The sequence below is a fragment of the Peribacillus cavernae genome, assembly GCF_003989135.1.
In the GTDB taxonomy this organism is placed as follows: Bacteria; Bacillota; Bacilli; order Bacillales; family DSM-1321; genus Peribacillus; species Peribacillus cavernae.
Genome location: NZ_RYZZ01000015.1, coordinates 1 through 57671 on the forward strand (window position 1 = coordinate 1; position 57671 = coordinate 57671).

General features: G+C 40.8%; 52 protein-coding genes and 3 pseudogenes (1 of these 55 running past the window's edge). 46 read left to right on the forward strand and 9 right to left on the reverse strand.

Going from position 1 to position 57671, the window contains the following annotated elements:
- Positions 1-168: 168 nt before the first annotated feature.
- Positions 169-369, forward strand: a pseudogene (locus tag ELQ35_RS11455) (dihydrofolate reductase family protein); the annotation flags it as partial.
- A gap of 169 nt (positions 370-538) precedes the next feature.
- Here ELQ35_RS11455 and ELQ35_RS11460 read toward each other — a convergent pair.
- The gene (locus ELQ35_RS11460) at positions 539-751 is read right to left on the reverse strand and encodes a hypothetical protein (protein WP_246026049.1); all 213 of its coding nucleotides are present in this window, start codon (positions 749-751) and stop codon (positions 539-541) included.
- Positions 752-874: 123 nt separating this feature from the next.
- On the opposite strand from ELQ35_RS11460, the gene ELQ35_RS11465 reads away from it, so the two are divergent.
- The 9 genes from ELQ35_RS11465 to ELQ35_RS11505 all read left to right on the forward strand — a co-directional run bounded on the left by ELQ35_RS11465 (position 875) and on the right by ELQ35_RS11505 (position 7911).
- A complete protein-coding gene (locus tag ELQ35_RS11465; protein WP_126864964.1) occupies positions 875-1090 on the forward strand; it encodes a hypothetical protein in 216 nt (71 codons plus the stop codon).
- Positions 1020-1415 (forward strand): hypothetical protein, encoded by a 396-nt coding sequence (locus ELQ35_RS11470; RefSeq protein WP_126864965.1) that lies wholly within the window; start codon positions 1020-1022, stop codon positions 1413-1415. The genes ELQ35_RS11465 and ELQ35_RS11470 overlap by 71 nt, the downstream gene beginning before the upstream one ends.
- A 122-nt stretch (positions 1416-1537) precedes the next feature.
- Positions 1538-1930 (forward strand): avidin-fold protein, encoded by a 393-nt coding sequence (locus ELQ35_RS11475; protein WP_126864966.1) that lies wholly within the window; start codon positions 1538-1540, stop codon positions 1928-1930.
- Positions 1931-2681: 751 nt separating this feature from the next.
- Entirely contained in the window at positions 2682-3230 is a 549-nt protein-coding gene (ssuE, locus tag ELQ35_RS11480) for an NADPH-dependent FMN reductase (protein ID WP_126864967.1), read from the forward strand.
- Between the two features lie 22 nt (positions 3231-3252).
- On the forward strand, positions 3253-3429 hold the full coding sequence (locus ELQ35_RS11485; protein WP_126864968.1) for a YezD family protein: 177 nt from the start codon (positions 3253-3255) through the stop codon (positions 3427-3429).
- Between the two features lie 326 nt (positions 3430-3755).
- Entirely contained in the window at positions 3756-4526 is a 771-nt protein-coding gene (locus tag ELQ35_RS11490) for an ABC transporter ATP-binding protein (protein ID WP_126864969.1), read from the forward strand.
- A 15-nt stretch (positions 4527-4541) separates the two neighbouring features.
- On the forward strand, positions 4542-5393 hold the full coding sequence (locus ELQ35_RS11495; RefSeq protein WP_126865107.1) for an ABC transporter permease: 852 nt from the start codon (positions 4542-4544) through the stop codon (positions 5391-5393).
- Positions 5394-5479: 86 nt separating this feature from the next.
- Positions 5480-6817, forward strand: coding sequence for an LLM class flavin-dependent oxidoreductase (locus ELQ35_RS11500; protein ID WP_126864970.1), 1338 nt, complete (start codon positions 5480-5482; stop codon positions 6815-6817).
- Positions 6818-6876: 59 nt separating this feature from the next.
- Positions 6877-7911 (forward strand): aliphatic sulfonate ABC transporter substrate-binding protein, encoded by a 1035-nt coding sequence (locus ELQ35_RS11505; protein WP_126864971.1) that lies wholly within the window; start codon positions 6877-6879, stop codon positions 7909-7911.
- A gap of 76 nt (positions 7912-7987) precedes the next feature.
- Here the strand turns inward: ELQ35_RS11505 and ELQ35_RS22830 are convergent.
- A pseudogene (locus ELQ35_RS22830) lies at positions 7988-8254 on the reverse strand (QueT transporter family protein); the annotation flags it as partial.
- Between the two features lie 221 nt (positions 8255-8475).
- Here ELQ35_RS22830 and ELQ35_RS11515 point away from each other — a divergent pair.
- Positions 8476-9864: a M28 family peptidase gene (locus ELQ35_RS11515; protein WP_126864973.1), complete on the forward strand. Its 1389-nt coding sequence runs from the start codon at positions 8476-8478 to the stop codon at positions 9862-9864.
- 272 nt (positions 9865-10136) lie between these two features.
- Entirely contained in the window at positions 10137-11111 is a 975-nt protein-coding gene (locus ELQ35_RS11520; protein WP_126864974.1) for a bile acid:sodium symporter family protein, read from the forward strand.
- A gap of 383 nt (positions 11112-11494) precedes the next feature.
- Here ELQ35_RS11520 and ELQ35_RS11525 read toward each other — a convergent pair whose 3' ends face one another.
- Complete coding sequence (locus ELQ35_RS11525; protein WP_246026050.1) at positions 11495-12637, reverse strand: CAP domain-containing protein; 1143 nt, start codon at positions 12635-12637, stop codon at positions 11495-11497.
- 282 nt (positions 12638-12919) lie between these two features.
- Here ELQ35_RS11525 and ELQ35_RS11530 point away from each other — a divergent pair.
- The 15 genes and pseudogenes from ELQ35_RS11530 to ELQ35_RS11600 all read left to right on the forward strand — a co-directional run bounded on the left by ELQ35_RS11530 (position 12920) and on the right by ELQ35_RS11600 (position 32519).
- Positions 12920-14392, forward strand: a pseudogene (locus tag ELQ35_RS11530) (TIGR02677 family protein).
- Between the two features lie 12 nt (positions 14393-14404).
- The gene (locus tag ELQ35_RS11535) at positions 14405-15577 is read left to right on the forward strand and encodes a TIGR02678 family protein (protein WP_126864976.1); all 1173 of its coding nucleotides are present in this window, start codon (positions 14405-14407) and stop codon (positions 15575-15577) included.
- On the forward strand, positions 15561-19673 hold the full coding sequence (locus ELQ35_RS11540) for a TIGR02680 family protein (protein WP_126864977.1): 4113 nt from the start codon (positions 15561-15563) through the stop codon (positions 19671-19673). Before ELQ35_RS11535 ends, ELQ35_RS11540 begins: the two co-directional genes overlap by 17 nt.
- Before the next feature lie 5 nt (positions 19674-19678).
- Complete coding sequence (locus ELQ35_RS11545; RefSeq protein ID WP_126864978.1) at positions 19679-20971, forward strand: TIGR02679 family protein; 1293 nt, start codon at positions 19679-19681, stop codon at positions 20969-20971.
- 272 nt (positions 20972-21243) lie between these two features.
- Complete coding sequence (locus tag ELQ35_RS11550) at positions 21244-21504, forward strand: AbrB/MazE/SpoVT family DNA-binding domain-containing protein (RefSeq protein WP_185861743.1); 261 nt, start codon at positions 21244-21246, stop codon at positions 21502-21504.
- Between the two features lie 40 nt (positions 21505-21544).
- Positions 21545-21946 (forward strand): type II toxin-antitoxin system death-on-curing family toxin, encoded by a 402-nt coding sequence (locus ELQ35_RS11555; RefSeq protein ID WP_126864980.1) that lies wholly within the window; start codon positions 21545-21547, stop codon positions 21944-21946.
- Between the two features lie 483 nt (positions 21947-22429).
- Entirely contained in the window at positions 22430-24481 is a 2052-nt protein-coding gene (locus tag ELQ35_RS11560) for a transporter substrate-binding domain-containing protein (RefSeq protein ID WP_126864981.1), read from the forward strand.
- A complete protein-coding gene (locus tag ELQ35_RS11565; RefSeq protein WP_126864982.1) occupies positions 24456-25823 on the forward strand; it encodes a sigma-54-dependent transcriptional regulator in 1368 nt (455 codons plus the stop codon). Before ELQ35_RS11560 ends, ELQ35_RS11565 begins: the two co-directional genes overlap by 26 nt.
- 276 nt (positions 25824-26099) lie before the next feature.
- Positions 26100-26303, forward strand: a complete 204-nt coding sequence (locus ELQ35_RS11570) for a DUF3954 domain-containing protein (protein WP_246026051.1) — start codon at positions 26100-26102, stop codon at positions 26301-26303.
- A 199-nt stretch (positions 26304-26502) separates the two neighbouring features.
- Positions 26503-27498, forward strand: a complete 996-nt coding sequence (locus ELQ35_RS11575; protein ID WP_126864983.1) for a TAXI family TRAP transporter solute-binding subunit — start codon at positions 26503-26505, stop codon at positions 27496-27498.
- 30 nt (positions 27499-27528) lie between these two features.
- The gene (locus ELQ35_RS11580) at positions 27529-28635 is read left to right on the forward strand and encodes an ABC transporter substrate-binding protein (protein WP_126864984.1); all 1107 of its coding nucleotides are present in this window, start codon (positions 27529-27531) and stop codon (positions 28633-28635) included.
- Between the two features lie 27 nt (positions 28636-28662).
- The gene (locus ELQ35_RS11585) at positions 28663-29766 is read left to right on the forward strand and encodes an ABC transporter ATP-binding protein (RefSeq protein WP_126864985.1); all 1104 of its coding nucleotides are present in this window, start codon (positions 28663-28665) and stop codon (positions 29764-29766) included.
- Positions 29730-30677, forward strand: coding sequence for an ABC transporter permease (locus ELQ35_RS11590; RefSeq protein ID WP_126864986.1), 948 nt, complete (start codon positions 29730-29732; stop codon positions 30675-30677). Before ELQ35_RS11585 ends, ELQ35_RS11590 begins: the two co-directional genes overlap by 37 nt.
- The gene (locus ELQ35_RS11595; RefSeq protein WP_126865109.1) at positions 30677-31474 is read left to right on the forward strand and encodes an ABC transporter permease; all 798 of its coding nucleotides are present in this window, start codon (positions 30677-30679) and stop codon (positions 31472-31474) included. Before ELQ35_RS11590 ends, ELQ35_RS11595 begins: the two co-directional genes overlap by 1 nt.
- Positions 31475-31736: 262 nt before the next feature.
- Positions 31737-32519, forward strand: coding sequence for an SDR family NAD(P)-dependent oxidoreductase (locus ELQ35_RS11600; protein ID WP_126865110.1), 783 nt, complete (start codon positions 31737-31739; stop codon positions 32517-32519).
- 177 nt (positions 32520-32696) lie between these two features.
- Here ELQ35_RS11600 and ELQ35_RS11605 read toward each other — a convergent pair whose 3' ends face one another.
- Positions 32697-32882, reverse strand: coding sequence for an SE1832 family protein (locus ELQ35_RS11605; RefSeq protein WP_126864987.1), 186 nt, complete (start codon positions 32880-32882; stop codon positions 32697-32699).
- A gap of 320 nt (positions 32883-33202) precedes the next feature.
- On the opposite strand from ELQ35_RS11605, the gene ELQ35_RS11610 reads away from it, so the two are divergent.
- The 15 genes from ELQ35_RS11610 to ELQ35_RS23750 all read left to right on the forward strand — a co-directional run bounded on the left by ELQ35_RS11610 (position 33203) and on the right by ELQ35_RS23750 (position 47018).
- The gene (locus ELQ35_RS11610) at positions 33203-34354 is read left to right on the forward strand and encodes an ABC transporter substrate-binding protein (RefSeq protein WP_126864988.1); all 1152 of its coding nucleotides are present in this window, start codon (positions 33203-33205) and stop codon (positions 34352-34354) included.
- Positions 34355-34558: 204 nt separating this feature from the next.
- Complete coding sequence (locus ELQ35_RS11615) at positions 34559-35443, forward strand: branched-chain amino acid ABC transporter permease (RefSeq protein ID WP_126864989.1); 885 nt, start codon at positions 34559-34561, stop codon at positions 35441-35443.
- 4 nt (positions 35444-35447) lie between these two features.
- Positions 35448-36428 (forward strand): branched-chain amino acid ABC transporter permease, encoded by a 981-nt coding sequence (locus tag ELQ35_RS11620; protein ID WP_126864990.1) that lies wholly within the window; start codon positions 35448-35450, stop codon positions 36426-36428.
- Entirely contained in the window at positions 36400-37173 is a 774-nt protein-coding gene (locus ELQ35_RS11625) for an ABC transporter ATP-binding protein (RefSeq protein ID WP_126864991.1), read from the forward strand. Before ELQ35_RS11620 ends, ELQ35_RS11625 begins: the two co-directional genes overlap by 29 nt.
- Positions 37166-37876 (forward strand): ABC transporter ATP-binding protein, encoded by a 711-nt coding sequence (locus ELQ35_RS11630; protein ID WP_126864992.1) that lies wholly within the window; start codon positions 37166-37168, stop codon positions 37874-37876. The genes ELQ35_RS11625 and ELQ35_RS11630 overlap by 8 nt, the downstream gene beginning before the upstream one ends.
- Before the next feature lie 246 nt (positions 37877-38122).
- Positions 38123-38887, forward strand: a complete 765-nt coding sequence (locus ELQ35_RS11635; protein WP_126864993.1) for a DeoR/GlpR family DNA-binding transcription regulator — start codon at positions 38123-38125, stop codon at positions 38885-38887.
- A gap of 259 nt (positions 38888-39146) precedes the next feature.
- On the forward strand, positions 39147-39980 hold the full coding sequence (locus tag ELQ35_RS11640; protein ID WP_126865111.1) for a carbohydrate ABC transporter permease: 834 nt from the start codon (positions 39147-39149) through the stop codon (positions 39978-39980).
- A 23-nt stretch (positions 39981-40003) separates the two neighbouring features.
- Entirely contained in the window at positions 40004-40900 is an 897-nt protein-coding gene (locus ELQ35_RS11645; RefSeq protein ID WP_307365210.1) for a carbohydrate ABC transporter permease, read from the forward strand.
- A gap of 25 nt (positions 40901-40925) precedes the next feature.
- Positions 40926-42230, forward strand: a complete 1305-nt coding sequence (locus tag ELQ35_RS11650; protein WP_126864994.1) for an ABC transporter substrate-binding protein — start codon at positions 40926-40928, stop codon at positions 42228-42230.
- On the forward strand, positions 42230-43744 hold the full coding sequence (locus tag ELQ35_RS11655; RefSeq protein ID WP_126864995.1) for a CehA/McbA family metallohydrolase: 1515 nt from the start codon (positions 42230-42232) through the stop codon (positions 43742-43744). Before ELQ35_RS11650 ends, ELQ35_RS11655 begins: the two co-directional genes overlap by 1 nt.
- Positions 43734-44498 carry an HAD family hydrolase gene (locus tag ELQ35_RS11660; protein WP_126864996.1) on the forward strand — a complete coding sequence of 255 codons (765 nt, stop codon included), beginning with the start codon at positions 43734-43736 and terminating at the stop codon, positions 44496-44498. The genes ELQ35_RS11655 and ELQ35_RS11660 overlap by 11 nt, the downstream gene beginning before the upstream one ends.
- On the forward strand, positions 44464-45552 hold the full coding sequence (locus ELQ35_RS11665; protein WP_307365203.1) for an ABC transporter ATP-binding protein: 1089 nt from the start codon (positions 44464-44466) through the stop codon (positions 45550-45552). The genes ELQ35_RS11660 and ELQ35_RS11665 overlap by 35 nt, the downstream gene beginning before the upstream one ends.
- Before the next feature lie 12 nt (positions 45553-45564).
- On the forward strand, positions 45565-45882 hold the full coding sequence (locus ELQ35_RS11670) for a DMT family transporter (protein ID WP_126864997.1): 318 nt from the start codon (positions 45565-45567) through the stop codon (positions 45880-45882).
- 154 nt (positions 45883-46036) lie between these two features.
- A complete protein-coding gene (locus ELQ35_RS11675) occupies positions 46037-46231 on the forward strand; it encodes a hypothetical protein (RefSeq protein WP_126864998.1) in 195 nt (64 codons plus the stop codon).
- Between the two features lie 28 nt (positions 46232-46259).
- Positions 46260-47018, forward strand: coding sequence for a nuclease-related domain-containing protein (locus tag ELQ35_RS23750; protein ID WP_370873458.1), 759 nt, complete (start codon positions 46260-46262; stop codon positions 47016-47018).
- A gap of 268 nt (positions 47019-47286) precedes the next feature.
- On the opposite strand, the gene ELQ35_RS11685 is transcribed toward ELQ35_RS23750, so the two are convergent.
- The 3 genes from ELQ35_RS11685 to ELQ35_RS11695 all read right to left on the reverse strand — a co-directional run bounded on the left by ELQ35_RS11685 (position 47287) and on the right by ELQ35_RS11695 (position 50089).
- Entirely contained in the window at positions 47287-48294 is a 1008-nt protein-coding gene (locus ELQ35_RS11685; RefSeq protein ID WP_126864999.1) for a metal-dependent hydrolase, read from the reverse strand.
- A gap of 12 nt (positions 48295-48306) precedes the next feature.
- Positions 48307-49434: an MGDG synthase family glycosyltransferase gene (locus ELQ35_RS11690; protein WP_126865000.1), complete on the reverse strand. Its 1128-nt coding sequence runs from the start codon at positions 49432-49434 to the stop codon at positions 48307-48309.
- A gap of 127 nt (positions 49435-49561) precedes the next feature.
- A complete protein-coding gene (locus tag ELQ35_RS11695; RefSeq protein ID WP_126865001.1) occupies positions 49562-50089 on the reverse strand; it encodes a phosphatase PAP2 family protein in 528 nt (175 codons plus the stop codon).
- Between the two features lie 340 nt (positions 50090-50429).
- Here ELQ35_RS11695 and ELQ35_RS11700 point away from each other — a divergent pair, with 340 nt between their 5' ends.
- The 4 genes from ELQ35_RS11700 (at position 50430) to ELQ35_RS11715 (ending at position 56581) form a co-directional block, all read left to right on the forward strand.
- Positions 50430-51482, forward strand: coding sequence for an ABC transporter substrate-binding protein (locus ELQ35_RS11700; protein WP_126865002.1), 1053 nt, complete (start codon positions 50430-50432; stop codon positions 51480-51482).
- A gap of 32 nt (positions 51483-51514) precedes the next feature.
- Positions 51515-53269, forward strand: coding sequence for an ABC transporter permease (locus tag ELQ35_RS11705; RefSeq protein ID WP_126865003.1), 1755 nt, complete (start codon positions 51515-51517; stop codon positions 53267-53269).
- Complete coding sequence (locus tag ELQ35_RS11710) at positions 53256-54320, forward strand: ABC transporter ATP-binding protein (RefSeq protein WP_185861744.1); 1065 nt, start codon at positions 53256-53258, stop codon at positions 54318-54320. The genes ELQ35_RS11705 and ELQ35_RS11710 overlap by 14 nt, the downstream gene beginning before the upstream one ends.
- A gap of 671 nt (positions 54321-54991) precedes the next feature.
- Positions 54992-56581 carry a phosphodiester glycosidase family protein gene (locus ELQ35_RS11715; protein WP_126865005.1) on the forward strand — a complete coding sequence of 530 codons (1590 nt, stop codon included), beginning with the start codon at positions 54992-54994 and terminating at the stop codon, positions 56579-56581.
- Positions 56582-57090: 509 nt separating this feature from the next.
- On the opposite strand, the gene ELQ35_RS11720 is transcribed toward ELQ35_RS11715, so the two are convergent.
- Positions 57091-57297 carry a DUF1657 domain-containing protein gene (locus tag ELQ35_RS11720; protein ID WP_126865006.1) on the reverse strand — a complete coding sequence of 69 codons (207 nt, stop codon included), beginning with the start codon at positions 57295-57297 and terminating at the stop codon, positions 57091-57093.
- A 251-nt stretch (positions 57298-57548) separates the two neighbouring features.
- Positions 57549-57671 carry the 3' end of an aconitate hydratase gene (locus tag ELQ35_RS11725; protein WP_126865007.1) on the reverse strand. 1842 nt of this gene lie beyond the right edge of the window, so 123 of the gene's 1965 nt are visible here — the last part of the coding sequence; its start codon lies beyond the right edge, outside the window — the gene reads right to left on this strand; it ends in the stop codon at positions 57549-57551.

The window sequence follows — 57671 nt, forward strand, 5'->3', positions numbered from 1 at the left end:
TTAAACAAATACTATTTAGCGAGGAAGCCTTTTTTCTTGGGAATATAAGGTATGTTTTTCAAATCATTAGGTGTCCATTTGGTAAGCCTTGTCGTAAATGGTTGACCATCTTTTCCTTCGATTAAATAGAATTAATTAGTAGTTTGTATTTCATGGAGGGATCTCTGTATGGCCAAATTGATTTACCATCTTGCCATAACGCTTGATAACTTTATTGCAGATTTGAGTGGGGAAGCTGATGATTCTATTTTTTTATACGAGGGAGATCATACTACAGATTTCTTGTCAGATATTCAGCAGTATGATGCGGTATTAACGGGAGGAAAAACGTATGAATACAGCTTTAAATTCGGCCTAAAGCCAGGTGAACTTAAGGGATTGTGTTGATCAATTAAGGGGCTTTTGGGTTGGATCGTTCCTGTAATAATGATTATGTTTAACTAGAAAGTGAATGTCGTATACTTATATGTATACGAATTGAAACATATAGCAGTATGATTCGTTTTTTTTAAACGATTATTGAATGGCTTAGATAAGATTAGTTTGAGTAAATAAGCAATAAAATGAATATAGAAGGGCTAAGATTCCCACTATCAGGTTGAAATTTTTTTTTATTCTCTTTTCTTAATATAAAGTAAATACCAGTACAAAAGAATCCTATAAACCATCCGATTTCAAATTGTAAAAAGGCTAAAGCAAAACCTAAAATTCCTGCAAATTGGAGTATTTGTGCTGTGCTAATTTTGTTCAAGTAAACCCACTCCTAATTTCCTGTTTTTGCCTTATTTTCCAATAATACTATATTAATATTCTCATCTCTATGATAACATAATTTTGTAGTTAGAAAATACAAATAAAGGGGAGAATCGTAGAAATGAAAAAAGTCGTAGTTTCAGCGTTGTCTTTAGCCTTGATGGCTGGAGTAGTACCTTTTACTAATGCTACAAAAGCTAGTGCCGACACTAGTGAATTGGCACCTCCGCCAGTCGTAGAATCAGGAGTACCTGGTGAAGTTGTCTATGATAAAAATGAAGTATCGGTTGCACCACCAACTTTACCAATCAAGAAAGTCATATTTACAACAATCTGAGAGCGTATCTGCTGCAGGTGTATATGGTAGCACTTGGAATTACAATAAGACTGTTAAATATTCACAAAAAATGACTTGGACTACAGTAGCATCAGCAGCATCGGCTATAGGTCTTTACACAGGAATAAAATATCTAACTCTTGGAGGGATTGTTGGGAATTGGATAATTGCTAACAAAGGTAGTTGGATTTATTACTCAGATAAACAGTATTGGAGAATGGCTGGTTCAACTCTTCAAACGAAACATGTTGTTACGTGGTATAAAGATAAGGCACGTACAAAGAAAATCCAAACTCAAGAATACATAACTAATGATAGAGGATGACATAAAAAAGATCTGCTTTTCAGATATGGATGTTGAATAAAGTTTGATAATTTATAATAAATAAAACTCAATTTATAGCCAGATAAAAGCTTTTATCAATTACAAAAAGAAAGAAGGATAACATGCAAAATAAACGATCTGTACAACTTAATTATAATAATCTGGTTTTTAAGGCTGTCAGCAACACGGAAAATGGCGAAACCTCTGCTGAAACCATCTTTCACTACAAACAGGAGGGGAAAATTCTGTCTGCTACCTACAAAGGCGGCGCGATTCTGTATGGAAGCTTAGTTGGTTTTGTAGATGACGATTTTCGTCTTCACTTCCGTTACAGTCAGGTAAATAACGATTATCAGCTAAGAAGCGGCGAGTGCACCTCATCTCCGGAAATCCTCGCTGATGGACGGATCCGTCTTCATGAGAAATGGCAGTGGTCCATTGATGACAATAGTGAAGGAGTATCAGTGGTGGAAGAAGTGAAAAGTAAGGAAATATTATTAGTTAGTGAATCTTAAATACATAGGCAGCAACTAGCCTTCCAAGGTTTGCATTTTTCAGTTTGTACTTCCACTTGCGGATAGGAGACCTTTTTTTCCACTTTGTGGAGATCCATATACATTCAACTTACTAGATTTATTGTATATTGAAAAAGTAAGCGCTTTCATATATACTAAGAATAGGTGGACAGCAATAGTGGCTGTCAGGGTATCCGGCGTAGGTGGGGCCGATACCACAAACAGGGCACTTGTGAGAACAGTGTCCTTTTTTATTTTGGGTTGGTAACCATAAATTAAATTCAATCATAACAAATATCAGGTTATGATTCAGCTTAGAGGTGGCGAGTGCTTCTCAACCGCGGAATTTCTCGCTTATGGCCGTATCCGCCTTCACGAGAAATAGCAGTGGTCAATTGATGACAATAGTGAAGGACTATCGTAGTTGAAGAATAAAGATCTAATGAAAAGGTAGGTAAAATGCACTAAATTTAATTTTTATTTAAAACCAAGTTGACAGATATGATTAATATATATTAAGATACAAACAATTAATAATATTCAAATTTATACATGGCAATTGGTTAGTGAAAAATAAGTACATAGACAGCAGCCTTTTTCTTATCTTTAAAGGGGGCGATATAAATGTGTGACTGTGACTGTGAGTGTATAAATGAATAGCAACGGCCAATCGGACAACCGAAGGCTCCAGACCTTACGAACTGTAAGGATTGGGGCTTTTATTTTTACTACCAGAAAGGCAGGTAAATCAATGAGTGATATTGTTACCATTTCCGGGAGCCCATCAACAGAATCGAAGTCAACCATCGTCTTAAAGTATTTAAAACGTCAACTGGAAGAAGAAGGGCTGACTGTAAAAGAAATATCTGTACTTGATGTAGAACCGAATATATTACTAAACGGGGAATATAATCATCCTTCCATTACAAGTCTCGTAAAAAATATTCAAAACGCGAAGGGAGTTATCATCGCTTCGCCTGTCTACAAAGCAGCTTATTCCGGGGCTTTAAAAGCATTACTGGACCTATTTCCACAGGATGCTTTTCAAAACAAGCCCGTTTATCCATTAATGGTTGGAGGAAGCCAGGCCCATTTACTTGCGATCGATTTTTCCTTAAAGCCTTTATTGGCAGGTTTACATGCACAAACAATTCTAAAAGGAGTTTATCTTACAGAAAAACAAATTGATAAAACAAACGATGCTGAACCAATCGTTGACTCTGAATTACTGAAAAGAGTAAGGGAGCAATTACATCAGTTTGCGGAAATCACAAAGAAATTAAGCAGCATCCCGGTGTAAATGTAAAAAGGGAGGGATAAAAATGGTGAACCTTAGTGAGGAAAAAGTCCAACATATTCTTTCTGCTTTACAGAAAATTGAATATGGATCATTGTTGATAACGATACATGAAGGTGAAATCACCCAGGTGGACAGTACAGTCAAAAACCGTTTTCTAAAACCCAAATCCAATCAATTAAACCGAAAAGTCAATTATTAATATAAAGTTCTACCGGTCAACCGGAGACACGGATTCTATTTTTATAGACTGTGTCTCTTTTTTTATTACTTTGCACGAAACACAGGAAAACGAAAAGTAATAACTATGAAGATTTTGAATTCGGTTGGTTTATCCCGACTACAGGTGATGGGAAATACTCGAATATGTGAATTTAGAAATCTTCTCCTTATTCTCTCCGGATATCCTAATTTAGAAGGAGGCAAAGGTTACAGGAAATATTCTTCTCCCTCTTGTAACAGAAATTTAGAGAGAAAAAAATTAGAAATAGTAATAGAGACCCAATATAACATTCGAGGAGTGAAAGCATGTCACTTTTAGAAATACATGATCTTGATAAATCATTCCATACGAACAATGGTTTGACACATGCATTAAAAAACATACAGCTCACAATTAAAAATGGTGAATTTATTACCATCATTGGACCTAGCGGATGTGGAAAGAGTACTTTATTAAAGATTATTGCCGGCATAGATATAGAGCATAGTGGTAGTGTGAAAATCGATCAAAAGGAGGTAATCGGGCCCAGTATCGATAAAGGATTTATTTTTCAAGAACCAAGGCTTTTCCCCTGGTTTACAGTTGAGAAGAATATAGCAGCAAATTTTTCTCTGAATGATATAAAAGTTAGGAAAAAAGTCGATGAACTAATAAAACTTGTTCGCTTAGAAGGGTTTAAAAAGGCATACCCTAAAGAGCTTTCTGGTGGTATGGCCCAAAGAGTGGCCATTGCTCGTGCGTTATTGCGTAATCCAAAAGTATTGTTGTTAGATGAACCTTTTGGGGCACTTGATGCTTTCACTCGATCACATATGCAAGAGGTTTTGTTTGATATTTGGCAAGAAAACAGAACCACGATGATTTTTGTGACACATGACATTGATGAGGCTATCTTTCTAGCAAACCGTGTCATTATTATGAATGCTCGTCCTGGGACTGTACAAAAAGTGATTAGAATTGATTCTCCTTATCCAAGAAAGAAGTCCAACAAATCATTTCAAGATTTTAGACACCTGGTTTTGAATGAATTTGATAAAACAGATGAGTTAGAATTGGTTGACCGTGCAGGAATTTAATGGAGGTGATGCATGATGGATAATAAGGCGGGAGTATTGGTGCCTACTTCTATGAACGAAAATAGACCTATCAAAAAGAGTATGAGTAGTCAGCCGAAAAAGGTAAAAAAATTAGATGTGTTCGTCAGGGGATTAATTTTCCCAATCATCGTTCTAGGGCTTTGGGAACTAGCAGGATATACAGATATCATTTCTGAGACTCTTCTTCCACGACCTAGTAATATATTTACTACTTTCTTAGACTTAGCACAAACTGGGGATTTGTTTAACCATGTACAAATCAGTCTGTTACGCGCTCTAGGAGGTTTTCTTATAGGGGGAAGTCTAGGCCTTATAATGGGTTTGCTGGTTGGCTTTTCAAATAAAGTGGAACAGACTCTTGACCCAACCTTGCAAATGATAAGGACAGTTCCAACATTAGCAGTTATTCCTTTATTTATTTTATGGTTCGGGTTTGGAGAGATGTCAAAACTTCTTTTGATAGCCAAAGCAGCATTCTTTCCCTTATATGTGAATTCGTTTCTTGGAATACGTAGCGTGGATACTAAATTGTTTGAGGTAGCAAAAGTTCTTGAATTTAGTAGATGGAAACAAATCACAAATCTTATTTTACCTTCTGCATTACCTAATATTCTTTTGGGTTTAAGATTGGCTCTTGGAGCAGCGTGGTTAGCTTTAGTAGCAGCGGAGTTGATGGGTTCAAGCGAAGGAGTAGGTTACTTAATCATGGATGCCCGCCAGTTTTCCCAAACTTCAATTGTTTTTGTAGGAATTATTATTTTCGCTGTATTCGGAAAAGCATCAGATTCATTTGTTCGTTATTTTGAAAGAAAGCTTCTTAAATGGAGGGATAGTTTTCAAGGTTAATAGCATTAACAAAGATTGAAAACGTTCATTAGACAATGGGATAAAAAGAAAGTGTTTCTTTAATTTATCAAAGAGGTGATTATTGAATGGGTAAACCTAATCGTATGTTGCATCTGAATTTGTTTCTGACAAGTATGGGTCATCACGAAGCAGCATGGCGTCATCCAAAGTCAGATGTGAGCCAAGCACTCGATTTTAACTATTATAAAATGTTAGCACTTAAAGCAGAGCAAGCAAAATTGGATTCCCTTTTTCTAGCTGATCGTTATTCGGTCTCTAAAGAAGCGGTTAAATATGGTGAATTATTAGGAGGAATAGAACCTCTCACTCTTTTATCTGCATTAGCTGTAGTAACAAAAAGGATAGGGCTCATTGCAACTGTTTCCACCACCTTTAATGAACCTTTTAATTTGTCACGTCGCTTTGCCTCGCTTGATCACTTAAGTGGGGGAAGAGCGGGGTGGAATGTGATTACATCAGGGACTGATAAGGAAGCGCAAAATTTTAACTTTGATAGGATACCTGATCATAGGGAGAGATACAGTCGAGCTAAAGAGTTTGTAGACGTGGCTCTTAAACTCTGGGACAGTTGGGAAGATGATGCACTTATAAAAGATAAAGCTTCGGGAATCTATGCGGATAATAATAAAATTCATGAAATCCATCATGCAGGACATTTTTTTTCTGTTCGTGGGCCACTTAATATTTCAAGATCTCCCCAAGGGATGCCTGTAATAGTCCAGGCAGGATCTTCGAATGACGGAAAAGAATTTGCTGCTCAATATGCTGAAGTAATCTTTACTGCACAGCAATCTCTCGAGGATGCCCAAGAGTTCTATTCAGATATAAAGTCTAAAGTAGTCGAACACGGGCGTTCTGAAGAAGAACTAAAAGTTTTGCCGGGCATTTGCCCGATTATTGGAGAATCAGAAAGTGAAGCTAAAGAAAAGGAGGCAAAACTTCATGAACTAACTAATCCTGAGTACAGTGTTCTCCAACTGTCAAATAGAATTGGTTTTGATTTGTCAACTTATCCATTAGATGGGCCTTTGCCTGATCTTCCAGATCCAGGACAAATAAATGGTCATCAGAGTAGAGCAAAGTTAATAATGGACTTAGCAGAAAAAGAGAATTTGACAATCAGACAATTACTTCTTCGTCTTGCAGGAGGAAGGGGACATTATACGATTGCAGGAACACCTAAACAAATTGCAGATGAATTAGAAGCATGGTTTACCAGCAGAGCAGCAGATGGATTTAACATTATGCCTCAATTGATGAATGAAGGATTTGATGATTTTGTCAACTTAGTTGTTCCAGAATTGCAAAGAAGGGGTTTGTTCCGTACAGAATATGATGGTCATACGCTCCGGGGACATTTCGGTTTAAATATTCCTCAGAATAAATCTCAAATTATTGGTTGAGAAAAAATACTATAGATAAATACCGAAATAAAACCTTATTCCGGAAGGAGCAATTTAAGATGCACAATGCAAACCGCAGATGGAAACTCTCCATTTTATTAAGTTTACTATTTTTAATTCAAGTCACATTAACGGCTTGCGGCCCATCAGTCAGCTCTAGTGAAAATAGCTCTGGCAAATCGAATGGAAAAGTAATTATCAACATTGGAGTTCAAGGTAGCACAGGGATATTACCTTATGCAAGAGAGAAAAAGTATTTTGAAAAAGCCTTTGAAAAAGTGGGAGTAGAGGTAAAATGGCATGAATTCACAAGTGGACCTCCTCACTTTGAAGCATTAGCTTCAGGTAGACTAGATTTTGGAGCCACTGGAGGAACACCGCTTATTGCTGGTCAATCAGGTGGAGTAGATTTTAAAGCCATTGCTGTAACAAAGGATGGGAAAAAGGATAACTCTTTTGTTATTCCAAAAAACAGTAATATAAAAGGATTAAAGGGACTAAAAGGAAAGAAAATAGCTGTTGCTAAAGGAAGCAGCGCATATAATTTTTTGTACATGGCTATTGAAAAAGCTGGTTTAAAAGAGGAAGACATTAAGATTGTACAATTACAACCTGATGAAGCAAGACCTGCATTAGACAACGGATCTGTAGATGCATGGTCAACATGGGAGCCTTATACAACTGCTGCTGTTTATCAGACTGGAGCAAAAATTTTGGTTAATGGAGAGGATTTAAATATTAATGCTCCTGGTTTTTTGGTAGGTAGAACAGATTTTATTACGGAAAATCCAAAGTATACAATTTTATTTTTAAAAACTTATGAACAAGTCCGCAGGCATTTGGTAGAGAACTTAGATGAAGTTTCACAAGAAATTGCCACTTCAGAAAAGGTAGATGTTGAAATTATCAGAACGGTTTTAAAGAATTCTCAATTCATTCTCTCTCCCACCACAGATGAATTTAAGAAAGCCCATCAAGAACAAGCAAACTTTTTATATTCTGTTGAGGGTATAAATAAAAAGCTTGATACATCGAAAGTAATTGAAAATCAGTATATCGAACAGGCTTTACAGGAGATAGAAAAAGAAGAGTAAAACTAACATTTAAAGCTGAATACTAGTAAAAAAAAGAGTTGCTGGTTAATGAAGCCAGCAACTCTTTTTGTTGTCTTTAAACTAATTTTTCGAAATTTATGCGTTTGTTTATGGCGTAGATAATCGGCGCCCCGACAATCAGGACAACAAACTCGCCCGCGGTAGTTGTGAGCCATGTTAATAAAAATGGCAAGCCAAATGCGAGGTGAAGTTCCCAAGCAATGAGAAACATGGTGAACGTAAAGACAAGGGTGTTAACGATCATCCGTGCCCAAGTGCCCTTTATATAACGCACCGCTCCAATGGTTATCAGCAAAGAAATCAAAGATTGGGCAGTGCCAAACTAAAGGGTGGAAGAAGTTCTTTCTATAAATGTATATAGATAATGTAAGATAGTTATCCCTCTCAACAACCTGCCGTTATCCCTCTCTGATTCAAAAGACCTATAAACATTTTATTTTCTATCAAATATATGTCATTTATTAGTTATATTTCACCTCGTCCAAATTTTCCAAATATTATAAAATAAACTATGAATCTACTAACACACACGGGAGGAATTCTATGAAAAGACCTTTAGTTTCCCTAGCACTAGCTACTACTCTAACATTTGGGGCCATTGGCACCCCGGCTGCTTTGGCAAAACCGGCCGAAGTATCGCATAAGCTGCCAGTTAAAATAAGTGATCAAATTGTCACTAAAAAGATCGATGTGAATAATATCTATAATACTATCGATTATCTCTCGAGAACACCGAGAGTGGCTGGTACAGAATCCGAATATGCCGCTGTACAGTATATTAAGAAAAAATTTGAGTCTTATGGATTTAAGACGGAGATTCAGGGATTCACTTTCATTGCCTATACACCTCCTACTGCAATTGAACTGTCTGTTGACGGGCAGCAAGGGGAACTCAAGCCAAGAGCCTTCACTTACTCTGTAAACGGTACTGTTACAGGTGAATTAGCTAGTGCCGGAAAAGGTAAAATAGACGAGCTTCAAAATATGGATTTAACAGGAAAAGTTGCCCTTATTCAACGCGGAGACATCCCGTTTGCCGAAAAGGTATTAAATGCAGCTGAAAAAGGGGCAATAGGAGTTATTATTTATAACAATACTGATGGCGACTTAAACGGAACTCTTGGCGAGGACAATCCTAATTATGTGCCGGCTGTGTCTCTAACAAAGGCGGAAGGCGAGGGTCTTGCAGCCAAACTAAGTAATGGAGCTGTTACCGCTTCTATTAAAATAGAGGGGGCACAAGTAAGGGAAGAAACTTCTCATAATGTAATCGCCACAAAGAAGCCGACAAGTCAAAAGAAAGCAAATAATGACATTATCGTTATAGGTTCCCACCATGACTCTGTTGAAGCAGCTCCTGGTGCAAATGATGATGCGTCAGGTACAGCCATGACTTTAGAGCTTGCCCGCGTGCTTAAGAAATTGCCGACAGATACAGAGATTCGCTTCATAACCTTTGGAGCTGAAGAACCAGGCCTTCTTGGTTCAAGACATTATGTCGAGAATCTTTCTGATGATGAAATCAATCGGACGATCGCTAACTTCAACCTCGACATGGTGGGAAGCAGAGATGCTGGCGAGCTGGTGTTGCTTACGAACGATGGACAGCCTAATCTTGTTACGGAACTTGCCCAAGCCTCCAGTACCAGATTAAACGGAGCGCCGACCTCATTCGGCCAGGGCGGACGAAGCGACCATGTACCATTCGCTGAGGCTGGAATACCGGCAGCCTTATTCATCCACGACCCTGCCGAGCCGTGGTATCATTCACCGGAAGACACGATTGACAAAATAAGCAAGGAAAAGTTGCAGGATGTTGCTGAGATTGTCGGCACTGCCGTTTATGACCGTGCCCGCTTTGACTGGCCGAAACCGAAAAAAGGAAAAAAACACAAAGCACCACATTTATACTATGAACAGGATATAAAATAAGAGTTATTATCAGGGTCTGTCATCCGTCGCATAATTGTGGCGGCTGTCAGATTCTTTTTTCTCTTATTTGTCTGATTATTCTTGTCCTTGTCTTTCATAATTTTTTCTCTTTAGCAACTACTCGCGATTTAAAATCTCTCGGCACATCTACCGATCTTCGTCCAAACTCTGCCGCAAATTGGAGTTTTTTGTGTTTTTTCATCAAAAAATGCCGTTGATATTATCTGAATATAATGTATAATAAAATAATTAAAAAAAAGGTGGATTATAGAATGAATATGCTAGCAAGAATAAGTACAGTAGCAGGTAACACTTTTATCTACTGGGTCTTACTATTCACGGCCTTAGCCTTGATGTTTCCAGGCGGTTTTACCTGGATTGCGCCTTATATCTCGATCCTGCTTGGAATTATCATGTTCGGGATGGGATTGACGTTGTCTTTAGAGGATTTCAAGGCCGTATTCAAACAACCTCTCGCCGTGTTCGTAGGGGTTGCTGCTCAATACATCATTATGCCTGGTACCGCTTATCTTCTGGCTGTAGGGTTGAATCTCCCTCCTGAAGTGGCCGTTGGCGTTATATTGGTCGGTTGCTGCCCTGGGGGAACTGCATCGAATGTAATGGCGTACCTGGCAAAAGCAAATGTCGCCCTGTCAGTAGCGGTTTCATCGGTGGCGACATTGGTATCACCAATTCTGACCCCAGCGCTTATTTATCTATTAGCGAGCCAATGGCTTCCTGTATCAGGAAAAGATATGCTTCTCTCAACGGTTCAAATCGTTCTTATTCCTATTATTCTCGGTATCGTCTTCAAATGGATTTTGAAGGACAAAGCAGAAGAAGGAGCGAAAATCCTGCCGCTTGTCTCTGTAATTGGGATCGTCGGTGTCATCTCAGCAGTGGTAGCCGGGAATAAAGATAATATCCTGGAATCCGGTTTGGCGATCCTTGGTGTAGTCATTCTGCATAATGTTGTTGGATTGCTATTAGGTTTCTTCATTTCAAAATGGTGTAAATTCCCGTATGCCGATCAAAAGGCAATCTCGATCGAGGTCGGGATGCAGAACTCAGGGCTTGCCGCAGCGTTAGCGACCGCCCATTTCTCCCCACTTACGGCTGTTCCGAGTGCGATTTTCTCCGTGTGGCACAATATTTCTGGACCTTTGATTGCCACGTACTGGGCGAAAAAGGTCGCAAAAAAAGAACAGGAAAAGAAATTGGTTAAAAATTCGAAGCCACTTTCCTAATAGTATTGACATAGGAATCCTAATAGATATTTTAAGGAAAAAAAGTCAATCTATCTCGACAGGCAAGTTTGAAAAGACAACGTGAAGCATGAAGAAATATTCAAGTGGAAGAGGTGTCCGCACGAGGACATCTCTTTCACTTGGATCATTTTAGTACAGTTTTTATTTTTCCACAGTATCGCGCTCTTACTTGAATAACACATGAGCTTCTATTAGCTGGTATAGTTTCATAATAAAATCTGTTTTTATAGCAAATTAAATTACATTAATATAGCTTCTCTTGATTCTATAATTTTCGAAGGGACGCCGGAAATAGAAAAAAAGCTGTGTCCATTCAAATGTGAATCACACAGCTTTTTTTACGTAAAAGGTTGTTGGCTTATTTAATTTGTATAAAAGTTCTCGGTATAATAAGGTTTCGATTTATCGTCAAACGCTACCCCGACACCTAAATACTCGTAGTCTTTCTTTAAGATATTTTCCCTGTGCCCAAGCGAGTTCATCAGCCCTTCATGTGCGAAGATGCTGCTGAATTGGCCGGATGCCAGATTTTCCCCTGCGACATTGAAGACCACTTCATCCTCCTGCATTCGATCAAAAGGAGATTGACCTTCCTGGTTTGTATGATTGAAGTAGTTGTTGTCAGCCATATCATCGCTGTGTTTGCGGGCTGTTTCTTTGACATGGTTATCCCAGCTCAGGACTGGCAACTGATGATTGACTCTGGCTGCATTTGTTACATCGAATAGCTGATATTCAAAGCCTTGCTTTAACTGTTCGCTTTCCTGTGTGTAAAATCCCTTCCTGTTTTGTTCGAGCTTTTCACTTATGATTTGGATTGAGGTTACCGTATTTTTTTGGTGTTTGTCAAAAAACACCGTGACATAACTTCCGTCGATTAGGTACATTTCATAGTCTCTATCTTTTTCAAATTGATAGTAGACCATCCCTTTGCGGATTTTCGATAAGGGTTCTCCGAGTTTCCCGAGAACGGATTCTTTGGAGCTTCCTCGTTTGATTCCTTTCGTAGACGCAATTAAGTCCTGGTTGCTATATAATCCAGCCACTTTATTATTTTCATCGTAGGCAGCCATCATAAAGTTTTGATAATCTTTGTGGTAGGCGTGCCATTCGACGCCATATTCATTATAGGAAGAACGTTTAGCGGCTCCGACTTGTTTTTCAACCATATCCTTTGAGTCTCCAAGTCCGATATTATAGACGGTAAAGACATCTTCGGTAGGAGTTGCTAAACTTGGTTTTTCAATTTGTTCCAGATCTGATTGCTGTTGTTCTTGGCGAGGTGGGTCCAATGTTTTATCCAACTGCCCCAGCAATTGGTCCAATCCGCTCGATAGCTTATCGACTGCAGCTGAAACATCAGGATTTTCTTTAATGGTAGTCATCTGAGAGTCTAAATGATTGAATGCCGTTTGAAAACTTGCTTTGTCGGCAGGTTTTCCTATATAAGACCAGGAAGCGAATAAAATCACTAAAATTGATAATAAAAAAAGGAAACGCCTCACCTTATTCCCCTCCATTTCTATACTACTATCCTACCCAGAATTGTTAGTTTATAAGCCATAAGCTGAATAATGACTTTCAGTATATCAAGAAAGCCAGCTAACTTACATTTTATCTACTTAGATAAATTTTGTGAGCATATATAGCCGAAGGGGAAGCTGATTAGGGAGGAGTGATGTTTACTTATTTTTCTATAGACTTTCCGCTCCCAAACGTTAACCCTTTACGATACAATTAAACTAAGTCAATGAAAAAGTGGTGACAAAATGAGTGCGAATCCCGCTATGAAAAAAGTAATAGAGGCAAGTTACCTGACAGCCGATAAGGCATGGAGCTATCGGACCATTTTGCGTTTTTTCTTTATTCAGCATGAGAGAATGAGAGACTTTATTACGCCGGAAGAGATTTATGAGTATGTAAAAGAAGTTCCAGAATTTCATGCGTATACAGAAGAGCAGCTTCATTTGGATCTTGCCCAGCTAGTGAAATGGAATAACCTGATTGCCCGCCAGGACATGGGCAATGCGAAGACGATTGAAGAATACAAAAAGAAACGGTTCCGTTACCAGTCTACCCCATACACGGTTGAAATTGAAAGAATGCTGCAGCATTTAGAGGGGATGGGAGATTCGTTTCAAGGTTCTTTGGAACGGACCCAATTTGACAGATTATTGCAGGCGCTAATAAAACTGGAGGCAGCGGCATCATCTGTGCAACAGGAAAAGTCAGAGGAGGTTGCCCAGGTATGGGATGATTTGTTTGGCTATTTCCGCAACATCAGAAGAAGCACAGCTGATTATATAGCTTACATCAACAGTGAAAAGTCCGAAGAACGAATGCAAACGGAAGCGTTTCTCGTATACAAGAATCAATTTACTGCCTATTTGCGGGATTTTATCGTATCCTTGCAAAAATCGGCAATGCAAATCCAACAAAGCCTGATGGATTTGACTCCCGAGAAGATGCAACCGGTCTACGAGACGATTATCCAACATAAATCCTCCATTCCAAGACTTGAAGATACGGGGTTGTCAAAGGAAGGAATGGCAGATGAACATAAAGAACTGTGGTAATCATTATGCCACTGGTTTCTTGGCGGTACGAACAACCAAAGCGAATTGGACATGCTTCAGATGCAGACAAACGAAATGATCAGGCGGATAACACGCTATGTACAGCGGGTTGGCGAGCGGCACCAAAATTTCCGCAGCCGGAAGAAAGATTATTTGCATCTTGCGAAATGGTTTACCGATATGGAAGAGATTCAAGAAGCCCATAAACTTTCGAGTGTTGTATTTGGCACACTTGAGACACGCCATCTTTTTAGCGAGGGTGTGCCCACAGAAGATATTTATTCCGATATTTGGGATGAAAAGCCTCAAGAAATTGCAATCAAGCCAAGAACAAATCGTTATCGTGAAAAAACAAAGCCAGGGGCGATCATTGGTAATCAGGCAAAAAAAGAAACGCTTAGGAAGCTATATTTACAGCAAATAACCGAGGAAAAGCAGTTGATAGAAAAATATATGATAAACGGACGGATCCAGATTTCAGAACTTCCGGTTATCGAACCATATGTACGGAAAATGCTGCTGACATGGATTGGCAAGTCAATGGCGAGCAAGGAGCAAAAGGTGAAAACCGATTATGGAATGGCAGTTAGAGTCATTCTTCATAAAGAGAGACGCGTGGTGCTACAGGCGGAAGACGGAGCATTAGAAATGCCTGATGCCGAATTACTTTTTTCAGAGGGGTGAACAAGCCGGGAAATGGAACAAACTTTATTTGATGAAAAGGCCCAAAAAGCGCTGCAACTATTATTTGATCATTATTGGATTCTTCGCTCCGACCAGCCGGAGTGGTACCAACTGATCCGCGAACGGGAAAAGGTGCTGCGCCGCTATATTGATGAAAAATTTGGATTGCGCTTAATCGTTCACCGGCATTTTGTGAAGCTTGAGAAAATCCCGGTTGAACCGGAAGCCTGGATGGGAATCCAGCACTTTCAAGAAGCGATGGATTACGCTATTTTTTGCTGTGCGCTTTCTTTTTTGGAAGGGAAAGCGATTGATGAGCAATTTCTGCTCTCTGAATTGTGTGAGGATATCCAGGCCGATTATCCAGGGGAAATCCCGTTGGATTGGACCGTTTATATTCACCGAAAATCATTGATCCGGGCCGTCCAAATGCTTACGGATTTTAAACTGATCCGGACAATTGACGGGGATGTTAATAAGTTTGATAATAACCAGGAACAGGAAGCGCTTTATGAAGTTACCGTTTACAGCCGCTATTTTATGAGATCTTATCCGGAGGACTTGTTTACGTATGCCAACTGGCAAGATATCTTAAGTGAGGAATGGAAACTGCAGGGAGAAGATGAGCGGAGGAAAAGGGTGTACCGTCAGTTATTTATGTCACCCGCAGTGTACCGGAAACAGCAGAACGATCCGGATTTTCTCTACATCCGTAATTTCCGTAACAGAATCAGCGATGATATGGATAAACATACAGCCTTCCAATTTTCTTTATTTAAGAATGCGGCGATGCTCACAGTACCTGAACCGAAATCCTATCAAACCCTCTTTCCGGACCAAAAGGCATCCAGTGACCTTATACTCCAGCTTTCAGGTATGATTCATTCAAGAAAGGAACAGTTCAATCCAAACGAATGGGGTGAAATTCTCCTAACAGAAGGAGAGTTCGAACAGGTAATCCATGAATTAAAAGAGAACTTTGGTGAAGGATGGTCAAAGGCATATCGTGAGGGATCGCTTTCCACGATTCGCAGGGAATTGCTTGCTGTTCTATCTGAATGGTTAATGGCCGAGACGAATGATGAAACAGGAATGATTATTTTGAAGCCAATGCTTGGGCTGCTTACAGGATCATATCCTAAGGATTTTTTGAAAGGGGCCAAAGAAAATGGGCGAGATAAATAAATGGAAAATGAACCGGGCCGGGTTATTGAACTTTTGGTATTACGATGAAGAAATCTTTGATTTCTCTGACGGGAAGCTGCTTCTTCGCGGCAGCAACGGCTCCGGAAAGTCGGTCACGATGCAAAGCTTCCTCCCCGTGCTTCTCGATGGGAAAAAGTCGCCAGACCGGTTGGATCCTTTTGGTTCGAAAGCAAGAAGGATGGAAGATTACTTACTTGGGGAAAAAGATGTTGTCGATCGTGATGAACGGACCGGCTACCTATTTTTAGAGTATAAAAAAGAGAACAGCAACCAATTCATCACGACAGGCATCGGCTTGCAGGCAAAACGGCATAAAGAAATGAAGTTCTGGGGATTTGTGATTACGGATAACCGGCGGATCGGCCACGAATTCCATTTATATCAAACCCATCAGTCCGATAAGATACCGTTTTCCGCTAAGGAACTGGAGAACAGGATTGGGGATGGCGGACAGGTAGTGCGCGGCCAGCGCGAATATATGAATCTGGTAAATAAGCATATATTCGGTTTCCAAACACTCGATGCGTTCGAGGAATTAATAAAGTTATTGATCCAGCTGCGCAGCCCGAAGCTCTCAAAGGATTTTCGCCCTACTGTCATATATGAAATTTTGGAATCGGCGCTGCCGCCGTTGGGGGATGATGACTTACGGCATTTGTCAGATACAATCGAGAATATGGACCAGGCCCGGCAGCAGCTGGAGCAATTAGAGCGGGAACACCAGGCCACAGATAAGCTGGTCCAGGTGTATGATCAGTATAACCGGTTCATTCTAGCTGAAAAAGCGGATTCCCTATTGAAAACGGAAAAAAATCATAAGGCTGCTCGAAAAAACAAAGAAGAAACCGAAGAAGCGGTACAGAAGCTTACCGAAGAAATCGCTGAATTACAAACCGATCAGGTGGAGCTCAAACGGCGGAAAGAAGTAGCAGAAGGAGAACGAGAGCGCCTTAATAAGCATGAAGTCTGGGGGTTGCAAGAAGAATTGACAAAAACCCAGGACAGAAATGATCATCTTAAGCAAGAACTAGAAAAGAAAAGAGACCAGCTTGATAATAAGAAAAAACAAGAACGTGACCATCAGGCAAAGTGGGATAAAGTGAGCGTTTCGATCCGTAATTTAGAGCAGGAAACCCATGATACGATTGAAGACATGGATTTGGATGCGGATGAAGCAGCCTTTTCCCAACATCCAATGAATGTCGAAGATTATAAGAGGAGTGAAACGGGTCCGTTTGACTTTACGGTTTGGGAAACTGAATCATCCTCTCATGCTGCACTCCTTGAAGAAATCAAGAATGAATTCCTTTTACAGAGTCAATTCAAGCATGAAATGGAAGTGAAATACCGGGAAGCCTCGGATCTCAAACAGGAGATGGATAAGCTTCGCAATGAGCAGTCTGATTTGGAAAGTCTTTTCGAGAGTGATAAACAAGCATTTGAAGATGCCATTTTTCAATGGATGGAACAACATCCAATGCTAGAGATAGATAATATGATGAAGCAAGAACTCTCTCGTTCCATTTATTCTCTCTATGAAGAGGTTTCATATGATGACTTAAAAACGCCATTTATTGAGAAGATCCATGATTATCAACAATTACTGGTCCGTGAGCAAGGGGGCGTCAAGAGCAAAATCACAAACAAAAGTCAAGAAAAGGCTGGATACGAAGAAAAAAGAAACTATTGGAAAAACGTGACCGATCCAGAACCGGAAAGGGCTGAGGCGACAAGCTTCTTCCGGGAACAATTAGAAGTGGAAGGTAAAGCATTCGTCCCTTTTTATGCTGCAGTGGAATTCCAGGATCACGTACCCGAAGATCAAAGGGAACGGATTGAATCTGCTTTAAGACAGGCTGGTATTTTAGACAGCTTAATCATTGAAAATCCGGATGGTCTGCATGACGATAGGTATATTCGCCCGAATCCTTCGATGTTTGGGCATACATTAGCTGACTACCTAAAAACGGATCTGGATAAAACCCATCCGGTTTCGCATCAATTGATTGATGATGTACTTCGAAGCATTTTAATAGAGGATGATCCAGGTGCTGACTCAACTGGATCATTGAGCATGAATGAAACCGGATCTTATCGGATCGGCGATATTTTTGGACATGCACCCATGGAAGAAGGCTCGCGCTTTATCGGTCGTTCTTCAAGAAAGAGGTATCAGAAGGAAAAAATCGCGGAATTTGAGGCAAAAATCGACATCGTCTTACAAGAAATTTCCGAACTGAAGTCTTTGGAAAGTGAACTGGAAAACAAATACGCGGAATCAACAACCTGGAAAAACTTATTCCCGGGGGACCAAGACCTGAGGGTGATCTACAGGAATCTGCAAAGTTACCAGAATAAAATCGAAGCAATGCTAAACTCCTATCATGCGGTCGATGCACAATATAAAAAGGCCGCAGGAAAATATCAGGAGATAAAGCAAACCATTTTTGAAAAGTCGAAGAATATTGAGTTGAAACCGGATCTGGAGTCGTTTACTTCAGCCCTTCAGTTCATGAGAAGCTACCAATCTTTTTTGAACAAACTTGAGAAAGCAAATATACGCTTGGTGCATGCCTATAAAGATCGGAAAACAATAGAAAACAGAGTGGAAGAACTTAAAGCAGAGATTGATGAATTAGCCGGCGACTGTAATGTCCTCGATAGCAACATTAAACGGACGGGTGCCGAAATTGAAGCAATCAAAAACCAGTTAAAGCTTCAGGGAATCGATGATGTCCTCAAGCGAATTCGTGAGGTACAGCAGGAATGGTCCATTCTTGATAGGGAGCTCGATGAAGTCAAAGAAAAGCTGCCAATGAAACAAGAAAAACTAAACCAGGAAAAGAAACAGCTTGAAACAGCCAAATATCAATTAGCATTCTGGTCCAATCTTTTGGAGAGCTGGGAACATGCACTCGACAAAGAACTTTCCAGAAAATTAATGGAGGTGGAAGACCCTTCAGCTCAAGGATTATTCGACCGGTATCAGACGGAATTTAAGAAATACGACCGGGCGAAAATGAATGAACAATTAACGAAGGCCTATTACAATGAACAACAGCACGTAATGGAATATAGATTATCGGAATACGATGAGCCGCTTGAGCAGCCGGAATGGTTTGATGAGGAGTGGGATGCAAACCATCAAATTCATATCCAGCAATGGATTCAATTGAATCGCAGAAAGATTATTCTCATGGAGTACCAGGGTCAAAAGGTGAGTCCTTATTTTGTATTAAACTCGCTGGACCATGAGCTTAGCAACCAGCAGCAGTGGCTGGATGAACAGGACCGCCAGCTCTATGAGGACATTATCTTGAAATCTGTCGGGGTCATCTTAAGGAGCAGGATCCAAAGGGCGGAAAAATGGATTAAGCAAATGGATAAACTGATGGGAAACAGAAACAGTTCTTCCGGGCTGACATTCTCTATCGCCTGGAAACCGAAGACAGCAGAAGCGGAGGAAGAGCTTGATACAAGAGAGCTTGTCCAGCTTCTGCAAATGAACAGTAAATTTTTAAATGAAGAAGACCTGAACAAAATTACCCGACATTTCCAGTCAAGAATTGCAAAGGCGAAAGAATTAATCGAGCTCCGCAATGAAGGGAACACCCTTCATCAGGTGCTGAAAGAAGTACTTGACTACCGGAAGTGGTTTTCATTTGTTTTATCGTACCGGCGGGAGCGGGAACCAAAGCGTGAACTTACTAATAATGCCTTTTATAAGTTTAGCGGCGGAGAAAAGGCTATGGCGATGTATATTCCTTTATTTACAGCAGCCTACTCGCGTTATCAGGAGGCGGATCCAGCTGCTCCATACATCATTTCCCTCGATGAAGCATTTGCCGGTGTGGATGAAAACAATATCCGTGATATGTTTGAAGTCGTCGAAGAACTGGGCTTTAATTACATCATGAATTCTCAAGCATTGTGGGGCGATTATGATACCGTTTCAAATCTGGCCATCTGTGAACTTGTCCGCCCGAAAAATGCCGACTTTGTGACGGTTATCCGCTATATCTGGGACGGACAAACAAAATATCTGGAAGATAGGGAACTGGTATTACAGGAGTGAGTAAGATGGGCAACATATGGGAATTGTTTAGGAATGAACCGGGATTCCATAAGCTTTTTATCCGCTTTAAGGATCGGTACCGTTCCCTTGACCGTGTTGGCGGGGCAGCAAAGATTGCTGACTTTTCAGAGGAAGAATTCGCAGCAATTGCAGGTTTTATGGCGCTTTCTCCCCATGAGCTCAAGATAAAACCTGCTGTATCGCTTAGAAAATTCGAAGAACAATTAGCAAACACCAATCTGGCAGGCTTGACTTTAAGGCAATTGCTTGAAGTGTATTTTGATGAACCGCTTATTTCAAAAGCTGAGGAGCAACTTAAAACGACAGGTGAGGCAAAAGGTTTTTACGGAAGACTGGCTGTGGAGCACCCTCATTTAGGATGGTGGTTTCAGAGAATTCTTCAGAAACAGCCGGATACTAGATTTATCCAGGTTTTATATAAGCAAGATAAACAAAACCTGGAACGGATGCTCCAAAATGTGGTTAAGGCTTTTGATCGACTGCCTGAGCATGGCCAGTATGAACGCCTTCCGCTATTTTCCCAGCGGATTACCGGGAATCCCCATTCATTTGATAGGAATCGAACCCAGGGGAAGCTGCTGCTGCATCTGCTCGCTGCAAATCAGGCGGAACAAGGAAACAAGGAATCTTCAGCATGGAAGCACACGGAACAAATCAATGAACTGCTGCTGAACTACGGGATTCTTCGTGATGATCTATGGAATTTTGTGACTTGCAGGGGATTCAAAGCCTATCAAAGGGGGGAGGAGCACCCTGTTTGGCGGGCGGCAGCTGCTTGTAGGACGGTGATGAATATTCCTGTGAGGGAATTGACCACCCTTGATGCTATCAGGCCATTTGCAGGTAAAACGGTATGGGTCGTTGAAAACTCGGGAGTATGTTCGGCAATTATGGACGAAGTTGCTGATGAACCGCTTGTTTGTACACATGGGCAATTTAAAGCCGCCAGCTGGATATTCCTTGACCGGCTTGTGGAGTCAGGCTGCATTATTTATTATGCAGGGGATATGGATCCGGAAGGGTTATTGATGGCTCAAAAGCTAAAAAACCGCTATCCGGAGAATACCAGGCTCTGGAGAATGGACCCGGAATCCTATTATTTGACCATGTCCGAAGAAAAAATAGAAGATCGAGTGAATCAGTTACGGAATATCGATGACCCAGAACTGAAAAAGACTGCCGACGTTATGATGGAATATGGATTTGCTGCCTATCAAGAAGGGCTTGTTGAGTTGTTGGTCTCAGATATCCAAAAGGTTTCTTTTAAAACCCTCTAATCTTCTCCATATGATAAAAGGGCGCCTCGGTTTCATTTGCCGGGGCTTTTTCTTTGTTTTTCGAAAAATATTGAAGGTGAGAGTTTAATTTGAAATACAATGTGTTATAATTTTATTACAGTCATATTTGTAACAACTTTAAAATGTAATACCCTTCACTATATCAGGGCCACACGATACCTTGCTTCTTACCGGATCATGTAAGAATGTTAGTTATGTAATTTTAGTGAAAGATGAAAAAAGAGAGACTATGCAGAATGGTGGTAAACGGAATGGAAAAGGAGAAAAAATTTATTCGGAAAGTCAATCAGCAAGGCAACAGCTTGTCTGTAGGAATTCCAAAAGAAGTGGCAGAATGTATGAATATAGGCAAAGGCGAAGAATTAGAGGTGATTTTCAACGAAGAGACAAACGAGTTGAAAATGAAAAAGCTTGCAAAACTTCCAGAGGGTGTCCGTCCTGAAGTGCTTGAAGCGCTGCATAGTGTGATGGGCCAGTATAAGGCGGCTTTAAAAAACCTCCAAGACCGTTGATGTTAAGCAAGGTCGATGATTCTCGAGGGGGAAAGAAACAATGGCTGTTTATTTCAATGCAGAAGAAGTATTAACAATTCATCTAACCATCATGTCAGAGCATGATGATCTAGAACAATCAGGAATCAAATTCCCTGGCCGCTTCGCTTCTATGCTAGAGCGACCGAGGACAATCTTATTTGGTCAAGAGCAATATCCGTCGATTTTCGAGAAAGCCTGTTGCTATTATCATTCGATTGCTACCGAGCACATTTTTCATAATGGAAATAAAAGAACCGCATTGACAGTGTTTCTTATCTTTCTCGAGATTAATGGACACAGTATGGTTTGGACTGAAAAACAAGCTGAAGATTTCACAGTCAAGATGACACTTGACGAAAGATACAAGGGAAATAATGCAATTAGTAACTTAACAAACGATTTAAGAGGCTATTTTATCTAAAGAAGAGTTGCTGCTTGATTCTTGAGCACACAACTCTTTAATTTTATTTCTTCTTTAACTCATCTAACTGTTATAAAGGGCTTTAGCTCCAATTCGATGTTATCAAGCTGTTTTTGCAAGGTGGTGATGTTCCCGCCTACAGATTCCAACTTCCCAAATCATTTTGTATACGAACGTAGTCAGCTTTCACATCCTGGATTTTATATTCAACCTCTCATATTTACACCTCATTTCCTTATCCTTTATTCATACCATAAACTACCCATGTACCACGAAAAAGTGTGCTGGTTTGCCGAGATTTTTGGCAGGCTTTTCATTTTATCCGAAAAAGAAAATCATTACATAGATTTCCCATCAGAACCTAGTTCCGAAACATTCGCAGCCTTCTTGGAAGCATTGCAAAAGTTTTGGAGGATACAATTCTATTATTAATCATGTTGTAAAAAGAAAATTCAGATTTTCAGCCTTGGTTGATCTATAATTATGATAAGTAGAAAAGGAGTGGTCATGATCGTAAAGAAGTTCACGGGAGCCTTTTGGCTGCTTCCGTTTATCATCTTCACGCTGGGGATATCTATGTTCGGAGTTTCCCCTGCATTTGCCGAGAAAAAAACCTATAGGGTGGCAGGAGAATGGGCGCTTCCCCCTTTCTCTTACACAAAAGAAGATGGGACCCTTACTGGTATCAGCATCGATTTAATGGAAAAAGTCGCAATTGAAAATGGACTTCGTTTCGAATATGTTCCAATGAGAATTGGCGAAGCAGAAACAGCGCTGCAGAACGGAACTGTTGATGCAATTGCTGGTATTACTTACAGTACGGAAAAAGAAAGGCGGTTTGATTTCTCTGATCCATATTTTACGATGTCTGACTCGCTTATTATTCCAAAGGAGAAAAAAGACAGCATTCATGGAATGACAGATGTGCGCGATTTACAGGTAGTGCTGGAGAACCGCACGCCCGCACTCGCCACCCTGCTAAACATGCGTAATACAAATCTTACACTTGCGACCAACCAATATACCGGCCTTCTCACACTTATTCAGGGAAGGGCAGACGTTTTGATAGGGAATAAATGGACTTCCACTGTCTACTTAAAACATTTGAAGCAAAAGGGTAATTTTATTATTCTTGATGAAGTCATCGAACCCGCTGATTATGCAATCGCTGTCAAGGAAGGCAATGAAGATCTACTGCGGATGATAGATGGCACCCTTACAAATATGAAGGCAAAAGGGGAAGTGAATACCCTCATTGATAAATGGGTGAAGCTGCAGCCGGAGGCAGAAATCGCCCGATTAAAGCAATTTATCTTTCTCCTGACTATCGTGTTAATGGGTGCGGCGCTTGTACTTTTTTTCATTTATGTCTGGAATCAACGACTTAAAAAAGCCGTCTCCCTCCAGACGCGAAAGCTTCAGGTTTTAAATAAAGATCTCCAAGATCAGCAGCAACGGATTGCTGATAGCAGTATTTTGAAAGACCAAATTTTGAATCATATCGACACAGGTATCGTTACTTTTGACCTTAATTATACGATGACAAGCTGTAACGCAAAAGCATATGCCATGCTCGGTCTTTCTGCAGATATGTCGCTTAAGTATCAGCATTCCTCCCTGTTAGAGCGGCTCTTCCGGCATTATACTGTTGAACATGAACTGCAAGAAGAATCAGCTGTCCCGCTTATTTTTGAAATAAATGATAACGGCCAAAAAAAGGTTATATACTACCACATGCTCCTAATGTACGATTCTCAAGTGAAACAGACCGGGTACTTACTATCGATGAATGATGAGACTGAAAAAAAGAAGCTCGAGCAAAAACTGATTACCCAGGAGAAGCTGCATGCGCTAGGCCAGCTTGTGGCAGGAGTTGCACATGAAATCCGTAATCCACTGACGTCGATTAAAACGTTTATTGACTTGCTCCCTAGTAAATATGATCGCCCCGGGTTCCGGGATATGATCATTGAACATGTGCCTGCCGAAGTGAACAGGCTGAATACGATTGTTACTGATTTGATTGATTATGCACGTCCTCGTCCGCCAAATAAACAGAGTTGCTCTGCTGATGAGCTAACCTCTTTGCTTTCGTTTCTTCAGGTCACGATAGAGAAAAAACATATTATTGTTGAACAGACGTTTGACAAAAATCTTTTTTTCTATATCGATCCGCAGCAAATTCGGCAGGTGTTGCTCAACTTAATCCTAAATGCAATCGATGCCGTAGAGGAAACCGTCGAGAAAAAGATCACGATTTCGATAGAAAAGGAGAACGAAGATACAGGCAGGATAATAATTGCAGATACAGGAAAAGGAATAAGGAAGGAAGAACTAAACCGCATCTTTGAACCTTTTTATACAGGCAAAGAACAAGGGGTGGGGTTGGGCCTTACCTTATCCTTCAAACTGATTAAAGAGAATAATGGGGATATTCATGTAAACAGCCGGACCGGCCAGGGGACAACGTTTATTGTACTACTACCAATGTATAAGGAGGCGATAGGAAATGAAGCCACACATTCTAGTCATTGATGATGAACAAGCCATTTGCGCATCTCTAAGCTTTGCGCTTGAGGACGATTATCGTATCACAACAACAACCGATCCAGCAAAAGGTCTCCGGATTATTGAAGATAACGGCATTGATATCGCGCTGCTCGACCTTAGCCTGGGTGGCAGCAATGGTCTTGATGTTTTGCAGGAAATCAAACAAAAAACCCCATCTGTTACCGTGATCATGATGACGGCCTATGCCTCGATTGAAACTTCCATCGAAGCTATTAAGAAAGGGGCCTATTATTATATTGAAAAGCCTATTAACATGGAGGAACTCCATTTGCTCATGATGAGAGCAGCTGAATTTAAGCAAATGTCTTTTCAGTTAGAGACATTACACGAGGAATTGGAGCAAAGACGCGGCTATGAAAACTTCCTTGGCAAGAGCAAAGCCATGCAGGTTGTTTTTTCGATGATCGAACGCATCAAAAGTATTGATTCCAGTGTCTTGATCACAGGGGAAAGCGGAACTGGGAAAGAACTTGTGGCCCGGAGCATTCATAACACAGGAAAGCGAAAAGGTGGTCCTCTTGAAACTGTAAATTGTGCAGCTATCCCAGAAACATTGCTCGAATCAGAGTTGTTTGGATACGAGAAAGGGGCGTTTACAGGAGCGACGCAGCGGAAGGAAGGTAGATGGGCCGCAGCCAATGGAGGAACGCTGTTTCTGGACGAAATCAGCGAAATGCCGCTTGCCCTTCAGGTGAAATTGCTGCGTGCTCTCCAGGAACGCGAAATTACACCGCTGGGTTCCAATATAAAGATTCCACTGGATGTACGGATTGTCAGCGCCGCCAATAAGAACCTGGAGCAAATGGTGATGGAAGGAACATTCCGTGAGGATTTGTATTTCAGGCTTAATGTCATCCCGCTTTCGATCCCGCCGTTAAGGGAAAGAAAGGAAGACCTGCCGCTCTTGATCGACCACTTCTTACAAAAATATAGCAAGGAAATGAATCGGGAAAGGAAATCGTTCTCTTCAACTGCCCGTGGGCTTTTGCTTGACTATAGCTATCCAGGAAATGTTCGGGAATTAGGAAACATCATTGAATATTCGGTTGCATTATCCCAAGATGATGTAATGACAGATGTGGATTTGCCACCGAACGTACAGCAACAAAAGCCAGCCTTTTCCGCCTCTATTACTAAAGATGAGGGAAGCCTTCAAATACCGATAGGAATTCCCATGAAGGAAATTGAAAAGAAAGTGATTGCTGCCACTCTCAATCACTGTGGAAGGCATAAGCGGAAAACAGCCCTGACACTGCAGATTTCCGAGCGCAGCTTGCGCGACAAGATAAAGCTTTATCAACTTTAGGCAAAAATACCCCTACCTCAAGTAATGCGAAGGGCGGTTGCCCAATGTAGGGTGTGGAGCGACAATAAAGTTGTTTAAAATTATTAGTAATGAGTGCCTTATAATGAACAGTAGACTGACCGATGAAGAACGCCTAGCCTACATCACTAAGTATCCAATCAAGCCGCAGGGGAAAGGTGTATGCGAATATTCATGAGGCAAAGCGGAAGAAAAAATAAAAAAGCCAGGACGAGTCCTGACTACCCTAATGCAAGTTTACCATAAGGGGGCGTTCTGGTGGAAGCTGCTTACAAGAATGATATGATCGCTGAAATAGATTTGATGAACAATAAAAAACTATATTGTGTGAAGGATGGAATCCTGATTGAACATGACCTTCCTGATTATGGTGAGACATTGATTATTACCCTGGGAGGGAAGGTTGATAGATTGGAAACTACGGTAAAGAGGAAGGTCTGTAAGGGTGTTAATGGTGGGTAGTTCAAGGTATTAAGGAGCAGTATGATAAATAACAGGCAAAAAACGAGCAGCCCGGCAAATTTTGCAGAACAAATCGGCAAAAATTGCCGGGGTGTTCTGCAAAATCTATATTTAATCTTGAAAGCGCATACATTTAAAAGGATCCAGAGATTTGGCATGGAATTTGCATGTATTTTACAACAAGAAAGGAGATTCAAAAATGGAAAAACAGATACTCTTCGCAGGAGTCCTGCTGCTTTCCCTGTTACTGGCAGGGTGCTTGCCTGCGAATGGGACGCAGGAAATTCCTTCTCCTGCCCTTCAGAAGCAGTCATCTTCAAAAGATAAGAATGCCCTGATAATTGCGACAGGGGATATGTCAGGTGTCTACTTTTCCTTAGGACAAGCTATGGCTGATATGTATGAAAAATACAACGGAGCAGCTTCTGCCACTCAAATTACCAGCGCTTCTATTCAAAATGCGAGACTGACCAGTCAAAAGAAAGTTGAACTCGGTTTTGCTTCTGTGGATGTGCTTGACCGGGAAACACAGAAACCAGAAGATGCAGATAGCCGTACCAAGCTTCGGGCGCTTACCGGACTTTATGCTAACTACGTTCATATTGTGACAACAGAAAAAAGCGGTATCCGTTCTTTAAAGGATCTGTCCGGAAAACGAATCAGCCTAGGCTCGAACGAAAGTGGAACAAAACTAATTGCTGAACGAACACTTCTATCAGCTGGCCTGACCAAAAATGACATTCATAAGTACTTTTTTTCTTTCTCTCAATCGGCAGATGCCCTGCGTAACGGAACGATCGATGCTGCCTTTTTTTCATCGGGTTTGCCAAATCCGGAGATCGCAACGCTTGCTGCACAATTGCCGATTACGCTCATTCCGATTCCTAAAGAAATTGTGGATCGCCTCCACGAGCAGTATGGCTTTTATATGGAAAGAGATATTCCACGTGAAACATATGGAATGAAGAGAAATATCGAAACGTTAGCTGTCAAAAATGTACTGCTGACCTATCGTGATTTGCCGAAGCAAGAAGCTTACGAACTCGTTGATACTTTGTATACACACTTACCCGAACTGCAGCAAATACACCCAGCTGCCCGGGACATTAAGCTAACAGATGCAAAAACAGGCATTCCGCTCGATTTTCACCCTGGAGCCGTGAAATATTTTACCGAACATGAAATCATTCATTAAATATTAAAAAAATCAGGGAGGTCAAAACAAATGAAAAAAATGATCAGCTTACTTATTGTTCTGATGCTGGCGGCTCTTGCAGGCTGTGCTAATCCAACACCACAAAAGCCTGGAGAGTCCAAACAGGCAAGTGGATCCAATGAAGGAGGAGGGGACAAGCAAATCACGATTGCAGGAAACGGCGGCGTAATTGAAAGAACCGTTCGTGATGTAATCGCTCCTAAATTCAAGGAAGAAACTGGCATTCAAGTAAATTACATATCTGGCCTATCTGGTGAAATTTTATCCAAGGTAGAGTTGCAGAAAAATGCGCCGCAAATTGACATTGCTTTCTTTGTTCCTGTCGATGTACAGCGTGCAATGGATAAAGGGCTTACTGAAACGATTGACGAAACAAACGTTGCGAATATGAAAAAGGTAGATTCACGGTTTGTTGCGGTTGACAAGGCAGCGGCACCGGCATTTGGGCTTGTGATCGCTCCTGGTTATAACACCGAGACTTTTAAAAAGAACGACCTTAAACCGATTGAATCATGGAATGACTTAATTTCTCCTGATTATAAAGGAAAAACGGCTTTTTCTGATATCAACAATGATTGGGGCTTTAACACTCTCAATGCGCTGGCAATGGCAAATGGCGGAAGCACCGACAACATGGAGCCCGGTTTTGAAAAAGCGAAAGAGCTTGCTGGTTATTCCAGTACTTTTTATAAAAATTCAACCCAAATGATGCCGGCGATACAGCAGGGTGCCGCTGATGTCACAGTAATGGGAAGCTATGCGATAGCTGAACTGGCAGCTTCCGGTGTGCCGATTAAAATGGCCGTGCCAAAAGAAGGAGTGCCGCTCCAAGCATTCAGCGCCGCCCTTGTGAAAAACACGCCGCGTGAACAGGAAGCGATTGACTTCATCAACTATCTAATTAGTGAAGAATCACAAAAGTTGATTGCGGACAAGGGTTTTTACCCGGTTGTCGACGGAATGAAAATACCAGAAAAATATGAAGGTTCTATAGGGCTTAAAGAAACAGATAAAACATTCAAGCCTGATTTTGCGAAATTCGCGGAAATTCGCGCTGAATGGTCAGATAAATGGTCAAAAGAAGTAACCCCCGAGCTTGGCAAACTACTTAAATAATAGGTAAGAAAGGTGGGATTTCTTCTCATGCAAGCTATTAAAAACGATGTGGAGATAAAAGGTGCATTTAAACAATATGGGTCCAATATCGTATTGAACGGGATTAACCTAGGTGTAAAACAGGGGGAGCTGCTCACCCTGCTCGGACCATCCGGCTGTGGCAAAACAACGACACTAAACCTTATCGCCGGCTTTCTCGAAGCAGATGAAGGAGATGTCTATATTAAAGGGAAAAAGGTGACAAAGGTACCGCCATTTAAGCGTGATCTAGGAATGGTCTTCCAGACATATTCCCTTTTCCCTCATATGACTGTCTATGAAAATCTGAGCTTTGGATTGAAGCTGCGAAAGGTCGCAAAGCCGGAACAAAAAAAGAAAATTGACCGCGCCCTTGAACTCGTAAAGATGTCTGGTCTTGAAAACCGCTATCCCCGGGAGTTATCCGGGGGACAACGCCAGCGTGTAGCGATATCCAGAGCACTTGTGGTAGAACCCGAATTGCTGCTGCTTGATGAGCCTCTTTCCAATCTGGATGCGAAATTACGTCATGAACTGCGTGCGGAGATCAAACGCTTACAGAAGGAGATTGGTGTTACAACCATTTTCGTGACACATGATCAGGAAGAGGCGCTCTCGATATCGGACAGGGTAGTTGTCATGAATGCGGGGAAAATTGAGCAAATCAGTTCGCCAACCTCGATTTATAATCATCCTGATACAGAGTTTGTTTTCCAATTCATCGGCAAATCCAACAGCTTTGAGGGGAAAATTACGTCAGTGGACAGCCGAAAAATCTCCGTACAAATGGAGAATGAGATAACGCATGTTGATGTGGGAAATATCATGGGTACCGACCGTGCCTGCAAGGTTGGAGACGAAGTGAAGCTTTACATTCGGCCGGAAAAAATATGCATTGCTGCTGCTGCAGAGAATGTTTCAGGGTTATCCCTGGATTTGCACAAAGCAAGCATAACCCAGTTAAACTACCTGGGTACTTCTTGGGAAGTGGCTGTATCCCTGCTTGGTAAACCGCTGCAGATCCTTACGCCTGATTTTGATTCTTCATGGCAGGCAGGAAGTGAGGTGTATGTCGGATGGAGCCCGTCAGACATTATGCTGATCAAGAAATAAATCAAGAACCAAACACAGGAGCGAATCTGCAAAAGACGCCTAAGAATAAGAAAAGAAGAAGCTGGGGTCCGGGGCTTCTTCTCCTTCTCCCGATTCTGTTGTTTATCTTTGGCTTTTTTATAGTTCCGATGTTGTACATTCTTTATTTGAGCTTTATTACAACAGACGAAATAGGCGGTACAACAGCAGCTTACAGCCTGAAAAACTACGCGCAATTTTTCACGGACAGCTATTATTTGTCATCTCTTTGGTTAACGGTGAAGATAAGTCTGTATACTGTCATTCTTTCCCTTCTCCTTGCCTATCCGGTTGCACTGACAATGGCAAAGAGCTCGCCGCGTGTCCGCGGCTATATCGCTTTGTTGATCGCCTCACCGCTTTTGGTCAGTATCGTTGTCCGTAATTTCGGCTGGTATCTCTTGTTATTGCCGAACGGGACGATTAACCAAACCCTGATGTCGCTTGGGATTATCAATGCTCCGCTAAAGCTGCTATTTTCAGAGCTTGGAGTCGTCATCGGTCTCTCGAATGCGTATCTGCCCTTTATGATCCTGGCGATTGCAACCAGCCTGTACAATATCGACCCGTCCTTGGAGAAGGCGAGTGCTATCCTTGGAGCAAGCCCACTCCGAAGCTTTTTCTCGATTACACTGCCGCTCAGCCTGCCGGGCATCGTGTCTGGGTGCGTGCTTGTGTTTAGTCTGTCTATGAGTGCATATGTGACACCAGCTCTCATGGGAGGGGCGAATGTACCGATGATGCCAGTGGTTGCGTACGATCAGATTAATAATCTGCTCCGCTGGACGTTTGGTTCCGCGATTTCATATGTCCTTCTCGCTACAACGCTCATCACTGTAATCGTTTTTACGCGTACATTTGAAAGAGGAAAATTTAAGGAGGTGTTCCGATGATGAAAAGTCTTGGCAAACTGCGCATGGCTGCAGCTGTAATAACGATCATATACATTTTGATTCCGCTTATTGTGGTCATTCCCGCTTCGTTTACCAGCGCAAACTATCCAAGTTTTCCGGCAGAGGGCTTCTCCTTTCAATGGTATACGGAGCTTCTGAATCGTCCTGAGTTCGTGGAGGCGATGGTAAATAGCGTAAAATTCGCGCTGCTGGCAGCCTTCTTTTCCGTAGTATTCGGCACGCTTGGGGCGCTTGCGATTGCGAAGTATGACATACCGGGCAAAGCCTATCTTACTTCACTTTTGACCTCGCCATTAAGCGTGCCGCAGCTCGTGCTCGGGATAGCACTGCTGATTTACTTTACACCGATGATGCTCGCTGGTACATCGACAGGATTTTTACTTGCTCATATCGTCATTTGTATCCCTTACGTCATCAGGCTCGTTCTAACCGGTCTCAGCGGCTTTGATTACAATCTTGAGCGGGCAGCGGCTATCTTAGGAGCTAATCCGGTGGTGGTATTCTGGAAAGTGACACTGCCGCTCATCCGACCGGCAATCATTTCAGGAGGCTTGTTCGCCTTTCTTACATCTTTTGATAATGTAACCGTGTCCTTATTCATGGTTTCGCCGGACATGCGCACATTGCCGATTGAGATTTTTTCACAGATGCAGGATGCCTATAATCCGATCGTTGCCTCCGTTTCCAGTTTGGTTATTTTCATCTCTGTCATTTTGATTATTATTCTTGAAAAATTACAGGGAGTAGGAAAGGTGTTTGGCGGCTCTCACTCATAATCAGTTTTTTGAGGTGAGATTTGGATTAGAATGGAGCAATTAAACGGAAAAAGTGTAGAACGATTTCTATGCCATAATGGCTCGGAAATCGTTCTACATATAAAAATCAGATAAATGTTTGCTTTATTTCTCTCCTTGGAAGAGTAGGTCTACGAGAGTCTCTACCAGAATATCAAGATTTTTTTAGGAATAGTGTCAATGAATTTAAAAAATGCAAGCATTCTTATGTCATACAATTAGCAGGCAGGAAGGAGTTATCATGATGGACTTGGGGTTAAAAGGAAAAGTTGCTCTAATCACAGGGGCGAGTAAAGGTATCGGATTGGAAACTGCCCTTCATTTAGCCTATGAAGGAGCGAAAGTCGCCATATGTGCCAGAAATAAGGAAAACCTTAAGGCTGCAGCAGCACTTATCTTTGAAAAGACAGGCGCCGAAGTATTACATGTCGAAGCAGATATGACTCTGGAAGAGGATTGCAAACGGGCAGTGACCCAGTCAGCCGAACACTTTGGACGCTTGGATATTGTCATAAACAACGCAGGTACCTCTTCAGTCCATCCATTTGAGAAAGTGGGGACTGATCTTTGGCAGCAGGATCTCGATTTGAAATTATTTGGCGCGATCCATTGTTCACGCTACGCACTGCCTTATATGCGGCAAGTGGGCGGCGGTGCAATCGTCAACGTGACAGCTGCTATTGGCAAGACCCCGCCAGCTTCCTCTTTGCCTACCACTGTGAGCCGGGCAGCAGGTATGGCTCTTACAAAAGCAATGAGCAAAGATCTTGGCCCCGATAACATTCGTGTAAACACAGTATGTATTGGGCTGATCAGAAGTGATCAGATTGAAAAAAAGTGGAAACAGGAAGCACCTGAACTGACATGGGAAAAATACGGAAAAAACCCAAGCCATCATATCCCTCTCGGACGGATAGGGAACACCAAGGAGGCAGCTAAAGTGATTACTTTTCTTGTTTCAGATGCAGCTTCCTATGTAACGGGGACGGCGGTTAATATTGATGGGGGGAGATCGGGAGCTTTGTAAAAACTTTATATGTTTTATATCGAACCGGGTAGATCTGATAGAGCTGGCATTCTTGAGATTTTGTCTATATCCTTACCGTTTATTACACTGATTAATAAGGGGTTAATACTATGGTTACTCACACTTAAAGCCCTCCAATCCACTTTATTTGTGCAGATACCTCTATTAGTTTTTACATCAATCTTTCTTTAATTCGTCTAATTGTTTATAAAGGGTTTTTAGTTCCAATTCGATGTCATCAAGCTGTTTTTGCAAGGGGGAGATGTTCCCGCCTACGGATTCTAATTTCTCCAAATCATTTTGCAAACGAACGTAGTCAGCTTTCATATCTTGAATATTATATTCAACATCAGCCTTGTTCATAGTTACACCTCATTTCCTTATCCCTTATTCATACCATAAACATGCACTCATGCACCACGAAAAAGTGCGCTGTCTGCCTGAGTTTTTGGCAAAGGTAAAAATTTTCTCAGAAAAACAATTGTAATAGAAGCCAGACAAAGTCCAAAACTTTGGAAGGTATCTGGTTTTTTTAGTTTCTCTTTCTGGAGCTATCGAATATATCCACGGGTCGGTTGTTTTTGGAGTATATTAAAGATTCTCAATATTATATTTACATTGTAGTTATTATGCTATTTAATAGATATAGGTTTTACAATTACTATTAAAATAGGGGGAAAGACATGAGACAGATAGGTAAAAAATCTCTAGTGTTAATTTCTGCACTTATGCTTGTATTATTAGCAGCTTGTGGTGGAAATAGTTCACAATCAAGTGGGGAAGGAGATAAAGGCGGTACCATTAATGCGAAAATTGGAGTTATTTCTTATTTAACAGGTCCAGGAGCTGCCTATGGAGAAGCGATTACAAACGGATTCAAATTAGCTCAAAAAGAAATTAACGAAAAAGGAAAAGTAAACATCGAACTAGTTATTGAAGATTCCGCTGGGAAACAAGAACAAGCTTTATCCGCTTCACAAAAACTAATGAGTGATGATGAAATCGTTGCTCTGTTAGGACCAACATTAAGTACAGAAATGAATGTTGTTGGACCTGAAGCAGATTTAAATGGAATTCCAATTATGGGTACATCAACTACAGCGGAAGGTATCCCGCAAATTGGTGAATATGTATTTAGAAATTCAATTCCTGAAGCACTAGCCATTCCAGTTGCCATGGAAAAAGCAGTGAAGAAATACGATGTAAAAAAGGTCGCTCTTATTTATGGGAATGACGATGTGTTTACAAAGTCAGGCTTTGACACAATGAAAGAAGAAGTAGAAAAAATGGACCTTGAAGTCGTAACGACTCAAACATTCCAAAAAGGGCAATCAGACTATAATGCTCAATTAACGAAAATTAAAGGACTTAATCCTGATTTAATTTTAGCTTCAGCTTTATACAATGAAGGTGCTGTTATTATGGATCAAGCTAGAAAAATGGGGATTACAGTACCGTTTGTGGGTGGGAATGGTTTTAACTCACCTGAAGTTATTAATATCGCTGGAAAAGCTGCTGATGGATTATTCGTTGCTACGCCTTGGTTCTCTGAAAAAGAAGATCCAAAGGTACAAGAATTTATTAAAAAGTATGAAACAGAATATGGTAAAAAGCCAGATCAATTTGCAGCTCAAGCATACGATGCGCTTTATATTATGGCTGAAGGATTGAAAAATGCTGGCGAAGCAGACCGTGATGCACTTCGTGATGCACTTGCAGAAATTAAAGACCTAGAAGGAATTTTAGGATCATTCTCATTTGATAAAGACGGAGATGTTGAAATGGATCCAATTGTTTTAACAATCAAGGACGGAAAGTTCCAAATCTTCGAATAGTTAGTTGTAATATTCTGTAAAATACCTTTATAAGTACAAGTTTCTATTGATAAGATGATCGTGTTGCCGCTCTATGGATTACCGAAGAATAAATGTATGTGTAAATCGAATAGCAGTGTATGTGCTATACCTTGGATAATATGTTGGGGTATAGCCTTTCTGTTCATTTAAGGAAAATAAATTGGAAGAAAGGGATGAGATGACTTGCTTTTAGAACAGCTAATTAACGGAATCACATTGGGAAGCATCTATGCAATCATTGCCCTTGGATTCACCCTTGTATTCGGGGTTTTAGGTATCATCAATATGGCACATGGAGAAATCTTCATGTTTGGTGCCTTTATGGGGATTATTGTAACGAGCACATTAAAATGGCCACTTTGGGCTGCCTTTCTAGTAGCCATAGCTGTTACGGCCATTTTAGGATATATGCTAGAGCGATTTGCGCTTCGACCACTTCGCGGAAAGCAAGGTGTTTCCCATCTTGCCCCATTAATAAGTACGATTGGTGTATCCATTCTACTTGAAAATATTTCACACCATTTATTTGGTGCAGGCAACCACCCGTTTCGCAACTCTTTTGCAGAAATCAACTTTCAAATTGGTTCGATAACGGTATACCTTGTCCAAATTATCATTTTTGTTATTTCTATTATATTAATGATGGCACTTTCTTATTGGTTGTTAAGAACAAAGGCAGGGAAAGCACTAAGAGCAACTGCTGAAAATTTAGAAACAGCCAGTATACTAGGCGTAAATACAAAAAAAATTATTATTTTAACCGTCATTATTGCATCTGCAATGGGTGGAATTGCTGGTATTTTAGTTGGAATGGCCTTTAACTCTGTGAACCCACAAATGGGATTATCGATGGGATTAAAAGGGTTAGCGATTATTATATTGGGTGGAATGGGTAATGTGAAAGGTGCGATGGCAGGTGGATTAATTCTTGGGTTATCGGAGACTTTCGTTGTTGCGTATGGAGATTCTGGTTATCGTGACGCAATAGCATTTATAATCATAATCATTATTCTGTTAGTAAGGCCACAAGGAATATTCGGTCAAAAGTCAGCAGCGGAAGGTCGGTGATCGTATGCTAGGTGAGTTTATTAATCCATATTATTTACAAATAGGTTCATTTATATTAATTAATATCATTCTGGCAATTAGCATTTATGTCACGCTATCCTCTGGCCAATTATCGCTTGGCAGTGCTGGTTTTATGGGGATTGGAGCTTATACATCAGCTCTATTAACCATCCATTTCGATCTTCCTATACTAGTAGGAATTATTGCAGGGTCATTAGTTGCTGGCATTTGCGGAATTATTGTCGGCCTTCCTTCATTGCGATTAAGTGGCGTATATTTGGCAATTGCCACACTCGGATTTGGGGAAGTAATGCGAGTCTTCTTCGTAAACTGGGAATCCGTTACAAAAGGTGCCGTTGGTCTTTCTGGCATTCCTCATATTGGAAGAGAGCTGCTAAATTTCTTCCGAGATGCTGGATTTGATCCAAGCAGTATTGGGATGCGAAATAATCAATTTACTTATTTACTGGTATTAATTCTTTTATTACTTATCAATATTTTTATTATTTGGTTTTTTGTTAGACAAAATAAATCACGTGTTGGCCGTGCTTTCGCAGCTATTAAAATGGATGAAAAAGCTGCAGAAGCAATGGGAATTAATATTACGTATTATAAAGTGCTGTCTTTTACACAAGGAGCTATTTTAGCAGGTTTTGCAGGAGCGTTATTTGCACACGTATTAGCTTATATAAGCCCAGCAGATTTCGCTTATCATCGGGCGATCGAAATACTAATCTTTGCTGTATTTGGTGGTAGTGAAGTTATATTAGGAGCTATTTTTGGTGCAACTTTTATGACGATTATGCCGGAAGCGCTTCGTTTTATTAGCGAATACCGTTATATGATTTATGGTCTTGTATTAATCTTCATGATGGCATTTCGTCCCCAAGGAATTATTGATGAAAATATCATGCAGTGGTTAAAAAAGAAATTACCATCTAAAAGGGGGAGAAGTCATGGTTCTAGAAATCAAAAACATATGTAAAAACTTTGGCGGAATCTCTGCTTTAACCGATGTTTCGATTCGTATAAATGAAGGAGAAATATATGGTTTAATAGGTCCTAATGGAGCTGGGAAAACAACGATGTTTAACATTATTACAAACATGTTCCCGCCAACAACAGGAGACATTACCTTTTTTAATAGAAGAATTACGGGGATTAAACCACATAACATCACCGATCTTGGGATTTGCCGGACTTTCCAGAACATTCGTCTATTTTCTCAAATGACGACTTTAGAGAATGTAATGGTTGGTGCCCATTGCCGCAGTAAAGCGGGTGTGTTAAGCGGTGTGTTTCGTCCTAAATCGCAGCGCACGGAAGAGCAGCAAATTCGTGAAAAAGCAATAGAGCTTTTAGAACTAGTTGGCTTATCAGAGTATCATGATGTTGTGTCAGAAAATTTAGCATATGGTCAGCAAAGACGTTTAGAAATTGCCAGAGCGATAGCGAGCGATCCGAAATTATTATTACTGGATGAACCTGCGGCAGGTATGAATGAAACGGAAACAGCTAATTTATTCGATTTAATTAAACAAGTTCAAGCAAGGGGAGTGACCGTTTTAATTATTGAACATGACATGCCTCTTGTTATGAAGCTCTGTGATCGGATTACTGTATTAAACTTTGGTAAGAAACTAGCAGAGGGAACACCTGAGGAAATTCAAAACAATCCTGCGGTCATTGAAGCCTACCTTGGATCAGAGGAGGATGATGAAATTGCTTAAAGTAACTGGAATTGAAACATTTTATGATAAAATCCAAGCGTTAAAAGGAATCAGTCTTGAAGTGGAGCAAGGCAAAATTGTCACGATTTTAGGGGCGAATGGAGCAGGCAAAACGACGACGATGAAAACAATAGCTGGTTTACTAAAGCCTAAAAAAGGAAAAATAGAATTTTTAGGTGAAGATATCACAGGACTAAGACCAGACCAGCTATTAAAAAAAGGAATTGCCCTCGTTCCAGAGGGTAGAGCCATTTTATCTTCCATGACAGTCTATGAAAATCTTGAAATGGGAGCATATCAACGTAATGATAAGGAAGTCGAACAAGATATTGAAAATGTGATGAAGCTCTTTCCTATTTTGAAAGAAAGAAAGACGCAGTTAGCTGGGACTCTTTCAGGTGGCCAACAGCAAATGCTTGCCATTGCGCGAGCCATTCTTTCAAAACCAAAATTATTATTATTAGACGAACCTTCAATGGGACTTGCGCCTTTAATTGTAACCGCTATTTTTAAAATTATTAAAGAGATTAAAGAAAGTGGGACAACCGTTCTTCTTGTTGAACAAAATGCTAAACAAGCATTGAAGATCGCTGATTATGGCTATGTTTTGGAAACAGGTAAAGTCATCATTAGTGGAAATGCAGAAGACTTACTAGAAGATTCGAGAATCGTTGAAGCGTATCTTGGGAAAAAATCTAGTTAAGGATTAATGATACCAACAAGGGGGCTAAGCAGCTCCCTTTTTCTTTTCACTCCTATTTCACAAAGTATGAAAACAGAGGGTAGTTTATTATAATTTAATTTTATCTAACTGTTTGTAAAGGGTTTTTGGCTTCAATTCAATGCACTTCCAGTCATTTATATATTTTTAACACAAATTATCTTGTGGATTTGTGTGAAAATGTGCTATTTATAAGATAAGACATCTAAAGAAGTTGGTGAGGGAGTATTGTTAGCACATGATCGCCACGAAAAAATCATGGATCTGTTAGGGAAAAATAAATCATTGCAAGTGTCTTCGGTAACCAAAATATTTGGTGTTTCCACTGAAACCATACGCAGGGACCTGGAGCATTTAGAGAAGGAAGGGCATTTGCGGAGGGTACGCGGAGGAGCAGTATTAGATGATGTAAACAGCAAAGAAATCAACTTCACTTTGCGGGAAACAAAGAACATCGGCGAAAAGAGGGAAATAGCCAAAATTGCTTTACGTTATGTTTCAGAAGGACAATCGATTGCATTAGACGTTAGTACAACAAACACAGAGTTTGCCAAGGCTTTAAAGGGGGAGTTTCAGCGGCTTACGATCATAACTAATTCTTTAGTTATTGCCACTGAACTTGCTGAAATGCCTTATTACACCATTATTATGCCAGGGGGTGTCCTGCGGAATGAAGAATTGTGTATGGTAGGACATATGGCAGAAGAGTTCTTTAAAGGTTTTCATATTGACACATTCTTTATGAGCATAAGCGGTATCTCCTTGACAGAAGGGTTGACAGATTACGGCATCGGAGAGTATCAGGTGAAAATGAAAATGCTTGAAAGCTCCAGAAACTGTCTCGCATTGGCAGACAGCAGCAAATTTGACGTCGCTTCTCTTTTAAAGGTCTGCCATTTTGATCGAATCGACCGGATTATATCAGATTCGAAGTTATCCGATAAGGTACTTCAAAAGTATGCAAAAGAAGGAATTGAAATCGTAAATGAATAAGCAGGTACTGTGCTGAGAGGAAAAGTTCATGATAACTTTTCCTCTCTTTTTTTGGTTTTGTTGTAAAAAGAGGATAATACTCGTTTTTACATTTAAACCACAAAAATTTACTGTTTATTCACAACTAATTAAAATATCTTGTGTATTATTGTGGTGAAAAGAGAGTAAATGTGATAAAAGGTGACTTTTTGTTGAATCTCGGAGGTGGTTTAGATTGGTAACAAGCAAATATAAACAATTCCTTACAATCTCGCTGTTTATGTTGCCTGCTCTCATACTGTTATTGGTATTTTGGTTCATTCCAATGATCGTGTCACTGTTTATTAGCTTTACAGACTGGGACTATATCAGTCCGACCTTTTCTTTGGTGGGTTTAGAAAACTATAGCAGTTTGTTAACAGACAAAGAATTTTACAAGGTACTAGTAAATACCCTGGTCTTTGCAGTGTTTACAGTGCTGCCGACAATGGCGATTGGACTTGCGTTGGCATTGACGCTAAACAAAAAGATTGCAGGAAGCACCTTTTATAAAGCAATCATATTCTCGCCCTGGGTGACCCCAATGGTCGCAGTATCGATTGTTTGGTCTTGGATCTTCCAACCGGAAGTCGGGATTCTCAACTTCCTGTTGTCATCAGTGGGATTGCCAAAGATTGATTGGCTTGGCAGTTCTACATGGGCAATGCCGGCGGTTATTATGGTGACGGTGTGGAAGGGAATCGGCTGGGTGATGATTTTCTATTTAGAAGCACTGCAGCGGGTACCTGCTGATTTATACGAATCGGCAGCAATCGATGGGGCAGCTAAATGGCGAAGGTTTCGCTATGTAACCCTTCCGATGATCTCGCCCACCACGTTCTTTTTATTAATCATAACAACTATCGATGCTTTGCAGGCATATGACCAGATTCAAGTGTTAACGCAAGGCGGCCCGGCAGGAAGCACTAGAACACTGCTTTATATGTACTACCAGCTGGCATTTGAACAGTTCAATATGGGGCAGGCAACAGCAGTTTCAACGCTTTTAGTACTGATCACCGCCTTATTGTCAGTCATTCAGTTCTGGGCATCCAAGCGTTGGGTTCATTATTAACAAAGCGAAAGCAGGTGACAAAGTTGGATGAGGTTGTGGCTACAGCAAAATACGAAACTCCTCAAGTACAGACAAAAGAAGCACCTACATTTTTACAAATAGTAAAAAAGACAGCACGCCATATTCTATTAATCTTATTCAGTGTGATAACGGCTTTCCCTTTTTTATGGATGCTAGTGAGTGCGATTAAAACAACAGACGAAATATGGAAGTTTCCGCCTTCGTTTTGGCCTGCGGAGCCCCAGTGGCAAAATTTTATAGAGGCCTGGAACAGTGCCCCTTTTGGGTTGTACATGTTCAATAGTTTGTTTACGGCCACTGCGATTGTGCTTTTTCAAATTTTTAGCGCAGCGATGATGGCTTATGCTTTAACACAATTCCGGTTCAAAGGCCAAAAGTTTCTCTTTGCTTCAATATTAGCGATTTACATGCTGCCCGCGGCGTCAACGTATGTACCAAGCTATGTCATCCTATCAAAACTTAATATGCTGGACAGCTACCAAGGGATGATTATTTCAAATGCGGTCAGCGTGTTCGGTATTTTCTTTATCCGCCAGGCATTCATGCAGGTGCCAAAAGAAATGGTGGAAGCGGCCAAAGTGGATGGGGCGAGTCATTGGACGATTCTCTGGAAGGTGTTATTGCCAATGACAAAATCATCGTTTTTGACATTCAGCTTAATAAGCTTTGTGCAAATGTTCAATAACTATCTATGGCCGTCATTGATTTTAAAAAGCCAGGATAAATATTTGATTACCATGGGGCTTCGCCAATTTTTTATTGAAGGTGGGGCATATGGGATTAAATGGCCATTAGTTATGGCGGCCAATGTGTTCGCAGTTGTGCCGCTTCTCTTACTCTTCTTTGTTGCACAGAAGTGGTTTATCAAAGGCATTAATGATCGCGGTGTGAAAGGGTAAAACATAAATGGAGGAGATGGGGAAAATGAAGAAAAACGTTTTGAAAAAGGCGATGCTTGGTGTTGCAACAGGAGTCATGTCACTATCTCTATTGGCAGGATGCAGCGGCGGTGAAAAACAGGCAGCAAACAGCGATGGCAAGGTTGAAATTGAATTTTGGTATGGACTGGGCGGAAAATTAGGCGACAATATGAAACAAAAAATCGATACATTTAACAAATCCCAGGATGAAGTGATTGTAAAAGGAATAGCGCAAGCCGATTATCAGGAAACGTACCAAAAGCTGCAAGCAGCCAGTGCTTCCGGGCAAACACCTGCGGTCGCCCTGTTGGAACATGCGACGGCTAATGCTTTAGCGAATAAACAAGCATTAGCTCCGCTGGATTCTTTCTTCGACAAAGATAAGGAAGCTAACGTAGAAGATTTTCTTCCTACTCTATTAGATTTAGGAAAAGCGAATGACAAACAATATGCTTTGCCTGCATATGGTACGACCCAAGTGCTTTACTATCGCAAAGATATGTTTGAAAAAGCAGGAATTGACCCTTCTGTGTTAAATACATGGGAATCTTTAGGGGAAGCAGCTAAAAAACTGAAGAAAGAACAAGGTGTTTTCGGTTGGGAACCGATGTGGGGAAATTTAAACCTAGTTGATGCTTCATTAAGTGCCGGCGGTGAAATTATAAGTGAAGATGGCAAAGAGGTATTGATTGACTCAAATGAATGGGTGAATACATGGGAGTTTTTCCGCAAAGCCATTCATGAAGATCAATCGATGCGCATTCACCATGGCGGCCAAGGCTGGGAATATTGGTACAAGACGATTGATGATGTGATGCAGGATCGCGCAGCTGGTTATACGGGTTCAAGCGGTGACCAGGGAGATCTCGATTTTTCGAAACTTGCAGCACATCCACAGCCAGGCTGGAAAAATCATAAAGCAGCTCCACAGGCAGAAGCACAAATGCTCGTTATTCCTGCAAAAGCAGAAAAAGAACAACAAGAAGCCGCTTATAAGTGGATGAAATACTTCACAAGCTCTGAGGTGACAGCAGATTGGTCGATCAAAACAGGTTACATCGCTGTACGTGAATCTGCTAAAGAAGTACAGGCGTACAAAGAATTCGCTGAAAAAAATCCGCAAATCCTAGTTCCGCTTGAGCAAGCGAAAAATGGGACACCTGGTTTTGTTGACCCGACTGGGGGACAAATTTTAGACGCTCTTTCAAAAGCTACAGATAAAGTAGAAATTGAAAACATTCCAGCAGAAAAAGCCTTAAAAGAAGCAAAAGAGGAAGCTCAAAAGGCGTTAGATGAGGCGGGGAAATAATGATTAAGACCACGCAACAGTTTCATCAAAAAATTACTGATGAACGGCAGCTGCCTACCTTCTATCATTCTTTTACACTTACAGAGGAAACGAATTGGATTTACTTTGAGACTAAAATAAGCAGACCATGCTGGTTCAGTATGCTTTTGTTTGATCCAAATGGCGTCTTGCGTTTGCAATATATGTACGGGAAATCTCCAAGAGGCATCGTCCTGCACCAGGATGCCGAACAATCGAGCGCAGCAACACTGCCTGGGCCGCTGGATTTAGGAGAGTGGACAGTGGAAGTCTATGTCACGGACAAACCGACAAGTGACAAAGTAGAAAAAGAATTGGAATATGAAATTGCATGTGAAGCGGGCAGTGGGGAGCTGCCTGCTGTAGCAGGAGGCATTATACCGGCTGGGGCACAGAAATGGGCGAAGTATGATCCTAATGGTTTTGTGTTGAATTCTTATCATTGGGATGCAGCTACCGAGACCGGAGAAAGGTGGTATAAAGGAGATTTCCACACCCATACCATTTTATCTGATGGCAGTATGACTCAGGAAGCCAATTTGAAATCAGCTCAAAGCCAGGAACTCGACTTCTTCGTTGCTACAGATCACAACATTATCTCTACATCCTGGGCTGAGGGAGAAACATTAGTCATTCCCGGAATTGAAATCACCTCTACAAAAGGGCACTGGAACGCTTTAGGTGTGAAAAAATGGATAGATTACCGCCCAAGCAGGGAAGATGGCGGATTTGAAACGGAGCAAGGAATGAATAATCTCTTAAAGGAGGCAAAAGAATCAGGTGCTCTTTGCTCTATGAATCACCCTTTTCTCGCTCCGTGGCAGTGGCAAATGAAGCAAACACCGCTTGCCGAAATTGACAGTATTGAAATTTGGAATGATCCCACTTTCCTGGACAATGTCCAAGCAACCGAAAAAGCTCTGCAATTTTGGTCGCATATATGGAACGAAGGGTACACAATCACAGGCGTAGGTGGCTCAGATTCACACTTGCTGCCGCATGAAAGCTATGAGACGGATGGAGAGCCATCTCTAATTGGAGACCCGGGGACATTTGTATGGGCAGACCGGTTATCCGCCTCTGTCATTTTGGAAAATATGAAAAAAGGACATGTATATGTTTCCCGTGGTCCCGTTGTTGATTTTACGGCTCAAGTAGGCGAGAAACAATATAGAATCGGCGAAGATCTCACAGATGCAATGAATCAAAACGGTTACCAAGCATTTTGCAAAATTACGTTACAACACGATCATGAAGATGTGAACGTGCAATGGATCGAAGATGGAAAAAAGGTTCATGAAGAAAGAGGCCATTCTTCAAGTTTTACAGTCAACTGGAAAGATAAAGCGTATCACTGGCTTCGCTTGGAAATCCGCAACGTGAGCGGAGAGCTGCTGGCATTTTCGAACCCTGTTTATTACGGAAAAAAGCAGCCGAAAGTTCAGACATGGGGAGAGCTCCTGGAAAAGGTAAGGGTGACAGGCTTTGAAAATTAAAGGAATCCTATTTGACAAAGATGGTACTTTATTAAAATTCGGATCGATTTGGCCTAAAGTAATCGGCGATGTCATCGATGACCTGTTAGAAATGATCGGCGAGGAAGGCAATAAAACTCTTAAAAATGAATTGTGTAAATCGATTGGACTGAAAGACGGAGTTGTTGACGAGAAAGGGATTTTAGCAAGCGGAACTTCGCTGGATATTACCCGAGCGTTTCAAGATGTACTGCCAAAGGACATTCGATATTTACATGAATGGCTGTCGGAGCGAGTTTTAGAAAAAACAAAGCAGTCGATCGAGCATGTGGAGTCAGTATGCAATTTATCTCCGCTTTTTTCGGCACTGAGGAATAAAGGAATCGTAGTTGGAATTGCTACGGCGGATGACTATGAAACTACTGCCCTATGCTTAGAACATTTAGGCATCAGGGAAGACATCCAATTCGTAGGAACAGCCGATTTATACGAGAAAAAGCCATCTTCTCAAGTGGTCGAGAAATTTTGCGAAAAATTTGGATTAGCGCGGGAAGAAGTCGCGATGGTCGGAGATACAGTCATCGATATGCAAACAGCAAAAAACAGCAAATCAGGCTTTGGAATAGGCGTCTTATCAGGTGTTGGCTCTAAAGAAGAACTTGAAAAGCTAGCGGACTTTGTCATCCCGAATGTGGAACACCTCATTAATCATGATAAATTCATCTGGGAAGTAAAGGGAGATGTTAGAATCAATGAACGCTCTTTCACTGCATAATATCGACAAGTACTACGAAAATGGCGCACATGCCGTTAAAGGTCTCAACCTGGACATAAATCGCGGAGAATTCATTGTAGTAGTCGGGCCTTCAGGCTGTGGTAAATCCACTACACTCCGGATGATCGCAGGATTTGAAAAGGTCACGAATGGTGAGATTAAAGTGAATGACAAGTTTGTAAATGACCTGGAGCCGATGAAACGTGGCATGTCGATGGTTTTTCAAAGCTACGCGCTATACCCATACATGACGGTCTATGAAAATATCGCTTTTCCATTAAAGATGAGAAATATGCGCAAGGACGAGATCAAGAGAAAAGTAGAAGAAGCCGCTGAAGTCGTAAATGTAACACCCTATTTGAAACGAAAACCCGGCCAGCTTTCAGGAGGCCAGCGCCAACGCGTAGCTCTGGCACGGGCCATGGTAGCCAACACGGCAATATGCCTAATGGACGAACCGCTATCCAATCTCGACGCTGCCCTAAGAACTGGAATGAGAAGAGAAATCAAAAAACTGCATCAACGTCTGCAGAACACAATCGTGTATGTGACGCACGACCAAGTTGAAGCAATGACTCTCGGGACTCGCATTGTGGTCATGAAAGACGGCATGATCCAACAAATCGATACACCACAAAACATCTATGAAAAACCGGCAAACAGCTTTGTGGCATCATTTATCGGGAACCCGCAAATGAATATTTGCACGGCCTCCGTTATAAAAGAAGGAAAACAAGTGAAGTTGTTATTTGGCGGAGAAGATTTGACGCTACCTCCCCAAACGGCAGATATGTTGGAACGTCAAAACTATGTAAACAAGGATATTTTAATAGGATTTAGAGCAACGGATGTGTTATATGAGGAGGGCTTTGTGGCTGAAGTGGAGCATGTCGAGCTATTAGGGAATGAACAGCATGTAAAAGCCAACTGGAACGGCCAACAGGTTTCTTTACAAGCCCCTTCGTCAATGCCTATCGACAAAGCCGTTTCCTTCTCTATTAATCTAGACAAGCTGCACTTTTTTGATAGTGACACCGAAGAGAGAATTTGCTGATAAAGAGGGATCATCTTGGAATGGATTTTATTATTGATCACCATTGTCTTTGAAGTAGCCGGCACCATCTCCATGAAAATGTCAGAAGGCCTGACGCGTCCCCTGCCAACCGTTATGATTTTTGTGTGTTATGGCATTTGCTTCAGTATCTTTACTCTAGTATTGAAGAAAATGGATTTAGGTTTGGCGTATGCCATTTGGTCTGGAACAGGCACGTTGACGATTTGTGTTTTGGGGATTGTTTTCTTTGGTGAGACATTGAATGCTTTGAAGGTTGTGTCTGTGTTGTTAATAGTTTTGGGGTTGGTGGGGGTTAAGCTGTCGGCTTGATAAAATTGAACTAGAACTATTTCAAATACAATAGGTTATTTTAAAAAGGAAGGGAGTCGTCGTAGGATGAAGACCTTTCTTTTTTTGTATGCAAGGTTCATCTTAGAGTACAATTAAATCTGAAAATATAATTCGATAATAAAGAGGTGACACTGTGCTCAAACAAGGAATCTACGAAGAAATCATCAACCAAAAACTAAAAGATGAACTCACCAGTTTATACTTAAACTCTTATGATATCGGCAAAGAACGGCTTGATGTAGAAGAAGCAAGAAAACTATTATCCTCATACATATCTTTAGTAACTATGTTAGGGGAACTCAAAAAAGAGATTATTCCACGATCTTAATCTTCCACGGGACGAATATACCTTCCAAATTGATACCCTCCTTCTTTCATCAAATTTAGCCATTATTATCGAAGTTAAGAACATCGCAGGCACTCTATTTTTTGATCAGTTATTTCACCAGCTGATCCGAACCAATAAAGAAGGCAAAGAAGAAGGTTTTCCAGACCCGATTACCCAGGCGAGGCTCCACCAGTTTCAGCTGAAGGGATTCTTCGAAAAACATCGTTTGCCGCAAGTTCCTATTGAATATGTTGTAGTGATTTGCAATAAGAATAGTATATTAAAAACAAATCCTGGCCACAGAAGGATTTTTGAAAAAGTATTTAAAGCCCCTCATCTATTAAATCGCATTCAGCATCTGGAAACCATATATCAAAAGGAAGTCCTCTCTTCTAAAGAACTGTTAAAAATCAGCAAGATGCTCATTAAAAAGAACACCCCTCCCAAAAAGCTTTTTATGGATCGATACCTTCTTTCAAAAAATCAGCTTCGATCAGGTATCCATTGCCCTTCTTGCTTTTTTATTCCTATGTACCGTGTTAAGAGACAATGGCATTGCCCGGCTTGTAACATCTATTCGAAAGACGCTAATATGCAGGGGTTGCGTGATTATTTTTTACTGATTGATTCGAAGATTAATAACAAGCAGTTTCGCCAGTTTGCTGATTTGAGTTCAAGAGATGTTGCATCAAGATTGCTGGCTTCTACGAATTTTCCCAGTTCGGGCACAACAAAAGGCCGCTTTTACCATCCGCCAGTAGATTTATATGGCAGAGACAACAAGTGAAATAGTGACCTAGATCAGAGCAATTTGCTTTTCGCTTAAATGATAGTAACTTTCGCTTAAAAATCAAGTTTTTCGCTTAATTAAAGTTTTTTTCGCTTAATTACCGCGCTTTTCGCTTAAATGCTGAAATATTTCGCTTAATCCAGGGATGGAAGAATCGTAGATAATTCATACGATATAAAAATAGTCCATTTTACGGACAATTGACTACAAAAAGCCGGCATCTGTGTTTTTCAGGTGCCAGCTATTCTTTTTATAATGAAATTTCCTAATAGGACGTCTCTTTTCCTTTTAAAGATCCGGAATTTTTCTCTAATTTCCTTAATACCTTTTTATATTGTTTTAGAGAATGTAACCAACCGATATATGAAACCTTGCTCTTTAAATCAGAGGAAATAAACATTACTACAAGATAAGGAAAAAATTTATTAGTGCGAAAACGGAGATCCTTCCAATAAACAAAGTAGCCGTTTTTCCTTTGCTGGACAAAAGGATATGCATAATTGGTGCTGGCGAGAAAGTCGGAGACGGGTTGGGCATTCCTGCTTTCGCGAACCAATTCAGGGTGTTCCACTTTTTTCGAAAGTGTAAGCTCAATAATTAGATTTCTGACCGAATATACTCCGAATAAAAAATGATCCTCAGTTTCAATTAAAAGATCCCATTTAAATATTCCTGCCCTCGGGATAAGTTTTATGCGGATTACATTTCGGAAAGAATCCTCTAAATCCTTTTTTATTAACCATGCATAGGCAGTGCGAATCAAGATGTATAAAGCCATCAGCAAATAAACAAATGAAAAAATCTTTCCTGCCTCAAAAACAGGAAGCAAAGCAAATCCGACAATATGAAGCATCAAAATATAAGGGTCAATTAACGGAATTGAATCAAAGGCAATCCATTTTGCTGAAAAAGGCCGGAATACCTGCGTTCCATATACATTAAACAAATCCAAAAGGACATGAATAACCACAGCGAGAAAGGTCCAAAAAAACAGATGGAAAAAGGACGGACCAGGGAAGAAAGTATATATGGATCCGGAAACAAAGAAGCTCCATAAGGGAAGGGCAGGAAGAGAATGTGACCATCCCCGGTGATTACGGTAATAACTGCCATTCCCATTCAGTTTGAAAACGCAGTCAAAGTCAGGTGCGTTTGAACCGAATACCGTGCCTATAATGACAGCGTGGGAAAGTGAACTTTCAGCAACCACCGGGTCTATTTGGGCGAAAGCGCCTAATCCTAATCCAATTATAATATGAGAGGTTGTATCCATTGGTTTTCCTCCTTAGCGTATAATTGCTGATTTCTGTTTAGTTTTGTCAATCGCATAATCGGTGATGACTGTAACTGAGTGAGCTTTATGAATTTTGGCTAATTCTCTCTTCATGTTTGTTATCATTTCTTTATTTCGCGACAACGTTTGTATCTGTTCAAATGTTTCCATTACAGAGTGGGAAACAACAGCAGCACCGTTTTCGGTGAAATGTCTGGCATTTTCAGTTTCTTGGCCAGGCACAGGCTTAAAAAGAATTAAGGGAACCTGCAATGATGCGGCTTCGGAAAGTGCTATTCCACCAGGTTTTGTAATCAGGCAGTTAGATATAGCAAGCAGTTCATATATTTCCTCCACATATCCGAATACATGAAAACAGCCAGGGAAGAGAAGGGAAAGCGGTAGAAGCCGGTTATGCAAATCTTCGTTATCTCCACAAATGACTACAATCTGATGGGTTGGATCCTTCAGCAATTGCAGGCATAGTTCTTTCACATTTCTTAATACACCATTTGCGCCGGCAAGTACCGTAATCACTTTCTTCCAGGGAGATAATTGATATTTTTCAAAAACGGCTCTTTTATTAATTTGCTTTTCAAATTGGGGCCGAATGGGAATGCCGCTCACCGTAATTCGTTTTTCCTGCATGTCTTGTTCTAATAAAATGTTTTTCACAGCATCGGATGCTACAAAGTAATGGTTAATTAAAGGATTGATCCAATAAGGATGAACACAATAATCAGTTATTACGGTATAAGTCGGAATAAAATAACCAAATTGTTTCATTAAAAATGGTGCTGAATGAAGAGGAAACGTTGAAATAATAAATTGAGGACGATATTTTGTAATAAGCTCCAGCAGCCTTTTGCGGCCAAGATATCGGGAAAATTGGGCAAGACCTTTATAATGTAGCTTGTTTGTACCGTAATATAACCACTTGTAAAATGAGGGGCCATAAGAAAAACTTTTGATCAGTAATGACTGGGTGAAAGTAGAAACTATAGGGTAGGACTCACCAAATAAATCTGATACAACAGGCTCAAACCCTTTATTGTTAAGTTCCTCGGCGATTACTTTTGCTGCCTGGAGGTGGCCGCTCCCATAATTGGCTGTCAGGATCAAAGCGGAAGGACGTCTCACTCGAATACCCCCTGTTATTTTTTTTTTCAGAGTATCACGCTTACTTAAAGGAAACATGAAGGGACAGTAAGAAATTGTTAAGGAAATAAAAAATTGATGAATTCACTATCAGTGGGTCTAATGTCTATCAAATATTTAGTAAGAAAAAGAAAATCGTTCCGAAAAATGACCCAACAATCACTCCGGCAATTACATCAGAAGGGTAATGGAGACCTAAGTATATTCTTGATATGCCGACACAAATACCTAAAGGAATGAGGACAAATGACAGGGATGGCACTAGATAAACAAAAGGAATAACTACGGAAAATATGGCTGTTGTATGACCTGAAGGAAAAGAATGGTCTTGTAAAGGATTAAAAGGAACCTTCGTATTTTCTAAGATCATATAGGGTCTTTTCCGGGGGTACAGCTTCTTGGCAAGATGTACAGGTAGATGACTTACGGATAAGGCAAGTGCACTGGAAATGGCAGTCATTCTGGTTTGATCAGAGGCAAAGATCATTAGTAGTAGAACTGTTACTATGGTAAACCAAGATCCCCCGATGTGTGTGATAGTGCGGAAAAAGGGGTTTAAAAGTTTATTATCAAAACGGCGATTTATCTGCTGAAATATTCGACAATCGAAGTCATAGCAAGCACGTATTAGTCTCATGATTGTCTGTTCTCCTTTAACAATAAATTATAATACGGATCTGCCTGTCTCGCTCCAGATAAAGATTGTTTTAGTTCATTGTATTAGAGCCATACCCGTCCTATCGTTAAGGGAATGTAAAATATTTGTATATTATAAGTATGGGCCGATAATATCAAATTTCTTAAAGAAGACTGCTTCTTCAAACACATAATTTTCCAATAAAAAGGAGATCTATTTTAATCCTTATTATTAAGCCAAATTAACAGAATTTTTACGTTCTTTATTTATGACATTGTTGTTCCTTAACATTGGTCTTGTAAATTAGACCTAGAGAGAAATCGTTTAAGGAGGGAAAAACATGCGTAGATGGAATCAAGGAATACTGCTTGCGATGGTATTGGTTATTTTGGCAGGCTGTGGAAATAATGCCGCATCTAATCAAGGGAAAGAAGGTTCTTCCACCGCAAAGGCGGAGGGTGGAAGGGAATCAATAGAAGGCACCTTGCACTTTTATACCTCTCAACCTGATGCTGATGCTGCTAAACTGGTTGAAAGTTTTCAGGCTAAGTATCCAGAGGTAAAAGTGGAGACGTTTCGATCCGGTACGGAAGAAGTTATTTCAAAGCTTAAAGCGGAGCGGTTAGCTGGTGATATTCAAGCAGATGTGCTTTTGGTGGCAGACTCTGTTACGTTTGAGAGTTTGAAAGAAGATGACTTATTGCTATCTTATAAATCTCCTGAATTAAGTGATATACCTCAGCGTTTTGCTGATTCTGATGGGAGATATACAGGGACAAAGGTAATGGCAACAGGGTTAGCCGTAAATACGAAAAATGTAAAAGAAATGCCAACGGGTTGGAACGTTTTAACCTCTGATGAAGCAAAGGGGAAAATCGCTATGCCAAGCCCGTTATACTCTGGTGCGGCAGCATATAATTTAGGTGTTTTGACTCGGCAAAATGATTTCGGCTGGGACTTTTATAAAAAGATCGAAACGAATGATGTTTCAGTAACAAAAGGGAATGGTGATGTGCTGAAAGCTGTTGCAGGTGGAGAAAAAAACTATGGAATGATCGTTGATTATTTAGTTGCTCGTGCTAAAGCGGAAGGTTCTCCGGTAGAACTTGTTTATCCCGAAGAAGGAGTACCGGTTATTACAGAACCGATTGGAATCATGAATGAAACGGACAATCAAACTGCTGCAAAAGCTTTCGTCGACTATGTTTTATCAGAGGAAGGGCAACAGCTCGCTGCTGAACTGGGTTATACACCGATTCGCAAAGGAGTCGAAGCGCCGAAGGGATTAAAAACAATTGAAGAAATGAATGTTATTGAAGCCGATATTTCAGAGCTTTACCAAGCAAGGGAAACCGATAAACAAAAGTTTGAAGAAATCTTCGGTGCACAGTAAAGATTGATTAGAGAGATAAGGGAGTGGAGAAGATGCTTCCAAAACACCAAGAGACATTAAGGAAAGTGAGGAACACCTCCTCGTTTTCCTTTTCTTCTATAGTTAAGAATGGATGGGCAATCCTTGGATTTCTCATGATCATCTTTATATTTCTTTTACCAGTTATTCGCTTAATATGGTTAAGTATCACTTCAGAAGGAGAGCTTAGCCTTCAATTATATCTTGAGGTTTTAACCGCACCTGCAACCTGGCCGGTAATTAAAAATACTGTCTGGGTTGTTGTTTTCAGTAGTTTGTTAGCGATTGGGATGGGTGTAGGTATGGCATGGGTCATGGCCTATGTGAATATCCGAGGGAAAAAGTGGATGAATCTGTTTATATTTTTACCTTTTATTGTACCTTCCTATATCACAACGCTGGCATGGGTTCAGTTTTTCGGAAATAATGGCCCAATAGATTATCTTTTGGAAAGCTTTCCACTAGGGAGCATTTCTGCACCTAACTTATACAGCATCCAGGGAATAATCTTTGTATTAGGTATCTCACACTATCCACTTGTTTACTTATTCACTGTTGACGTGTTTCGGAAAATCCCAAGAGATCTGGAACAAGCAGCAAATGTGTCTGGTGCTTCTAAACGGACGGTTTTTCTGAAGATTATTTTTCCGATGACACTTCCTGGTATTGCAGGAGGTGGATTATTAGCGTTTTTATCCAATCTTGATAATTTTGGAATCCCTGCATTCCTGGGTATTCCTGCAAATATTCGAGTGTTAAGCACCTATATCTATGAGCAGATTATTGGCTATGGCCCAAGTGCATTTGCAAGAGCATCTGTCCTTTCCGTATTCCTAGGTATTATCGCTTTAATTGGAACACTTATTCAATGGTTCGTTGTAAGAAAAAGTAATGTCAATGAAACCGCAAAGAGAGACATGGAGCCCCGGTACTATTTATCACCGATTTGGCGAAGTGTGGCGGAGATAGGAATTTGGAGCTTTCTTTTGGTTAGCAGCCTTGTTCCATTTATCGTAATGGCTGCTACATCATTTATTAAAGCATATGGCGTGTCTTTTAAATGGGAAAATCTATCACTTAAAAACTATCGATATTTATTATTTGAAGATCAAAAAGTCATGCAAGCTGTTGGAAATAGTTTAAGCTTGGCCCTGATTACTTTGGTTATTTGTGCAGTGGTAGGAACATTCCTTGCTTATTTACGATTTAAGCGTAATAGTATTACGATGCGCATAGTAGAGATGATTTTGACCATCCCTTATGCCCTGCCAGGAACGGTGCTGGCTTTATGTATGATTTTAATGTGGGTTCAACCGATCCTGGGATGGAAACCTGGTGTTTATGGCACCATCTGGATTCTACTTATTGCTTATATTACGAGATTTCTGGTCCTTCAACTACGAGGCAGCTTAACTGCCTTCACGCAAATTGATCCGACCATGGAAGAGGCTGCCCAAACTGCCGGAGCTTCTCATCTTGCAAAATGGAGCAGAATATTACTGCCACTTCTTTTGCCTGGCGTAATTGGAGGGGCACTGCTTGTTGGATTGACAGCTCTGACGGAATTAACCGTTTCAAGTTTATTATGGTCAAGTGGTGCAGAAACAATTGGCGTTGTTATTTTTAGCTTTGAGCAAGCAGGATACAGTACGTATTCCACTGCGTTTTCAAGCTTGATAGTACTTGCCATTTTAATTGGCGGTGTCATTTTTATGTGGATGGAAAATGTCTGGAAGAAGAGGGTGTTGAGACATCATGATTCAAATTGAACATCTGGATAAACAATACGGTGTTTTTACAGCCCTTGTGGATATTAATTTGACGGTTTTAGCTGGAGAGTTTATCGCGATTTTAGGACCCTCAGGTTGTGGAAAAACAACGTTACTCAAGTTATTGGCAGGTTTTATAAAACCGACAGCAGGCCAGATTATGTTAAATGGCGAATTAGTAGGATCAGCACATTCTCTCAAGCCGCCTGAGAAACGCAATCTTGGTATGGTTTTTCAGTCTTTTGCACTTTGGCCCCATATGACCGTTGAGGAGCATATCTTATTCCCATTAAAGCATCACCGATTTGCAGAAGCTAAACGAAAGCAAGATCAGCGCGCACGAGTTGACACAGTACTGCAAATGGTTGGCCTGGAATCATTAAAAAAACGCTATCCATCAGAGTTGTCAGGAGGGCAGGGGCAGCGGGTCGCTTTAGCCCGGGCAATTGCACCAAGGCCTTCAATTTTATTGATGGATGAGCCATTGAGTGCATTGGATGCAGAGCTGCGAATAGAAATGCGTAAAGAAATTCAAACGATTCATCGACAGACAGGAACCACCGTTGTTTATGTTACACATGATCAAGGAGAGGCTTTAGCAATGGCAGACCGGATTGTCGTGATGAATCAAGGGCGGGTTGAGCAAGTAGATTCACCTGAAACGATTTATACGAGACCTAAATCTGTGTTTGTATCGAGATTTGTTGGTAAAAGTAATGTGATGGAAGGGCAGTGGATTAGTACAGATACGTTTATGCCAAAAGGCTTTCCTTCTGTTCAGTGGAAGGATCTTGGTGTATCCCTGGAGTTGAAGCGGCAGAACGTGTATCCAATACGCCCAGAACAATGGAAATTAGAAGAACCCTCACCGGGTCAGCTGAACGGGAAAGTTTTATTTGCACAGTTCCAAGGAAATGAAGTGCATTACACTGTTTCAGTGGAGGAACAGCTGCTAACGATTTATTCGCCAATTTATGAGAAGAGGTATGAGCCTGGAAATGAAGTTTCGGTTCGATTGAGGATTCCTGCCAATCTACTTCTAAGGATATAAAAACAATAAATGCCGAAGTTATGAAAACTTTAGCTTCTGATCACTTACCGTTAACCGCGGATATTGTATTAGACAGAGCTGAGCCATTTCAAATGGAGGGAAAAAGTAGTAGACTATCTTAAGTGAATATTCAAAAAATTTGCCTGTCGAGAAATGTTTCGACAGGTTTCGTATTGTGTATTTTAATAGATTCGTTACGTCTTAATCAAAAGTGGATTTCTAATCAATCATTTGATTAATGAAATTTCTACAATTATCTTCAGCTTTCTTACTTTTATGTGAAGTGACCTGCTAGCTTGGGGACTTGAAGAATCCATTACGACTCTACCTTCAGAACATGCTTCCGAACCATTCGAAACCGATTCGATAACTTTGCGAACGCTTCGGAAGATACCTGCGAAACTAGAACAATCCGATTTAGGGATCTGCCCACCTGTAATAAGTGATATGGTTTCTGCTGTATCTTTGTCATATACCAGTAACTGTTAATTAATTTGCATATCCTACATTTACTTGTTTTTACACTCCAATCCTGTCTTTGTAATACTTGAATTACAAATTTAATAACATTCCTTTACAAAAGTTAATACGTGTGTAGCAAGTTCCACACATTGAATTTGGATAATTAGTCATGACTGAGCAAAAGGATTAAATAGGGAGGAGTAGAAAAAATGAAACAAAACACTTTGAATGTTTTTCAAAAGCTGTTCTCCAAGTGCTTCATTACAGCAATGACAGTAACAGTTGTAGGGGTATCCACAATAAACTTGCCATCAAATGTTGTACAGGCTGCTCCTGTGAAAGAACACTCTCTTCCTCTAGGGGATTCCAATCTTGCGGAAACAAGGGATAAAACAGAGATTGCTTCGGGGCTTATCCATACGGAGATCATCCGCGGGACCAGTTCGGAAAAAGATGTCTTCATTATTGATGTGGCATTTTGTAAAACCCGGGAAGAAGCAAGAAAAGTGAAGAAACAATTGGATTCCGAAGGATACACATCTCTTGTAAAGAAAATTAAAGTGGGGCCTGCAGACGATCCTGAACATGGCCCACTCGGCTACCTGGTCCGTGTTGGATCATTTCAGTCGGAGAGCGATGCCAACAAATTGAGAGATGAGCTGAAAGGGAAAGGGTATGATAAATCCCGCGTCGTTTTTTCAGCGGAAGACGGAGGGAAAACTAAAGGGCCTTGGGTAGTAAATGTTCTTGAAATCGATCCAATGAAATTTAAAGGGGATATACAACCGGAGCTGGGAACGGGAATTGTACCCGGGAAGGAAAAATTGACTGGCATGGCGGCTCGTACAGATGCGTTGGCGGCCATAAATGGGGGATATTTTATAGTGGGACCGAGTGATGGTACTGAAGGTGATCTTGCCGGAGTTTCGATGATTGGGGGAAAACTCATAAGTGAAGCGGTAAATGGGAGGACAAGCCTGATTTTATCAGGGGAAAAAGCGCGGATAGCATCGGTAAAAACTCAACTTACCGTTACGGCATCTGATGGTGTTAAAAGAGAAGTAGATGGCTTAAACCGTGAGCCCGGATTGATCCGTGGATGTGGTGGGATCGGTGATACCTTTGACTTCTCTAAGCATGATTTTACATGTACGGATCCCGGGGAACTTATTCAATTCACATCCGGTTTCGGTTCTGCAACTCAGCCAGGGGAAGGAATGGAAGTTGTTCTGAATTCCGAGGGACAAGTCACAGAAGTGCGTGAAAGAAGGGGCGGCTCCATCCCCCTTAAAGGCTCCGTCCTGGCAGGCACAGGCGATGCCTCTGATTGGCTGTTGGCCCATGGGAAGCAAGGTGCAAAACTCCATATGAATACCAGTGTTCTTGCGGATAATCAACCAATTAAAGCTCGGACGACAACTGGTATTGTCAACGGCGGACCACGATTGCTGCGTGACGGTAAAGAAAAGATTACCACAATGAGTGAAGGTTTCCATTGGAGTGGTAACCCAGAATTCTACTACAGATTTGGAGAACGCCGCAATCCCCGTACACTAGCAGGTGTTACCGAAGACGGTAAAATTCTCTTGGTCACGGTCGACGGACGCCAGCCTTTTTACAGTGTAGGAGCAAATTTCAAAGAAAGTGCACAGATCATGAAAACTCTTGGTGCGATTGACGCATTAAATCTGGATGGTGGTGGTTCCACAGCTATGACAATTGGTTCTAAGCTGGTAAATCATCCATCCGATCCTGCAGGTGAACGTCTAATCGGAGATGGGATTGTTATTTTACCATAAAGAGGATGAGGTCTTAAAATTGTGGATGGCTCGAACATAAAAATTTATGGAATGAATTCCTGTACCCACTGCCTATTCATAGTGGTTACCTCCTTAGGTTGAGGCCCTAGGAGGTATTTTTCTTTCACCTTATAAAACCCTGCTTATTTCCAGCGAAACTTGAATTTTTTGCGTGAAAACCCCGAATCAGTAGTTGTTTTGTCCTGTAGTGCTTCAACACACTTTTTTTAGCTTGCAATCGTGGACCCTGCGGTTTCTCCAAACCAGGCCTTTTAGCGTTTGTTCTTCGCGAAATGATGGTGGCCCTTTTTACTGATATAGTTGATCACTTGAACCATTCGTTGGATTTTGGTACTGGTTTACATATTGTTGAATGTGCTCCTGATTTTCAGGAACAACCTGATAAACAGCTCCAATTGGGCTGCTAGTCTCACTATATAACCTCCTTGTTTGTTATACCTTTTATAATGGGTAAAAGTAGTTTCTTTATTCCTTTTTTGTAAATTTGGTTAACTTTGACCATATTGCGGCTCTTGACTTTGGATATATTGAAAACGGGCTTTTACATGTTCCAAAATTTGTTCTTGCTGGGTAGAGAGGTTTTGAAACAACTGTTTAGCGTTTTGATCCTGAGTTTCCAAAGCAAATGAATGTAGGTTAGCTAATGTACTTTCACAGCTTGCAATAGTTTCTTGCATTTTTGTACCAACTGTCATTTAAATACCTCCTTTCTATTTAATCTAGTAGACGATTATTTTCATCCACGGACATCACTTTAGTAGGTTGATTATCCCTATAAAATGTCCCTGAGCCGCTACAAACACTACATTCGTATTGCCAGCCTTCATCATCGGATAGCATGCCAGTTCCTTCACAGGCTTTGCAAGTGTTTTCTCTGTCCACCAATTGTCATACCTCCAAAAAAATCTTTAGATTTAGGGTGTACTTTAAGCAAAAGTTCATACAATCAAAAGGTGTTATCGGCACTCTTTTGCCGATCTTTAACCCAGTTGATTAATCCGCCTTTTAGCATTATTTGCACCTGACGTTCTGATAGGGCATGTTTTACAGGAATTTGTTGATTCTTTCC

Bases quoted from the DNA above. Each gene is read 5' to 3' on its own strand.
- ELQ35_RS11465 (WP_126864964.1), top strand. From the start codon at position 875: ATGAAAAAAGTCGTAGTTTCAGCGTTGTCTTTAGCCTTGATGGCTGGA.
- ELQ35_RS11705 (WP_126865003.1), top strand. From the start codon at position 51,515: ATGCTTCCAAAACACCAAGAGACATTAAGGAAAGTGAGGAACACCTCC.
- ELQ35_RS11550 (WP_185861743.1), top strand. From the start codon at position 21,244: ATGGAAAAGGAGAAAAAATTTATTCGGAAAGTCAATCAGCAAGGCAAC.
- ELQ35_RS11590 (WP_126864986.1), top strand. From the start codon at position 29,730: ATGGAGCCCGTCAGACATTATGCTGATCAAGAAATAAATCAAGAACCA.
- ELQ35_RS11655 (WP_126864995.1), top strand. From the start codon at position 42,230: ATGATTAAGACCACGCAACAGTTTCATCAAAAAATTACTGATGAACGG.
- ssuE (WP_126864967.1), top strand. From the start codon at position 2,682: ATGAGTGATATTGTTACCATTTCCGGGAGCCCATCAACAGAATCGAAG.
- ELQ35_RS11470 (WP_126864965.1), top strand. From the start codon at position 1,020: ATGATAAAAATGAAGTATCGGTTGCACCACCAACTTTACCAATCAAGA.
- ELQ35_RS11495 (WP_126865107.1), top strand. From the start codon at position 4,542: ATGGATAATAAGGCGGGAGTATTGGTGCCTACTTCTATGAACGAAAAT.
- ELQ35_RS11580 (WP_126864984.1), top strand. From the start codon at position 27,529: ATGAAAAAAATGATCAGCTTACTTATTGTTCTGATGCTGGCGGCTCTT.
- ELQ35_RS11545 (WP_126864978.1), top strand. From the start codon at position 19,679: ATGGGCAACATATGGGAATTGTTTAGGAATGAACCGGGATTCCATAAG.
- ELQ35_RS11710 (WP_185861744.1), top strand. From the start codon at position 53,256: ATGATTCAAATTGAACATCTGGATAAACAATACGGTGTTTTTACAGCC.
- ELQ35_RS11500 (WP_126864970.1), top strand. From the start codon at position 5,480: ATGGGTAAACCTAATCGTATGTTGCATCTGAATTTGTTTCTGACAAGT.
- ELQ35_RS11650 (WP_126864994.1), top strand. From the start codon at position 40,926: ATGAAGAAAAACGTTTTGAAAAAGGCGATGCTTGGTGTTGCAACAGGA.
- ELQ35_RS11540 (WP_126864977.1), top strand. From the start codon at position 15,561: ATGGGCGAGATAAATAAATGGAAAATGAACCGGGCCGGGTTATTGAAC.
- ELQ35_RS11685 (WP_126864999.1), bottom strand. From the start codon at position 48,294: ATGGATACAACCTCTCATATTATAATTGGATTAGGATTAGGCGCTTTC.
- ELQ35_RS11485 (WP_126864968.1), top strand. From the start codon at position 3,253: ATGGTGAACCTTAGTGAGGAAAAAGTCCAACATATTCTTTCTGCTTTA.
- ELQ35_RS11695 (WP_126865001.1), bottom strand. From the start codon at position 50,089: ATGAGACTAATACGTGCTTGCTATGACTTCGATTGTCGAATATTTCAG.
- ELQ35_RS11595 (WP_126865109.1), top strand. From the start codon at position 30,677: ATGAAAAGTCTTGGCAAACTGCGCATGGCTGCAGCTGTAATAACGATC.
- ELQ35_RS11505 (WP_126864971.1), top strand. From the start codon at position 6,877: ATGCACAATGCAAACCGCAGATGGAAACTCTCCATTTTATTAAGTTTA.
- ELQ35_RS11620 (WP_126864990.1), top strand. From the start codon at position 35,448: ATGCTAGGTGAGTTTATTAATCCATATTATTTACAAATAGGTTCATTT.
- ELQ35_RS11565 (WP_126864982.1), top strand. From the start codon at position 24,456: ATGAAGCCACACATTCTAGTCATTGATGATGAACAAGCCATTTGCGCA.
- ELQ35_RS11575 (WP_126864983.1), top strand. From the start codon at position 26,503: ATGGAAAAACAGATACTCTTCGCAGGAGTCCTGCTGCTTTCCCTGTTA.
- ELQ35_RS11520 (WP_126864974.1), top strand. From the start codon at position 10,137: ATGAATATGCTAGCAAGAATAAGTACAGTAGCAGGTAACACTTTTATC.
- ELQ35_RS11605 (WP_126864987.1), bottom strand. From the start codon at position 32,882: ATGAACAAGGCTGATGTTGAATATAATATTCAAGATATGAAAGCTGAC.
- ELQ35_RS11490 (WP_126864969.1), top strand. From the start codon at position 3,756: ATGTCACTTTTAGAAATACATGATCTTGATAAATCATTCCATACGAAC.
- ELQ35_RS11610 (WP_126864988.1), top strand. From the start codon at position 33,203: ATGAGACAGATAGGTAAAAAATCTCTAGTGTTAATTTCTGCACTTATG.
- ELQ35_RS11665 (WP_307365203.1), top strand. From the start codon at position 44,464: ATGTTAGAATCAATGAACGCTCTTTCACTGCATAATATCGACAAGTAC.
- ELQ35_RS11585 (WP_126864985.1), top strand. From the start codon at position 28,663: ATGCAAGCTATTAAAAACGATGTGGAGATAAAAGGTGCATTTAAACAA.
- ELQ35_RS11640 (WP_126865111.1), top strand. From the start codon at position 39,147: ATGTTGCCTGCTCTCATACTGTTATTGGTATTTTGGTTCATTCCAATG.
- ELQ35_RS11555 (WP_126864980.1), top strand. From the start codon at position 21,545: ATGGCTGTTTATTTCAATGCAGAAGAAGTATTAACAATTCATCTAACC.
- ELQ35_RS11720 (WP_126865006.1), bottom strand. From the start codon at position 57,297: ATGACAGTTGGTACAAAAATGCAAGAAACTATTGCAAGCTGTGAAAGT.
- ELQ35_RS11515 (WP_126864973.1), top strand. From the start codon at position 8,476: ATGAAAAGACCTTTAGTTTCCCTAGCACTAGCTACTACTCTAACATTT.
- ELQ35_RS11535 (WP_126864976.1), top strand. From the start codon at position 14,405: ATGGAACAAACTTTATTTGATGAAAAGGCCCAAAAAGCGCTGCAACTA.
- ELQ35_RS11625 (WP_126864991.1), top strand. From the start codon at position 36,400: ATGGTTCTAGAAATCAAAAACATATGTAAAAACTTTGGCGGAATCTCT.
- ELQ35_RS11560 (WP_126864981.1), top strand. From the start codon at position 22,430: ATGATAAGTAGAAAAGGAGTGGTCATGATCGTAAAGAAGTTCACGGGA.
- ELQ35_RS11715 (WP_126865005.1), top strand. From the start codon at position 54,992: ATGAAACAAAACACTTTGAATGTTTTTCAAAAGCTGTTCTCCAAGTGC.
- ELQ35_RS11600 (WP_126865110.1), top strand. From the start codon at position 31,737: ATGGACTTGGGGTTAAAAGGAAAAGTTGCTCTAATCACAGGGGCGAGT.
- ELQ35_RS11475 (WP_126864966.1), top strand. From the start codon at position 1,538: ATGCAAAATAAACGATCTGTACAACTTAATTATAATAATCTGGTTTTT.
- ELQ35_RS11700 (WP_126865002.1), top strand. From the start codon at position 50,430: ATGCGTAGATGGAATCAAGGAATACTGCTTGCGATGGTATTGGTTATT.